Below are 56,858 nucleotides of genomic sequence, written 5' to 3' on the forward strand. Positions count from 1 at the left end.
GCAGTCATACACAAAATAAATTCGAGCCTACTGCATACAAAAGCCGCTGAGGACTCATCCACAGCGGCTTTTGTACAGGGCTCCCCTATCGTGTGCTGGGAGCGCTGGTTTTGTCCTGTGCTTGTTTTTTGACGTAGTCGATCAAACCGAGCTGGAAGCCCTCCTGGGTGAGCAAACGCTGAGCCTCATACGTACCGGAGTAGTAGGCCAGGACATGTGGGTCATTTTCCAGAATCTCTTTACAGGCAGCGTCTTGTGACAGCTCCTGGTACCAATCGGCTTGCTTGATCTGGGCTACCAGGTCCTCATAGGCAGGCTCCGGCTTTTTCCAAGGGTTTAGCCTGTGAATGATTTCTCCGAAGATCGCGACGACGACCAGAATGACGATAAGAAACATGGCTGTCACCTCATAGGTTGGTTCACCACCATGTTACCACTCTGTAGAACCTCTTTGCTACGAAAGAAAGCTGTTCACTTGCAAAAGGAGTGAAAAGCGGGCATTCTAGGAAAGAGAAAAAGGAGGGAAAGTATGTTTCATCCTCTTGTGTTTGACAATATCAGGGTTGTATTGGAGGGAGCGGTATACGACCGTGATTTTGAAGGAGCGATCTTGATTACGGGACGCTCTGATGTGATGGATATGGCGACGTTTCATCGCTTGTTTCAAATCGAGTTCAAGCTGGCGGAAGCAGCAGAGAAAGAGGAGGCAGTCACCGCCCAGATGCAGCTGCGTACTGGACTTGCCGATATTGCGGCGGAGCAGCTCGAGCAGCCATTGACTGACCAGATTGGCTGCACGATTTGCATCCATTTTCATTTGCCCATGAATGTGAAAAGCGAGATTCCGGAAGAGGCGAAAGCGATCACGAGTATGCTCAACGATATCTGGGGACATCGCCCGTACATCACGCATCTGTTAAAAGCACGCATGGAGGAGAGTCGATTTGAATGGCCTCCTGAGCGAGTAGACAACCAGATTACCCTCGATTTTTATCGGAAAATTGATGAGGGCAATATTGATGATCTTCGCGATTTAATCGATCATACGATAGAGTCTTTGCAGCAGCTCCAAGTCTATTTGGATAAACAAGCATAAATTTTGGTACAGCCATTTACATTTCTCATGAGGCGTATTATTATTTCGTTAACCTTATTTATAAAATGGTTAACAAATGGAGGCTCGTACATATGAGAAACGAAAGACTGAGATGGCTTCTTTTATCTGCAATTTTTGCTGCGATTATGGCAGTCCTGTCTCAATTGACGATTCCGCTGCCCTTGATCCCGATTACAGGGCAGACTTTGGCGGTAGGTCTGACCGCGACGATATTGGGTAGCCGCTATGGTACCTTGGCGATATTCATCTACGTCCTGCTGGGAGCGATCGGACTCCCTGTCTTCACGGAAGCGAGCGGCGGTCTGCAAGTCTTGTTTGGGAAAACAGGCGGGTATATTTTCGGATTTATCCTGACCGTTTACGCCACGGGTCTTATTTTGGAAAAGGTGGGCTTCACTTTGAAAAATGCCATTATCGCAAACATCGTGGGAATGGTAATCACGCTGATCTGCGGCTCGGTCCAATTGAAATTCGTCCTGGACATTCCTTGGGACAAAGCAGTGGCATTTGGAGCTACCCCGTTTGTGGTGGTAGGGGTCGTCAAAGCTGTTCTGGCATCGATCATCGGGATCAAGGTCAGAGAGCGCCTGATTGCGACACGCCTGCTGCGAATGGAACAGCCGACGATCCGCTAACAAACAGAATCATCTCTCGAAGCCATCCCTTCAGCGGATGGCTTTTTTTCGCATAAACTCCTTTTTGTGCCGGATACTATTGATGACATGCTTTATGACACGAGGAGGACAAGATGAACGAGACCATTACTGGACCAAAAGGGCTTCCCATTACAGGCAACCTGCTTTCGTTTCGGCGCAATCCTCTCCAATTTATCCGCTCGGCATCAAAGTCGCACGGGGATGTGGTGCTGTTTCGCTTTGGTCCCAAACGGAATGTCTATTTATTAACCAATCCGGATCATATCAAGGAAGTGCTGGTCACCAAGCAAGCCCATTTTCGGAAGGGCAAAGGGCTGCAGGTAGCAAAGGCGGTAGTGGGCGATGGAATTCTCACCAGTGAAGGCAAAAAACATCTGCGGCAGCGCCGATTGATGCAGCCTGCCTTTCATCGGGAACGCATCGCGACTTACGGGGACGTCATGGTCAGGCAAGGTGTGGATCTCATGTCCGAGTGGAGGGATGGGGACGTACGCGATATCCATCACGACATGATGAAAGTCACACTGGCGATCATTACGGAAACGATGTTTGGAAAAAGCGTCAAGGAAGGAGCATCCGAGATCGGTCACGCGATCGATGTAGGGCTCCGCTATGTCGCGAATAAAGCCTCTTCCTTCATCGATATTCCTCTCTCTGTGCCGACGCGGAGCAACCGCGAGTTTTTGGAGTCGAATGAGCTGCTGGATAAAACGATTTTTTCGTTGATTGAGGCAAGGCGCAATAATGATGAGCCAGGGAAGGATCTCTTGGGGATGCTGCTCGCAGCACGTGATGAAGAGGATGGAACCGGAATGACCGATGAGCAGGTGCGCGACGAGGTCATGACGATCTTTGTCGCGGGACATGAGACGACCGCCAATACGATGTCGTGGATCTTCTACCTGCTGGCCCGTCATCCAGAAGCAGAGAAGAAGCTGCATGAAGAGCTGGCGACGGTCCTGGGAGAGAGACTGCCCGCTGTAGAGGATCTTCCGGAGCTTAAGTATACCAATCTTGTCGTGTACGAGTCGCTGCGCCTGTATCCGGCTGCGTGGACGATCAACCGGGAAGTAGTCGAGGAAGTGGAGATTGGGGGACACACGTATCAGCCAGGGGAAACGCTGATGATGAGTCAGTATGTCATGCACCGCGATGAGCGTTTCTACGAAAACCCGGATGCCTTTATCCCGGAGCGGTTTGCGACAGATTTGCTCAAACAAATCCCGACATTTGCCTTCTTTCCGTTTGGCGGTGGTCCGCGTGTATGTATCGGGAACAACTTTGCTTTGATGGAAGCCACCTTGCTCTTAGCTACGTTTGCCCAGCGCTATCAGCTGAGGCTGGCTGAGCCTGGTCAGATCGTGGAGCCTGAACCTCTCGTGACCTTGCGTCCGAAAAACGGTTTGCGGATGCGTTTGGAAAAAAGAGGGTAAATATCGTTCTGAAAACAAAAAAAAGGCATCTTTTCACGAACGGATGTGCCGCATTGTGTCAGATACCGAACTGGGGGTTATTTATCACTGAAAGCAACATGCTTACATCTTGTACTATATCAAACAAAAATAAAGAATATGTTAACGGGATATAAATCTAAATAAACTACGAAGTGTAGAAGGGGATGGTGAAGGAGAAGCTGCTTCCTATCCCCAATTCGCTGTTTACCGTGATTTCACCGCCATGACGACGGACAATGCTCTGGCAGATGGTCAAGCCGAGTCCGGTCCCGCCGTTGTTGCGATTCCGTGATTTTTCCGCCCGATAAAACTTGGTGAACACCTTCGGCAAATCCTCTGCAGCGATGCCCTCCCCTTTATCAATCACGGAAAACAAGACATGGCCTTCCCGTTGATCACAGGTGATCAGGACGGAGCCGTTTGGCTTGTTGTAGTAAATTGCGTTGTTGATCAAATTTTCCATGACGCGGCGCAGGCGGTTTTCATCCGCTTCGATGTGGAGCTCGTTGGAGACGCGAAGCTTCCACTGAAAGGAAAGACCTGCCTCCTGGATCTTCGCCACATAATCCTCGATGATCCCTTTCATGAACGTTTTGACGTGAATACGGCTGATATGGAGTCGTACCTCGATGCTCTGCTGCGTGAAATCCTGCAGCTCGTCCAGCAAATGCTCCAGATCCAGCGTTTTTCTCTCGATTTTGTTCATTTGCTTTTGAATCCGAGCCAGATCGGTCACGCGCCCGGTCCCGATATACGAAGCATATCCTTTGATCGTGGTCAAAGGAGTGCGGAAATCGTGGGCAATCGCCGCGATCAGCTCGGATTGGCGTTCCTCGGAATAGCGCAGCTCGTCCACCATATCCCCAAAATAGCGGAACAGCTGCCCAAACTCATCATGGGAGCGATACGTAAAGGAGACCAGGCGTTTTCCCTCGCGTATTTCCTGCGTCACGCGAGAAAGCTCACTGACGGGCCGCAATATCCAGCGAAGGAAGAGCGCTAAAAGCACCAGTCCGACCAGCAGGATGCTTCCGTAAATAAACCAGAGCATCATGGAAACGCCTTTTGTCGCCATAATGTCATAGTCGTCTGTGTAAAAGTAGATGACTGTTTCCCCTTTAAGCGGAGGCTCCTGCTGAAAATGGTATTCGGCTACAACCTTCAAGTCTCCCTTTTTCGGGGAGGGGCGAGCAGGGGAGGGGGCGGGTACTTTCAGGTCGTATGCCTGCGAGGTCTTGTTGAAGATGATGTTGCCATTCGCATCCTTTACGACCATTCGGTACATGAGATCCTCGGGAAGCTGCTTCTCCAACTCCTGTCGTTCCGTTGGATCCTTGAAATTGCTGGAGCGCAGCAGCTGATTCAGGCGCACCTTTTCCGCCGTGTCCTTCTCGTACTGATACTGCGAGTGGCGGTCGTTTTTCAGCTGATCAACGATGATGTCCTGGAAGACAAACTTGAACAGCAAAATGTTCAGGGTCAGCAGGCCTATAAAAGATAGAAACAGTTTGTTGCGCAGACTCATTTAGAGCTTCTCCCCGATAAATACGTAGCCTGTCCCCCATTGCGTCTTGATGAACTGGCGGTCCATCTCCAGTTTTTCACGCAGGTTTTTGATATGCACCGTGACTGTGTTGAGTGAACCGTAGCCATATCCCCAGACGCGGTCGTAGATCTGCTCGCGGGTAAAGACGATCCCGGCGTTTTCCGCCAAGAAGGTGAGCAGCTGAAACTCCTTGGTGGACAGCTCGATTTTTTGGTTGCTGACGTAGACGGAGTACGTCTCTTTATGAATTTCCAGGTCCTTGAACTTCAACATGGTAATAGGCGAGCTGGCGGATTCCTTCTCCGGCTGTTCTTCTGTATGCTTGCGAATGCGTTCATAGCGGCGCAGATGAGCCCGGATGCGAGCCAGCAGCTCTTCGGTGTCAAAAGGCTTGGTGATGTAGTCGTCCGCTCCAATCTCAAAACCGACGACCTTGTCGACAGCCTTCCCTTTCGCACTTAAAAAGAGAATAGGGAGATCCCATTCCCGGCGAATTTGGGAGCATAGCTCGTAGCCGCTCATGTTTGGCATCATGATGTCGAGCAAAATCAGACTCGGCTTCTTTTCGCCATTTTTCAACAAATCGAGCGCATCCTCGCCACTCTCAGCGGTGGACACCTCGAATCCTTCATTCTCCAATATATCCTCTAGCATTTCGATGATTTCCAGATTGTCATCTACAATCAAAATATGATCTTTCACCGGATCTACCCCCAGTTACTTCATTATATAAGTGTTCGCGCATAGGCAATCAAAATAATTTAATTACTAATGCCTATCATACCATGCAAACAGTAGGTAAGGGCAAGTGAACCTCCAAAGTCATTAGGAAATGCGAATAAGTGAGGTCACATCCTGACACCAGGTCCTAAATTTCGTCAGAAAAAGCCAGAGACGCGAAGTCCCTGGCTTTACATTTTTTTGCCGAACTACTGTTTTTTTGCTTGATTTTCCGGCAACGATGCAGCTTGCACCGCGTTTTCCTTTTTCGGAGTTTCAGCCTTTGCTACCAGAGCGGGTACGTTCAGACGCTTTGCGCCAACGTAACGCTTGCTCCAATAGTAGGGGTCGCTCAGCTTCGTGTTCACGACACCGCGACCAGTTTCCGAATGCACGAATGTGCCGTTTCCGATGTAGATGCCCACATGCGAGATGCTGCGACCGTTGGTTTGGAAGAAGACCAGATCACCAGGCTGTAACTCGCCTTTGTCGACTGGAGTTCCCAATTTGTACTGGGCAGCAGAATTGTGTGGCAGGTCTACACCTAACGCATCAAATACATAGCGCGTAAATCCGGAGCAGTCAAAGCCCTTTTTCGTGGTGCCGGAAGATTTGTAAGGGACACCATACAGGTCGCTGACGACATCTGTCAGAGGAGAATTCGCCTCCGCAGCTTGTGCAGCGCCGGTTCCCATTGCAAGCAATCCGACGATAAACAAAGATACTAGCAACTTGCGCAAAAGAAACTGCTCCCTTCAAGAGCCTACGAGGTTAGCTGAAGGATTCGGTCGAAAGGACTCCCTAGGCTGCCAAAAAGCGCAACCATTCACCCCAGAAATACATGGTTCCCCCGTTTCCGCCTAGCGGAACTCGGCTATTTTCGATGTTTTTTTACACGCACTCCTAATGGGATTCGCTGCAAGTCCGTGTTTTCCTTTTTTTGCACCGCTTTTTCACAATTTCGTCACAATATTTTGTCTGATCCTGTAACGAAAACGCTCGAAATTGCAAGAGAAAGATGCGGGAAAAGGCATGTCCGATTAGGGCAGGAAGGAGCATCCGTCCAAGGACGGAGACAAAAACCAACCGTCCGCCCGTTATGGGGCGCCTATGCTGGAGGATACAATAAGGCCATAAGGTTAACACCTGCACCAATGAAGGTGATTGGAGGGAAGGATGAAATGAGCGAACGGTCTGGCAAGTTCTTACTCGGGCTGGTTCTGCTCCTGATCGGTGGGCTGGTTCTTCTTGATCAGATAGGGATTGATTTTGGTGATGTTCTAGGATGGGTCATTCCCGGTTTGATCATGGTTTACGGAGCTCGCAAAGTACTGGGCCATGGAGGCTCCCGCTTCTGGGGAGTGCTGATTTTCACCTTTGGTCTTCTGATGCTGATTGGGAAGCTGCACCTGCTGTTTCACGGCCTATTGGCGATTGGGTTGATCTATCTCGGATACAGTCTGCTTCGCCATAAAGATCCTCCCAAGGAGGCACCGGCCGAGTGGGAAAGACAGTGGGCACAACGAGTTTTAAAGGAAGACGCCCTGGATCATTGGGAAAAAGGCATGACAAAAAAGTAGAGCCACTTGTTTTTGGATGAAACCAAACGATGTGATATGATGAGGAGGAAATGACAAATGAGTATTTTTAGACGCTTGCGTGACCTGACAGTAGCTTCGGTGAATGATGCCTTGGATTCCATGGAAGATCCGGTGGTTATGCTAAACCAGTACATGCGTGACATGGAAGTGGAAATTGGACAGGTTGAGGTAGCAGTAGCCCGTCAGGTAGCTCTGGAGAAAAAGTTCCGTCAGCAATGGGAGGAAGCTGTAGCCCTGGTTGAAAAACGCGATCGCCAAGTGAAGCTCGCGCTGACAGAAGGGGAAGACGAGCTGGCACGCCGCGCTCTGGCTGACAAGAAGCAGTACGAGGGCCGTGCTCAGGAATATGAGACGCTCTACTTGTCCGCAGCGGAAGCAGCAGGTCAGATGCGTGAAAAACTGGCGGAGCTAAAAGAGGAATTTTACAAGATGCGAGCGAAAAAGTTTACGTTGATGGCTCGTGCCCAGGTAGCTCGTACACAAAAGCAGGTCAATTCAGCTGTCGTCGGTATCGGGAATCAGACAGCTGGCCGAGGATTTGCCCGCATGGAAGAAAAAGTGATGCGGATGGAAGCGGAAGCGCAAATGAGCGGACAATGGCGTCAAACGAGCATGGGCTTGAACAATGCTCTATCTGAACTGGAAAAAGACGATTTGGATGCAGAGCTGGCCAATATCAAAGCATCCTTGAAAGAAAACAAAGCATCGGCTGCACCCGAAACAAAAGCCTGACTTACAGGAACAGGGGCGCCAGATGTAGTATAGATTGTGGCAATTAGGCAGCCTGTCAACCAGGCTGCTTTTCCCCTAGGAGGTTCTATTCTTGGCAGATTTTTTGGTCTTTTTACGACGATTTATCGCTGAGCCTGGACGCGTCGGTAGTATTACCCCCAGCTCTCGTTTTTTATGTGAGCGAATGTTGAGCCGTGTCAATTGGGACAAGGCGAATGTCATCATGGAACTTGGACCGGGGACGGGTGCATTTACCCAAAGGATCTATCAAAACATTTGTCCAGATGCTAGGTACGTGCTTGTGGAGCGCGATGCTCAATTTCGTACCATGCTGCAGTCCCGGTTTCCCGATGTTATGATTCGGGAAGAAGCGACCATGCTGTCTCACTACTTGGAGGAATTGAAGCTTGGCCAGGCGGATGTCATCATTTCAGGGCTGCCCTTTGCCAATTTTCCGAAAGAACTACGGGAAGCAATCCTGGAACAAGTCCAGTCCGTACTGGCTCCAGGGGGGCTATTCATTACATTCCAATATTCGCTACAACTCCAAGCTGAGCTGCAGGAGCGATTTAGCTGGGTCGAAACCGATTTTACTCTGCTGAACATTCCACCTGCATTCATTTATACATGTCGTAATGGACAGAAGTGAAGATAATCGGCATGGGGCGTAAGAGAGGAGACTTTCGTGAAGCTGTCCCGCGTGCACAAAATGTTGGCTGGTGTCCTGATCATCTTGACGGGGATTGGTCTCTTTTTAGACAGTTTGCATATTATTTCGTTCGGGTTGTTTGATTTGTGGCCGATGGTGCTGGTCTATTTTGGTTTTCGCCTATGGGGGCAGCATAAACGAATCGGCGGCGGCATCCTATTTTGCCTTGGCGTGATCATAGCATTGGAAATGTGGTTTGGCATCGGGATCGATGACTTGTTTGGGTTGGTCATCCCCGCCTTGTTTGTTTACTTTGGATATCGACTGATTCGCGGCAAAACGCGGGAATCGGATCCAGTTGTCAAGTGGTTCTCGAAAAAGGAGCACGCAGCTGGAGCGGTAATGCCCGAGGAACCAAGCGTGGCGAAGCCCGAGCCAATCGAGGTGCGAAGCCATACTCACTCGTTACCAAAAGATTCCCGCAGTTCGCTGATCGGGGACTTTCATCTGACTTCCGGCCGTTTTGAGCTGAGTCATTTGCATGTTTGGCATGGGATTGGCGATGTGGTGATTGATTTGTCGCGCGCGATGCTGATGACGGAAGAAGCGCAGCTGAACATCGAGGGATGGATAGGCGACGTGACGATCTACGTGCCTGTCGATCTGCCGGTATCCGTATCGGCTGAGCTGTCTGTCGGCGATCTGGAGGTTTTCAGTAACCGTCAGGGAGGCATCAATCGCAGTATCATGATTCGCTCGGATCATTACGATCGGGCGGTAAATAAAGTGAGCTTGCATATCTCGCTGCTTGTCGGCGATATCAAAGTCAAGTACATCTAGGAGGTACTGGCGAATGCGTCGACAGCGATTAGCGAGTATTCAATGGCAAAGTGTCCGCTACGGCATGGGATTGTCCATAGCTACGGTCACCGTGGCGTTTGTTTGTTTTTTTGCGCTTCATCTCGTTTGGAAAGACGATCCGCAGCTGGTCCGTTGGTACTCGGAGCTGATACAGGATCCTCGGGTGCATCTGTGGACGGTTGAGTATTTGGGAATAGAGCTTCCGCCAGAGCCGGATTGGGTCGCGCAGCTGATGGCGGTCGTGGTTTCCCTGCCTGCCGGTGCATTGGTGGGGCTGATCTGCTCCTATATATACGGGAATCTGCTAAAAAAGCGGGTGAGCGTTCTGTGGGAAGCAGCCATGAAGCTGGGACGGGGGATGCTATCCTACCGTGTTCCGGAGCTTGGTGTCGATGAGATCGGCGAGCTGGGCTGGCAGCTGAACCGGCTGGCGTCCCAATGGGAAGAGCAGGTGGCATCCCTGCAGCGTTTGTCCAATCACAATGCGGCACTGGCAGACCAGCTCAAGCAGGCTGCCGTGACGGAAGAGCGGCAGCGGTTGGCGCGTGAGCTGCATGATGCTGTCAGTCAGCAGCTGTTTGCGATCGCCATGACGACAGCCGCACTGAAACGGCTGATCGAAAAGAATCCGCAGCGTGCGGCGCAGCAGATCGAGCTCGTAGAGGAAATGGCGGCAGCAGCCCAGGCGGAGATGCGTGCCCTTCTTTTGCATCTGCGCCCGGCAACCCTGCAGAACAAGACGCTAAAGGAAGCCATTCTGGAACTGTTGGATGAGCTGACACGTAAAAATAGCATGGAGATTACCTGGGAAATCGAAGCGGTCGCGGGATTGCCAAGCGGCATCGAGGACCATTTGTTCCGCATTTTGCAGGAATCTCTCTCGAATACGCTTCGCCATGCCAAAGCCAGCCAGATCGCCGTAAAGCTGTTTACGTTGCAGGATCAGGTGAGACTGCGTGTGACGGATGACGGTGTTGGCTTTGATCCGGAAGGGGAGAAGCTGACCTCGTACGGCTTGCGCAGCATGCAGGAGCGGGTAACAGAAGTGGGTGGATCGATGGAGATATACTCCGCGGTCGGAAAGGGGACGCAAATCGAAGTGCGGATTCCTCTGATGTCACAGACGGAACGGGAAGGGTGAATGTATCTGTGATTCGCGTATTACTGGTAGATGATCACGAGATGGTACGGATGGGATTGGCTGCGTATTTGTCCACGGAGGATGACATCGAAGTCGTAGCAGAGGCGGGCAACGGCGAAGAAGGGGTGCGCCTGACGGTGGAGCTTCGCCCGGATGTCGTCCTGATGGATCTGGTCATGGAAGGCATCGGCGGTGTAGAAGCGACCAGACGGATTCGAGAGGCTTGTCCGGGGAGCAAGGTCATCGTGCTGACGAGCTTTATCGATGATGAAAAGGTGTATCCTGTGATTGAAGCCGGAGCCTTCAGCTACTTGCTGAAAACCTCCCGGGCAGCCGAAATTGCTAGGGCGATCCGATCCGCAGCCGCTGGAGAGCCAGTATTGGAATCACGGGTGGCAGGAAAGATCATGGCCCGTTTCCGTCACGGTCAAGAAGCACAGCCACACGAGCAGCTAACTCCTCGTGAGCTGGAGGTGCTGAAGCTCATCGGGCAAGGCAAATCCAATCAGGAAATTGCCGACGAGCTGATTATCGGCATCAAGACCGTTAAAACACACGTCAGCAATATTTTAGCCAAGCTAAACGTTGAAGATCGTACTCAGGCAGCGATTTACGTGCACACCAACCACCTTGGCTGACAAGAGAAAACAGCTCACCCTGCAAGAGAGGGTGAGTTTTTTTTGTTTATGTGGTAAAGATAGTAAGTAATAGATTTGGAAAGGAGGGGACGGGCTATGAGGCACAAACCTCAGACACGCTCCAAGGTGCTTTCGGCTGACAACGGTGTAGATTTTGTGGGAGATGTACACGGTTGTTACGACGAATTTATGGAATTGCTGAAGCGTTTGGGTTATGAGCGAAGCCAAGAAGGTACGTTTCGCCATCCCCAGGGCAGAAAGCTCCTTTCCCTCGGCGATATCACGAGTAGAGGCCCACATTCTATCAAGATGCTACAGTTCTTTATTCAACATATTGCTGCTGGCGTAGCGGAGATGGTGGATAGCAACCACGGCTGGAAGGTTGCCCGCTGGCTGGACGGCAGACCGGTCACCTTGGCACATGGTGACGAGAAGGTGGAAGAAGAGTTTCGGGTATACCAGCAGGAGTTCGGGCCCAAAAAAGCTTCCCTGCTGCGAGAGCAGAGCCGCAGACTGCTATTTTCGTCTCCTTCCCACATGATGGTCAAAAAAAACGACAAACTTGTCGCTGTCGCCGTACATGCGGGGATCAAGGACGATTACATCGGCCTAGAATCGCCTGCTGTGCACACGTTCTGTCGATATGGCGACGTCGCGGGTACCGGACCAGACGGGCGTCCCATCCGCAGGGAGTGGGCCAAAGAAAGAAGAGGGTACGAGCCTTTGATTGTCTGGGGGCATGACCCTCGTCCGGAACCGGAACGCCAAAACGGTACACTCAATATCGACCAGGGCTGCGTATTTGGCGGAAAGCTGACCGCCTATCGCTATCCTGAGGACGAGCTTGTGAGTGTACCGGCAAAGGAAAATTATTCGGGTCTGTCAGATACGCCGCTGACGCGTTATACCGCAGACTGAGAGTCTTTGTTCTTCTTGTTCTTGGAGGCTGTCCACTGCTCGATGGTGTTTTTCGAAGTGGAGTGGATTCCTACAGTTGCGAGCCCGGCAGTGACCCCTTCCATCAGAGCTGTCTTCCAGTCAAAGCCAGGGGCGTACAGCCACTGATTTACCATGTAGATCCCGATAATCAAGACCACTGCTACCCAGCTTCGCAGCTTTTTCGGAATGCGAAAGACATCGGCTAGGGTAGCGGTGGCCGCCAGGGCAAATGCGATAATCAAGCCCAGATCAAAACCCATGCGGCCCCAACTCCCTGTTAAGATTTCAGTTTTTCGTACAAGCGTCTCAGAATGACGGCCTCTGCCCAAAGGGGGAGCGGATTGTCAGCCTGATGTCGCCAGTCCTCATTGGTCAAGAGTCCCTCATCAAACATCCAGTCGATGGCTTCCTGTTTCCAGTCGGGCACGTCGCTGCCACCTCCATTATTCGGGTTGCCGTTTCCGCCTCCCGGGTTTTGCGTTCCGCTGCCTCCGCCGCTAGCGGGCGGGGTAGTGGTAGGAGTAGGAGCCGTCTTTGGCGGCTGGTACGTCAGATTGGCGTACTCACAAAAGGCGCGAACGACGGCCTCCGCGAGACTTTGCCAGTCCTTGCTGAGTTTATCCGCATCCAAAGGGTTATCAGCGAAGCCGTATTCGACGATGACTGTCTCCACGCTTCCCGTCTCGCGGTTCATGTAATAGTAGTCCTGACGCGGGTTGTTGGGGAGTGTCCGGGTGAAGATACGCCGGTTTGGAACTCCTTCTGCCTCCAGCTCTTCTGCGATGAGCCGTGGAAAGGCAGCAGTTCCGTAAATGGAGTAGATGACCTCGGAGCCGCGTCCACCACCTGCATTGATATGGTTGGAAATGCAGTAACGAGCTCCGCTGCCTCGGACTAGCGCCGCACGATCTTCGCTTGGCAAGGTCACATCGGATGATCTCGTCACGGCAACGGGGATTTGCATTTCTTGAAATCGGCGGTATTGATAGAGGGTAATGTTTAGGGTCATTTGTTTTTCCGTAAACTGCGCACTGTTTCCACCGCCAGGGTCCACTCCGCCGTGTCCGGCATCCAGAATGACGATAGGAGCCATATTTTCATCACCTCATGCAATCAGCATATGCTTGGAAAAGCAAACATGTTGAGGGCAGTCTCATCATTTTTCCTAGTGACAATGTACATATGGCCTAACTATGGTACAATAAAAGGGTTCGTAATTACGCAAAGAGGATGGTAATGTATTGATGGCTTGGTACAACTGGGTAATCCCGATCGTTACACTTTTGCTCGGCCTGGTAGGCGGTTTTGCCGGCGGGACTTATTATTTGAAAAAGCAGATGCAGAACATGCAAATGGACGAAAAACAGCTGCAAGCCATGGCTCGTTCGATGGGTATGAATTTGAACCAAAAACAGCTGAAACAAATGAGCCGCACCATGAAAAATATGAAAATGCCAAATAAATTCGGGAAATAAACAAGCGGAGGGGTGTCGCTATGGGTCCGACCCGTCTGCGCTACACGATGATTGGTTTTATTCTTGGCGTTTTCGTCGTGTATTTGAAAGAGCTGCCTTTGGGTGAAGGGACCCGGTTTGCAGCACCTTTTTACGGAGCGGGCATCGGCCTGCTGATTGACGGCATCATCTTGCGAATGAAACAGAGAAAAGGGAAAGAAGAGTAGGGGAGCTTGGCGGGACGCCAGGCTTTTTTCGAGAGCTTGACGGGACGCCAGGCTTTTTTCGAGAGCTTGGCGAAACGCCAGGCTTTTTTCGAGAGCTTGGCGAAACGCCAGGCTTTTTTCGAGAGCTTGGCGAAACGCCAGGCTTTTTTTGTGCCCATGTACCTGAAAAAGGCACCTGATCATCGATCAAACGCCTTTTTACTCGCGACGGGGTAAGGGAACAAGTCCACGACTCGGATGCTTTGGCCGCTTTCGTTCGAAAACACGACATGCTCCCGGGTGAATTCACGGGGGCTCCTCAGGCCGGAAGCGGCTGCCAGGGAAAATAACCCTTCCCGTAGTTGTAGGATGTAGTTCATCACGCGCCATTGCTTCTCTTCCGGGGCAAGCGCTTCTTGGTATTTGGAATCCGTAGTTGTAATTCCAGTCGGACACTTGCCGGTGTGGCATTGCAGCGCCATAATGCAGCCGTTCGCCATCATAAATCCGCGGGCGGAGTTGACACAGTCCGCGCCGAGTGCGAGAGCGATGGCCACTTTGTCAGGTGTGATCAGCTTGCCAGATGCGAAAATTTTGAAGCGGTCACGCACGCCGTATTTTCTCGCGGTATCGTCCAGAATAAGCAGCGCAGCAAAAAGCGGTAATCCCATGCCGTCAGCCATTGCCTTAAAAGTCGCCCCGGAGCCGCCCTCAGAACCGTCAACAGTAATGAAGTCCGGAAAGATATCCAGCGCAAGCATAGTCTGAAAAAACGACTCGAGCCTGTGCGAATCGCCGACGACGATTTTGACCCCCACCGGTTTGCCGCCTTCCTCCTGCAAGGTGCCTATGAAACGAAGCGCTTCCTCTGGATTGGTCAGAAATTCAAAGCGGTTCGGCGAGTTCACTGTCTTGCCTACAGGCACCAAGCGCGCTGCTGCGACTTTTTCGGTGACCTTGGTGCCTTCGAGGTGACCGCCGCGTATTTTTGCGCCCTGATGAAATTTCAGTTCGAACGCCTTGATGTTGGAAATGCTCGCTTTGCGTTTATACTCTTCGATAGAAAAGCGCCCAGAATCATCGCGGAAGCCGAACAGGCCAGGACCGATCTGAGAGACGATATCGGCGCCCGTAGCCAAGTGCACTTCTGCCACCCCGCCTTCCCCTGTATTAATCCAAGAGCCGCCTGCCATGAACGCGCCATTTCCTGTGGACTGAATATAATGCTCGCCGACAGCTCCGTAGGAAGTAGCAGAAGCGCCAAACATGCCTTTCAGGCGCCACGGATGCTTGCGGTTTTCCCCTACTACGATGACGTCATCATCATGCAGCAGCCAAGGCTTTACTTGATCATCTATGAATTTTTCCCTTCTGGTAAACAGCCCCTCATCGGTAATCACATATTTCTTTCCAGGTATGAGCTTCTCATTATCTACGCGAAGCTCGCTCGTTAATTGAGGGAACATGGCGTTGGATAAATAGAAGCCGGGCTTCTCATAGTCGCGTCTTCCGCCGAAGGAGATGAGATCCGTTCGATATTTCGCGGCATAGACGAGACCGACAAAATCGGCCCGCGAAAACGGTTTCCCTTCTGTATCGTTGTCAAACCAGTATTGGCGAAATTCAGGCCCTAGCTTTTCGAGCAAATAACGCATCCAGCCTAGGAAGGGGTGAGAGCGAATGATGGAGTGCTTTGGTTTTTTCGATAAGGCGTACATATAGCCGAAAAATATCAATGGAGGCAATGCTACGATAAGAAGCAGTATGACCAGCAGGACTGTAGGCACCATCTTGCTAAAACCTCCCGAAGCGTATACATCGATCATCATGAAACAGGTATAGCTTACCGCCAATTACCAATTCTCATTCTGTCTTCGGGAAACGAAGGGCAAGAAAAAAAGCGCCCCCAAAACAGGTGGACGCTCGCTGTTGGTTGTGCTTACGAAAAGATTAATTCATATACCATTTTGGTAATCAGCGTGATGGAAACGATCAAAAACAGGGGACGAACATAGCGCACGCCGGTTTTGATCGCCATACGAGCTCCGAGCGAAGCCCCGAGCAGCATGGCCACACCCATGACCAGACCTGTTACGAAAACGACCTTGCCTTCGAGAGTGAAGACGGTGAGAGCGGCGATGTTACTCGCCAGATTGAGGATGCGCCCGTTTCCGGCAGCGATGACAAAATCATAGCCGAAGAGCAGCACCATCAGGAAAACGAAAAACGAACCTGTACCCGGTCCGAAAAATCCGTCGTAGAATCCGATCAGAAAAGTAAACGGAATCCCTACGCTGAGCGTGAACTTGGTGTAGCCCTTGAAGTTGGCTACTTCCCCGAATCGTTTATTAAATAAGGTATAAACGAATATGAGGGCCATCATAATAATCACGAGCACTTTCAGGAGCTCCTGCGGAACGAATAGAACCGTCTTGGCACCGAAGTAGGCTCCGATTAGCGAGACCGGGAACAACATGTACATCAGCTTCTTGTCAAATTTGCCGCTCCGGATAAACGTAATGGAACTAGTAGCCGAAGAAATCGTGCCGGCTAGCTTGTTTGTGCCCAAAGCGAGGTAAGGGGGCATCCCAAGTCCGAGCAAAGCAGGGAGGGAGATCAGGCCGCCACCGCCTACCGTACTGTCAATAAAGGCGGCGACAAATCCGAATAATGCGAGAAAAAGTATCGTCGATAAATCCATTTCCACGAGAATCACCTAGTTTTCCATGTTTGTAATAAACCAAGTCTAGCACGGACGAACCCGATTGCAAGATGGAAATCTTTGAAATAAAAAATAATAGATTACGATACTTTGCATACCTATTTGTTGTAAAAGTGAGTCTGTTGAATTATAATAGAACTGTAGCTTGACCCATACATATTTTGAGGAGGAATGTTACAATGGCACATCAACTTCCTGCATTGCCTTACGCGCACAATGCTCTGGAACCGCATATCGACGCTCAAACAATGGAAATCCACCATGGACGTCACCACGCAACTTATGTAAACAACCTCAACGCTGCTCTGGAAGCTCATGCTGACCTGCAAGACAAAAGCGTAGAAGAATTGATCAGCAACATCGACGCTTTGCCAGAAGGCATCCGCACAGCAGTTCGTAACAACGGCGGCGGACATGCGAACCACACTCTCTTCTGGGAAATCCTGAGCCCGAACGGCGGCGGCGCTCCAGCTGGTGAACTGGCTGACGCGATCAACGCGGCTTTCGGAAGCTTTGACAACTTCAAAGCTGAATTTGCAAAAGCAGCAACTGGCCGTTTTGGTTCCGGTTGGGCTTGGCTGGTAGCAGATGGCGGAAAAGTGGCAATCACTTCCACTCCAAACCAAGACAGCCCTGTAATGGAAGGCAAAACGCCTATCCTCGGTCTGGACGTATGGGAGCATGCTTACTACCTGAAATATCAAAACAAACGCCCTGACTACATCGGCGCATTCTGGAACGTAGTTAACTGGGATGAAGTAAGCAAACGTTTCGCTGCTGCGAAATAATAGCTGCTTATCACAAAGAGGAAGGCTTGTCGCTCTATTTTCGCGACAAGCCTTTTTTTGCAGGTAAGAATGGATCAGATTTTCATCCAGTATAGTGCAGCTAAGACTTCACCAATGTGAATAACCTTTTGATAAATCGCGGTCGCTCCTCCTTGAACAGGCCACGAGAAAAAAGTGTTGAGTGACATAATTGGAAAAAAACATAAATGTAAGTGTTTTCATTTACAAATATGTATAGTATGCCTATAATTCCCTTTAGAATGACTTGTTAATCGACAATACAGTTCACATACGGTTAGGCGGAGAAAATGGAGAAAACCCTTACCCGTAAACACATGACCCTCAGGGGGGAGTAGTGTGTTTATGCTGTGTAAGGGTTTTTTCCTTTTTTGTGTCTCCAATACTTGATTCACTTATGGTGGTCGATTAACAGAAGAATAGAGAGGGGTCTGACAAATGAAAAAGAAGAACAAATGGTTTCATGGGGTTGCAACAGCAGCATTGCTTACATCTGTTGTGCTCGGAGGATGCTCTTCCTCTGAGGGGACAGCTGCTGGTAACACGGCAAGCACGGATGGCGGAGGAAAAAAAGAGCTAGGTTCTATCGCGTTTTATTCACCTGAGACACCTGATATGACCAAAGAGATGGGACAAGCATTTGAAAAATTGAAGCCAGGTTCGTCCGTGAATGTGCAATACGCTGGTACCAACGTACTCGTAAACCGCATGATCGCAGAGAAAGACAATCCAATGGCTGACCTTTGGTACGGCGGAGGAGGCTTCCTGCCGTTCGAGTCTGCGAAAGATAAAGGAATCATCACATCCTACACGCCGGAAGCGATCAAAGATTGGCCAGAAGTACAGGATGGCATCAAAGTTCGCGACAAAGATTGGAAGTGGATCGGTGCTGAGGTATTCGTACTTGGCTTCGTCTACAATACGGATCTGGTAAAGCCGGAAGAATTGCCGAAAACTTGGGACGATTTGCTCGATCCAAAATGGAAGGGCAAAATTCAAATGCCAAACCCTGCAGCCTCGGGTACAGCGACTCTCCTCGTACTTAGCCAGTTGATGGAAAAAGGCGAAGAACCAGGTTGGGAATATTTTAAGAAACTGGTGGATCAGATGAGTGCGATGCCGGATTCAGGATCTGCTCCTACGAAAGCGGTTGCAAAGGGAGAGGCCTTGATCGGAATTGGCTTTGACTTTATGGCGTACGAGAACAAAGCAAAAGGCGAGAAAGTAGACTTCATCGTGCCTGAAAAAACGCCAATCATCGTGAATCCTGTTTCTTTGGTAGAAAATGGACCAAATCCGGACGGGGGGAAAGCGTTCATCGACTACCTACTCTCCAAAGAAGGACAACAAAAATTGGCTGACTGGTACCATATCCCTATCTCTAAAGAAGTGCAATCCAAGACTCCTCTGACATTGGAAAAAGTCATTCCGCACGCACAGGAGATGGATGTGGATTGGGTCGTGCAAAACTACGACCGCGTACGTAACGAATGGCGTCAAAAATTCCAATAAGAGGGGGATCTTCCAATGGGATCGGTGAAGATTGAGCACTTAAACAAACAATTTAACGGAAACACCGCTTTGGAAGATGTCAATCTGGAGATTCAAGAGGGCGAGTTTTTCGCCCTCCTGGGTCCATCCGGTTGCGGGAAAACGACGACAATGCGTTGTGTAGCCGGTTTTGAGACGCCGACCTCCGGATCTATCTTCATCGGTGATCGAAACGTAAATCAGATTCCAGCGAATCAACGCAATTGCGGGATGGTTTTCCAAAGCTATGCACTGTTTCCTCATCTAAACGTCTTCGAAAATGTGGCGTACAGCTTAAATATTCGCCGTTTTTATGAAGGCGGTTTTGGCACAAAGCTATCGACATTGGCACATTTACTGAACAGAAGACTTGGCAAGGTAGATCGTGCTACCGAGCAAAAAGTCAGGGATGCTCTTGATTTTGTGGAATTGGGACATTTGGCTGATCGTCTGCCAGGTCAATTGTCCGGTGGTCAGCAGCAGCGCGTGGCACTTGCTCGAGCGCTTGTGATGGAGCCTGCTGTTTTGCTGATGGACGAGCCTCTCTCCAATTTGGATAAAAAGCTGCGCAACGTCATGCGCGTCACGATTCGGCAGATCCAGCAAAAGGTAGGGATCACGACGATTTTCGTCACGCACGATCAGGAGGAGGCCATGAGCATGGCTGACCGTGTGGCGGTCATGCACGGCGGTCGCCTGGTGCAGGTTGATACGCCTACGGCTTTGTACAGTAACCCGGCAAACAAGTTTGTAGCCGATTTTGTAGGTTCCTCCAACATCTTGAACGGAACGGTCAAAGGGGTAAATGATTCGGGTGAAACCTTGATTGAGATTGGGGATAACAGATTCCTTCGTTCCACATACCCAACGAACAAAAAAGACGTAGAAGTCATCATCAGACCTGAGAGCATTCGCCTGTTAACGAGCGAGAAAGCAGCTGACGACGAGAACATCTTGGATGGAACGATTGAACTATCCACTTATTTGGGCCCGACGATCCGATACGATGTCAAGGTTGGCGAGTTGCGCTTTGAGGTTGATACGGTGTTCGAAGCGGGCAGTCCAATCTTGCCATCAGGAACAAGGGTGAAGCTGCAAATCGATCCGAATCGAGTGGTGGCGTTATGATGAAACGTTTGACCGCAAAGCTTAATGGGTTAACCGTTCTCAAGTGGCTGATTTATCTGTTCTTCTTTGTCTTCCTGCTTGTACCGCTCTTTTCGATTTTGCTCGTCAGCTTTACAGGCCAACCTGTAAACATTTTCGGCAGCTTTACTAGCCAGAAAATATTCGACTCTACGATAAAGAAGCTCTCCAATATTTCTGTGGAGGCTTACACGTCGATTTTTAGTGAAGGAAACAGCTATTTCGCCGCTTTGATGAACAGCTTGAAGCTGGGGACAGGCGTGGCAGTTCTGGTTACAGTGATCGTACTGCCCATCGCTTATGCATTTGCTCGAACGAAGATGCCGTTTAAGTCTTTCTTTGCGGCTTTGTGCACGATTCCGTTGATCATGCCTACGTTTATCTCTTCCCATGCCTTTGTCCTGATGTTTGGGAAAACAGGCTGGGTGACGCAGCTCTACCATAGCTTTGGTGGGGAGGGTGTCATTTTTGATGTGCAGTCCATGCTGGGGATCGTCCTCGTTCAAGTCTTTTTCTTCTTCCCGTATGCTCTGTGGCCAATGGTTGCCGCATTCAAGATTTGTGATGTCACCTTGGAAGAGGCTTCACAAAATTTGGGAGCGAAGAGCTGGTATACGTTCTTGCGAGTCACACTGCCGCTTGCGGTTCCTGGGATCGTTTCTAGTATGCTATTGATTTTTACGGTCAGCTTTTCCGATTTTGGGACACCGATTATTTTGGCACCAAAGGAATTGAATCTGATTGTCGTAGAGTCCTACCGGGAGATTGCAGGGTTCTTTAACTGGGCAGGTTCGGCAGTATTGACTGTCATTATGCTGCTAGTCGCAGCTTTCTTCTTCTGGCTGCAACGTCTTGTGATTAAAGGGAGAGAGTACGGAACGATTTCCGGAAAACCAACGAAGCAAAAGCTGAACGACCACAAAGGAACCATTGCAGGTTTGACTATCTACACGTTTTTGGTCATGCTGGTTCCCATTTTAGCTCTAGGTTCGATTTTCCTATCCTCGATTGCGACGACATGGGGACACCATGCGTTGCCGGACGGCTATACCATGAGTCATTACAAGACCATTTTCAGTACCTCGGGCAAGAATATTTGGAACAGTATGGTGCTGGCTGCCGGTACGCTGGTGCTCAGCGTAGTGATTTCGACCTTTGTTTCTTATTTTGTTGTACGTCGCGGATCGGGCGGGCTCGACTTCGTATCGTCCATTCCGTTGATCGTGCCTGGTATCGCGCTGGGGATCGCTCTGATCCAGACCTTTAACACAGCGCCAATCCATCTGACAGGTACGGCATTATTGCTCATCATCGCCTATACGATTCGCCGTATGCCTTACATGATTCGCTCAACGATGAGCTCGATGATGGCGATACGCAAAGACATCGAAGAGGCTGCTGTCAGCTTGGGAGCTTCCTCTCTCATCGCCGCAATCACAGTCATCGGTCCATTGATGCTACCGGGAATTGCAGCGGGGGCCATTTTGGTTTTTGTTACCGTGATTAAAGAAACGAGTATTTCGATTCTTTTGGCTCCGACTGAATGGGCACCCATGAGCTTGGCCGTGTTCCAAAACCTGCTGCGCGGCGAATATTATACGGCGTGCGCGATGGCGATCCTGATTATCGTGATCGTGATTATTCTCCAAGCACTGGCGAAGAAGATCACAAAAGATCAGCTCTATTGATAGTCGACAGAACAGGAAGGCAGGAGTGTGTGAGGAATGAAGGGATTTATTTTTGATCTGGACGGAACCGTCTATCTGGGAGACCAGTTAATCGAAGGGGCAGCGGAAGCTATACACGCCTTGCGCAGCAGAGGGGATAAAGTCGTATTCCTTTCCAACAAGCCGATAGCGACCCGGCAGTCATACGCGCACAAGTTGACCAAGATGGGGATTCCTACAAGTGTAGACGATATTTTGAATTCGTCTTTGATCGTCGCTCGTTATTTACAAAATGTGTGCAAGAAAGAGGATAAGGTATTGGTGATCGGAGAAGAACCGATCCGTGATGAGCTGCGTGATCACGGTATTGCCATGAGCGAGAATCCACTGGAAGTGAGCTACGTCGTGCTTTCTTGGGATCGTCAGTTTACCTATGACCGACTCAATGACTTGTATCAAGCTGCGATTCGGGGAGCCGTTGTGATTGCCTCCAATCCTGATCGTACATGCCCGCTAGAAGATGGACAGATCCCAGATACAGGAGCCCTGATCGGCGCACTGGAGGGAGCGACAGGTACGCCCATTCAGCTCGTTGTCGGCAAGCCGTCCAAGATCGCGGCGGAGGCTGCTGTTCAGCATCTCGGTCTGGATTATGATGCTTGCTACATGGTCGGAGATCGTCTGGAAACAGATATCAAGATGGGGAATGATACGGGGATGAGCTCTGTTCTTGTCCTGACTGGAATCACTACTCGCGCGATGGCAGAAACCAGTGAGTATACTCCTCGTTATATACTGAATAGTATTAAAGACATCGTTAACCTCTGAGATAAGCATGTTATAATTTAGGGTAGTGATTCCAGTTTAATGGAGGTTAATGGAATGTACCCGATTGTTGATCTGGTCGAATGCCAGACAATTGCCGCAGTTCAGGACGAACAGCATTTAGAGATTGCGATCCGAAGCGAAGCGAATATTATCTTTTTGCTTACAGGGTCGATTTTCAACATTAAAGAGCTGGTGGATCGAGTCAAAGCCGTCGATAAACACGTATTCTTGCACATGGAGTTTATCGAAGGTATCGCAGCAGATAAAAGCGGTGTCGCTTATGTCGCCAAAAATATAGCACCGACAGGGATCATCTCGACAAGAAGCAGCCTGATCCGGGTGGCAAAAGAGATGAACCTGATGGCGATTCAACGGATTTTTTTGATCGATCGTAATGCCGTGCTCAAAGGAATAAAAGTAATCGAGCAATCCTTGCCTGACGCAGTCGAGGTAATGCCAGGTGTCATGCCTCGCGTTATTCAGGAGATGACGAACTTGACGCCTTTGCCGATCATTGCAGGTGGATTGATCGATACCAAAAAAGAGATTAACGAAGCTTTGGCCGCTGGAGCACTAGCTGTCTCTGTCGGAACAAATGAATTATGGTCGTAGCACCATAGCATTTTCATAAGGGAAGAGAACAAGAGAACCCCCTGTGGAGAAGCTGCAACTTGACATGTTCAAGTTGCTCTTTTTCATGGGGGTTTTCTGTTTTTTTGAACAACCAGCACATGCAAATAGAGAGGGAGAGCGGAGATGAACACTCATTTTTCTGCGAATAATCGGACTGCTGTCCTCACCAGTATGGCAGAGAAAGAATTGGACCTGCTGGTGATCGGAGGCGGGATTACGGGAGCAGGGATTGCACTCGATGCGAGTCAGCGCGGGATTCGCGTCGGCCTGTTGGAGAAGAACGACTTCGGGTCCGGCACCAGCAGCCGTTCAACGAAGCTGATCCATGGCGGATTGCGTTATTTAAAGCAAGGAGATGTCAAACTCGTACAGGAGGTAGGCCGTGAACGAGCCATCTTGTACAAGAATGCACCGCATCTCGTTGTTGCGGCTCCGATGCTGCTCCCTGTTTACAAGGGAGGGACGTACGGATATCTGGCGTCCTCTGTTGGACTGTACGTCTACGATTGGCTCGCAGGGGTAGAGCGTAGGGAACGGCGCAAAATGATGAGCAGGGAAGAGACGCTGCGCCTCGAACCTCTGTTGAAAAAAGACGGCCTGAAGGGCGCAGGCTACTATTACGAGTACCGAACAGATGATGCGAGACTTACGCTGGACATCATGAAGACCGCCTGGCGACAAGGAGCAAGCATCGTCAACTATACGGAGATGACCGAATTTATTTACCGTGGGCAGAAGGCAGTTGGAGTCAAGGTAACGGATCGTCATTTAGGAAAGACATACGAGATTTATGCGAAAAAAATCGTCAATGCAACGGGACCGTGGGTGGATGGCGTACGGAAGCTCGATGGCTCACTGAAAGGGAAGCGTCTCTATTTAACCAAAGGTGTGCATCTGGTTGTGGAAAAGGATAAGCTGCCGGTTACGCAATCTGCTTACTTCGATACTCCGGATGGACGCATGATGTTCGTCATTCCACGTGGGAATATCACGTATGTCGGCACCACCGATACAGGCTACAAGCAAGACATCGATCAGCCGCGCACGACAAAAGAAGATCGGGACTATTTGCTGCGAGCAGTGAACGCGATGTTCCCAGATGTGAAGCTGGAAGAGAAAGACGTAGTCTCTCATTGGGCAGGGCTCCGTCCACTCATCTATGAAGAAGGAAAAGGCCCATCTGAGCTGTCTCGCAAAGATGAGATATTTATCTCGGATTCAGGCCTGATCACCATCGCTGGCGGAAAGCTGACGGGATTTCGGAAAATGGCTGAAAAAGTAGTCGATTTGGTCGCGGTAGATTTATCCAGGGAGTCAGGCCGTCGATTTGACGCTTGTCGTACAGATCAAACCGTGATCAGTGGTGGTGAACGTATGGGACATACCGATTATGCAGCCTGCAAGCAGGAGCTTTTGCAAGCGGGCGTGTCCAAAGGGGTAGATGCTGCCACGGCACAGGAATGGATCGAAACCTACGGAACCAACACCCTGCACATTTACAGCCGATTGGAAACGCGCCAAGAAAAGGGGAAGAAGCAAAGTGAAGAGCAGCTTCTGTGGGCGCAGCTTTCGTATGCGATGGAAGCAGAGATGACCACGACAGCAGTCGATTTCCTACGCCTGCGTACGGGCTGGACCTATTTTCAGCTTAAGAAAGCGGAGGAGAAGGCTGATGCGGTCATTCGGATGATGGGGGCCACGCTGGGATGGAACGAAGCCCAAAAAGAAAAAGAACGCGGAGCCGTCAACGAATTGCTGGAAACGATTTACCATCTCCCCAAAAATGAAGAGGAAATCTCTCTGACATCCAATCCACCAACAAAGCGAAAAGCGTTGTAGATAAAGAGTTGGAGAAAAAGTGCCCATTTGGTCAGGTTCTTTTTCTCCGCTTTTTTGTAGGTTCACCATGCAGATGTGCAGTGCGTTTTTTATAAAATTCAGGTAGGGAGCGAGTGAGATGAGGCAGACGGTGGGAACGAAGTTGTTTTCAGGTTTTTTGTGCATGCTGATCCTCATGGCCACTTTAGGCTGGCTAGGATTGCGAACAGAAGAACAAATCAATAGCAAGGCAGAGGAAATCAACGAAAACTGGCTTCCCAAGACGACAGCAATCTTACATATCAAATATCAGACAGAGCACTTTTTTTCATTGCAGCTTCAATACGCAAGTACGAGCGATTTGAGCAAAAAAGGCATTATCGACGGAGAAGCAAAGCAGACGCTTGAACAGATCCAAAAGCAATTTGAGGAGTATGGAAACCATCCCTTGAGCAAGGAGGAGGAAAAGTATTTTCAATCCTTGAAGGCTTCCTGGTCCAACTATCAACTGGCTTATCAGACACTGGTGGAGCAGTCGGAGGAAGTCTCGGTGGCAGATTTACAACGGGAAGCAGACACCATGTTTCAGGTGATGGAGGGCTATTTAGAAAATCTGATACGCATGAGTCAGGAGGGAGCGGCGACTGCAACAGCTCAGGCCACTTCTCTACATGAGTCGGGGAGAAAAAATACGCTGATCAGCATGGGGGTCGCCCTCTTAATCAGTTTGCTGCTCTCATTTATGCTGACCAGACACATCCGCCGTCCTTTGCTGCAGGTTGTACATGCGGTCAAGCTGGTCACAGAGGGGCAGCTGGGCAAGACGGACCTCGTCGTGTTAAATCGGGATGAAATCGGAGAATTGGCCAAACATGTCAATGAAATGCGTAACAAGCTGCGGGAATTTGCCATGCAAGTAAACGCCACCGCCCAGCATGTTACGCACTCGTCTGTACAATTGAGTGGACATGCCGAGGAGACGCTTGAAGCAAGCAACCAAATTGCTGTTGCGATGGCAGAAATCTCTGCGGGAAGCGACGCTACTGTCACGAGCACAGATGAGAGCGCCAAGGCCATGGAAGAAATGGCAATTGGCATTCAACGTGTGGCCGAGTCTACGGCTTCATTGGCAGAGGCATCGATCTGGGCCGCACAAGATGCGAATCATGGTATTCACGCGCTAGTAAAAGCAACGACTCAGATGGACGCTATTACTACGGCGATGGATGAATCGGTTATTGCGATACAACTGTTGGGAGAAAGCTCGCAGAAGATTCATCAAATCGTCGAGATGATCACACAGATTGCGTCCCAGACAAATCTGCTTGCGCTCAATGCGGCGATCGAGGCAGCGCGGGCCGGAGAGCAGGGACGAGGATTTTCTGTCGTAGCGGAAGAAGTACGCCAACTAGCAGAGAGCTCAGACCGGTTTGCCAAGCAGATCGCCGTCCTGATCAAAAACGTACAAGTAGAGGCTAACCAAGCGGTCGTTTCCATGCAAAGCATGTCTCAGGACGTTCACTACGGTGCATCCGTATTGAAGGAAGCAGAGGTAGCTTTTGAGCAAATCACTCACGGGATGGGACAGATTTCGAGTCAGGTGCAAGAGGTATCGGCCATTACGGAGGAGATGTCCGCCAGTGTGGAGCAATTGTCCGCATCTTCTGTGCAGACAGCTTCCGTGGTGAAGGGGGGAGCCCAGCAAACGTATAAGATCGTGGAGGCTACCCAGACACAGGTGCGGGCGTGTGAAGAAGTAAATGCTGCCTCTCGTTCGCTAGAGAGGCAGGCAGAAGAGTTAAAGCGAGCAGTTGAGTGGTTCCGATAGGTGATTTCAGAGGATTGTGGCGAGGAAAAGGCGCCTATTGCGATCAGGGCGATGCTAAGGATAGAAAAAGGAAAGCGGATCGGTTATAATACTTACGAAAAGTAACCGTGTTGAAATAGGAAAGAGGAGAGTGTTTCAGATGATGCCATCCCTGTTCATTGCTCACGGCTCACCCATGCTCGCAATAGAAGACAATTCCTATACACAAGCGCTGCATAACCTGCCGAATCTGCTCGTGCACCGTCCTCGCGCGATCGTGATGTTCTCTGCTCACTGGGAAGCGTTTGCCCAAGAAGTTGGTGTCATGGAGACATTCCCGACCATTCACGATTTCGGCGGCTTTCCGCAGGCACTGTACGAAATTCAGTATCCCGCAAAAGGGGATGAGGAGATCGCGCAGGAAGCAGTAGCGCTGCTGCAAGCGGCGGGAATCCCGGTCAACCTGAACCGTTCCCGCGGCCTGGATCACGGTCATTGGGTGGTGCTGCGAAAAGTATATCCGGATGCAGATGTGCCTGTTGTGGCGCTCTCCGTGAATCCGAATATGACGGTCGAGCAGCAGTATATGATCGGAAAAGCACTGGCACCTCTGCGTGCCAAAGATGTCCTGATTATCGGAAGCGGCAGCACGATCCATAATTTCTCCTATCTCGATATGCGGGAAACCTCGGGCGGAGCCTTTGAGTGGTCCCTGCAGTTTGAAGAATGGCTCAAGGAAACGCTGATGGAATGGAACGTGACCGATCTGGCGCAATATCGCACGCTGGCACCCCACGCTGAAAAAGCGGTTCCAGCCTATGGCAGTGAGCACTTTGTCCCTCTCGTCTATGCGATGGGAGCTGCGGATGACGATCGCATCGCGCAGCGTCTGCATATGAGCTTTCGTTATGGCAGTCTCAGCCATACGATCTGGCAATTCGGGAAGGCAGAATAATGACGAGGCTCATGGAGGATGTCTATCGGCAGTACAAATCGCTGATGTTTTCCCTCGCCTATCGCATGCTGGGCTCCGTGGCTGAGGCGGAGGACATCGTACAGGAGACGTTCCTTGCCTTGACGCAGAGCGACATCGATGACATTCAACACATAAAAAGCTATCTCTGCAAAGCTGTGACCAATCGCTGCCTGGATACGATGAAGTCCGCTCGTTGGAAAAGGGAGCAGTACGTGGGAGAGTGGCTGCCCGAGCCACTGGCGGATGATGCGACAGGCAGTGACCCTCTTCAGTCAGTTTTGATGGAAGAATCGGTATCCTACGGGCTTCTCGTCCTGCTGGAGACTTTGTCACCGGATGAACGTGTGGTCTACGTATTGCGGACTGCGCTTGGGTATGAGTACAGTACCATCGCTGAGATATTGAACAAATCCGAGGCTGCCTGCCGCAAGCTGCTCAGCCGTGCCCAGCAAAAGCTGAACGGAGCGGGCTTGCAGGTAGAAGTCCAGCCGGAACGCTCCAAAAGACTGGTCGAGAAGCTGATTTCAGCGATCTCTCACGCGGATTCACAGGCACTGGTGCAGCTGTTGAGTGAGGACGCGGTGCTGATTTCGGATGGCGGAGGGAAAACGCGTGCTGCGCTGCATCCGATTTTCTCCGATCAGCGTATTGTGGCATTTCTCACTGGCATCTGGCGCAAATGGGAAGACGCCCGTGTCGATCTGCAGATTCGTTCTATCAACGGGCAGCCGGGTCTCATCGTAGCCGTTGAGGGACAGCCGATTCGAGTCATCTCGCTGGTACTCAATCCGCATGAGGATAGGATCGAAAGGATCTATTTCGTGGTCAATCCAGAAAAATTGACCCATTTTTCCCCGAAAGCGTGATTTTTGGTCACAAGAGTATCCCTTCCCTCGTCTAGGAGAATGTAAAGCCAAAAACAAGCGAAGGGAAAGATGAACATGAAAGCGAGAATGAATTATAGATCTGCAAATCCGCAAGCGTTTCAAGCGATGATAAAGCTCGAGGGCTACGTCCAGGAGTGCGGGCTGGAAAAGGGCCTGATGGAGCTGATCAAAATCCGTGCTTCGCAAATCAATGGCTGCGCCTTCTGCCTCGACATGCACACGAAGGATGCACGTAAGCTAGGGGAAACCGAGCAACGCATTTATTTGCTTAGCGCGTGGAGAGAGGCTGCCTTCTACACAGATGCTGAGCGTGCAGCACTCGCTCTGACTGAAGCGGTTACCACGATCTCTGTCGGCGGCGTATCCGATGAACTGTACGAAGAGGTTCACAAGCATTTTGATGAAAAGCAATTCGTGTCTTTGATTATGGCGATCAACGTGATCAACGCTTGGAATCGTCTGGCTATCACTACAGGGATGACAGCACCGGCTGAGCTGTAAGCGGTTCGAGAGTGAAAAACATGAGGGGCATGGGGAGAGCGATCTTTCCTATGCCCTTCCTTTTTTATCTCAAAAAGGATTCATTGCGAATCGATCAAAAGACGCCGAATCTGGTACAATGGGGAAGGGAGTATTCCCAATTCTATGTAGCTTCGAGGTGTGTAGCATGATTATCAAATTCATTCGTCTGCGATAAGGGATAGAGGTTCTCGAGTGGCTCATTCATTTTTCTGTAAAATGCTTGGGTTTATTTGAGTCTGTCTTTCTTCCGTATTGCCTAAAAACGAATGAAATGGGGAACTACACATGAGACCGGAAACCATCCATCAAGTAAACGGTGTTGAAATATGTGCGCAGAGCTTTGGCGATCCGAAAGATCCAGCTGTCTTGCTGATTATGGGGGCCATGTGCTCGATGGTGTATTGGGATACCGCGTTTTGCGAACGATTGGCTGAGACGGGCCGCTACGTTATCCGTTTTGACAATCGGGATGTCGGGCGTTCTACTGTTTATGCTCCAGGGACAAAAAATTACTCGGTAGCGGATATGGCAAACGACGCGGTTGGCGTGCTTGATGCGTACCAGATTGAAAAGGCGCATCTCGTCGGGATGTCGCTGGGGGGAATGATCGCGCAGGTCATTGCTGTCTATTATCCGGAGCGCGTGCAGTCGATGACACTGATTGCTTCCGGCTTGTTTGGATCAGACAAAAATCATCGCAATCTCCCGCCGATGGACGAGAGTGTTCTTGCCTATCATGCAAAAGGGGCTTCGCTCGACTGGACAGATGAAAAGGCCGTTGCGGATTATTTGGTAGCAGGCTCAGCCATTTTGTGCGGTCCTGCCCACGTCTTTGAGGAAGAACGCGTTTACGCGCAAGTCACGGAGGAAATCAAGCGTGCCAACAACCTGCTTAGCATGTTCAATCACGCACAGCTGGTGGGAGATGACGCTTTTGAAGGGCGGCAATCCGAAATCAAAGCACCGACACTGGTGATCCACGGCACGCATGATACGATTCTGCCTTTTCCGCACGCAGAGGCGCTCGCAGCGGAGATTCCGGCCGCGACGCTATTGACGCTTGAAGGGACCGGTCATGAGATGCACAGCGATGATTGGGAAACGATCATCAAAGGTATTTACAGGCATACGAGCTCGGCAGAGTAAGTGAGCATACAAAAGGGGTTGTGACCGGTTTGCGCCGATCGCAGCCCCTTTATTCATACAGCAGACTACGACTGAGCGGGTTTTCCTGTATCGTCACCCACTGTTCTACCTGGATAAAAAAGCTTTTCCTCCGGGACCGGACTTCCTTTTGCCGTCAAGCTGTCTGGCGTGATGCGGAAAACAGCCGTGACACTGCCCATCGAGGAACGGTATTTGAGAACATGCTGCAGGGAAAGCGGCTCTTTGTAGTAGCCAGGTACGTACTTGTCGAGCATCGCCTGCATGGCATCCCGCATTTCCTCAGGCTCCTGCACACGCGCGATTGTTCCCGACAAAAAAACGCTCATATAGGCGGTATCGGTATGAGCAGGGATCGGGTCGGCGATGGTGCCGTATTCCTCGGTTACGCTAAAACAAACACGGCTATTCGCGTCGATCATCTCGACCTTACGACCGGAGTCCGCCCCGTGAAAGTAAATCTGTCCATTCCACCAACAGAAATTCAAGGGAACGATATACGGTTCATCTCCATTGGATAATCCGAGATTCCCTACTTTGGCATGAGACAGGAACGCATCGATTTGTGCTTGATCGGTTAGCGTTCGCTTTGAATAGCGAATGGGTATCATGATAAATCCCTCCATCGGACAAGTTCCACGAGCAGTAGTAGCCTTAGCTTAGAGCTTTTTTGACTCGGTAAAAAGGGGCAGTTTTCCACAGAAGGGGCAGGTCAAAATACAAAAAAGCCGCCCATGGAGAGGACGGCGAGAGGTTATCCGAGCTGGCGATTGGGGTCCATTTTCTTGGTCAACTGATCTTCTCCGCGATGGATCCAGCCAACAAACGAATCCCGTATTTGCAAATCAAAGCCCAGGTAAACAACGGCGACGAACATGTAGTGGCTTTTTCCCTGGAAGCGTGAACGATACCGCAGATCGATCCATTTGACCTCATAGCCGAAGGGGCGCTCTGTTGTCTCTACGTGCACATGATGGGTGAACGAGAGGAAGGACTGCACCTTGCGACTTTTTTTGGCTGCGGCGATTCGGTCGTTTTCGGGCTTGATCGAAAAGGTGTCGAGAATGATCACTTCACCCGAGTGGATCTCGCCCACGTACCAATGATGCTCGGTCTTGGCAACGAAAGTCCAATTTGACCACGAAATCGTGGGAATGATCGTATAGGTGCCTGACTTGCCTATGCTTTGACGGACGAGCTCCGTCGTTCGCTTCTGTGCTTGGCATCGCCAGTAGTAGTACACGGCGATGATCACATAAATCCAAAGAAACAGCCTTCCCGGCTCAAGGCCTGCTGCCCATAGCATAAGGCCAACCAGATGCGCAGCAAAGATGAACGGGTCAAAAATAAAAATGGCGTTCAGAGCGACCCATTTGTCTCGAAACGGATACAACCCCTTGGTACCATAGGAATTGAACAAGTCGACGAAAACGTGTAAGCAGACCGCCAGAAAGATCCAGCCTAATAAATGGAGCCACGAGGTTTGTGGCATGATGGTCTGAATAAGAGCAAATGTAGCCCCTGTCCAGAGAAACAGAGCTGGCACTGAATGCGATACGCCTCGATGGTTGCGAACATAAGCTGCGGTGCCGCGTATACGGATCAAGCCGTCCAGATCAGGTGCTTGTGAGCCGATGACCGTGCCGATCATCACAGCTTCCGCGAGTCCTGGAGTCGATGCTACGACAGGATCGAGATAGGCGAGACCTGCCAATCCGAAGCCCATAGCAAAATGTGTGGCGGTATCCATGGAATCGGCGTACCCCTCCTTTCCTCCCTGTTGTATTTATTATGGTTTATTATAGCGTGGAGAGCAGGAGAATTCCCGCCTCATTTGAAAAAAATTGTGATCTTGTTCGGTTTTCCACAAACAAGTATGATGAGGAAGATTGACCTCGAAGGGGAGGACAAAGTGATGCTGACTGTGTTTATCGAATATAAGCTGGACCCTGCCAAGCGACAGGATGCGCTCATATTGCTCGAAGGAATGGCTGAAAAGCTGTCCGCGATGGGAGCCGCTTCATACTCCTGTTTGGAAGGGATCGATCAGCCAGGCTTGTTCGTCGAAATGTTTGAAGTCGAAGAAGTCGAGCAGTACGAGAAAATCAAGGCATGGCGTTTGGCAGATGAAGCTTTTTGTGCCTGTGTGTCAGGCGGTGCTGCCAAGCTGAACGTCTGGGCGTTCCGTGCCGTGAAGCGATAACGAAAAGGAGCAAACGTACAAAAGATGGCTGGAAAGAAAACAAAAGAACTGACTTATACATTGCCAGAAGAATTTCATGTCTTTGGTTTCTCATCCGATTTGCTGGCTTGGTACGATTCGCAAAAGCGGGATCTGCCATGGCGGATCAACCGAGACCCTTACCGCGTGTGGGTATCGGAAATCATGCTGCAGCAAACGCGCGTAGAAACCGTTAAACCTTATTATGCGAATTTCATGGAGAAATTCCCGACGATCGGCGCATTGGCAGAAGCTCCCGAAGACGAAGTGCTAAAAGCGTGGGAAGGACTTGGCTATTACTCGCGGGCACGCAACCTGCAGACAGCAGCACGCGAGGTTCAGGCGCGCTACGGTGGAGTGGTACCCGACTCGCCGGAGGAAATCGCCACACTAAAAGGAGTAGGACCTTATACAGCCGGGGCGATTTTGAGCATTGCTTATGAAAAAGCAGAGCCTGCTGTCGATGGCAACGTGATGCGTGTTTTCTCTCGCTTGCTGTATTTGACAGATGATATTGCCAAACCGGCGACACGGATCAAAATCGAGCATCTCGTTCGTCAGGTGATTCCGCATGGACGAGCCGGCGATTTCAATCAGGCGCTGATGGAGCTGGGCGCGATGGTCTGTGTGCCGCGCACGCCGCAATGCCTGACCTGTCCGGTTTTTGATTATTGCATGGCTCGTCAGGAGGGGGTACAGGAAGACCTCCCGATCAAAGGAAAAGCGAAGCCGCCGCGTCCGATTCATCTCCAGGTAGGTGTCATCATGAAAGAAGGGAAAGTCTTGATCAACAAGAGACCGGAAACCGGACTTTTGGCTGGCATGTGGGAGTTCCCGATGGTGGAGACTGACGTAGAGCGTGACGCTGCCAAGCAGGAAGTATTGGCAAACGGGATTCGCGAGCGCTTCGGCATCGATATCGAAGTGATCGATATGCTGGGAGACGTTCAGCATACCTTTTCCCACTTGCAATGGAATATGCAAGTGAGGTCCTGTGACTGGATCGATGGTGAGGAATTGCCGCCTCATGCCCGATTTGTGGAGATCGATGAACTGGATACCTATACTTTTCCTGGGGCCCATCACAAAATTCGCGATTTAATGCAAAAACGAAATGAGTCTGCCAGATAAACAAAAGCCCTGCTTCTTTGCAGGGCTTTCTTGTACAGTAAGAATTTATAAGATTCTTAGCCAGTATAAGTGCAACTAAGGCTCCACCGCAAAGCTTGGCGGAGCCAAGTTTTCTAACGTAGGCTAAGTTCAATTGTTGTCTATTAACGAAACCAAAATTCCGGATACTGCGCTGCGATTTGACGCTTGCGCTCTTCCATTTCAGCGATAGCAAGATCCCGTTTGCATCTTGCTTCACGTTGTGCGGGCGTTAATTGCCGCTTTTCGAATTTGATCGTGATGGTGAAAAAAATCATTGGAATGTACACTCTATATCCCTCCCATCCCAAAGGAATTGGTCAGTCAGCCGCCGTCTATCGATTTGACTCCTGTAAACCTCATCACCTGACGCTTTTTTCTGCTTTTCATAAAAACATCCCTCCTGAATGATTTTTTTACGTGGCATTAGATGCGGCTGAGCAGTTGTGCAGCTTCGTATGCGTGAGCTTCCGCGCGCTTTTCCAAATAGCGGGAGCGTTCGCCTTCAACCATGCGTTCTACAGCAGAAGAACGTTCAATTTTGATCGTGAAGAAAAGAAAGTTGAGTACCATATTGAATCACCTCCTCTCAAGGTAGATTTTAGAAAAAAATGGATGTTGCTTGACACAGAAAAGACCGCGGACGACGGCCTGCGGTCTGGAAACAGCTCTCCCAAAAGGAAAGACCACAAGCGACAACGCCTGCGGTCTGGTATTTAACGAATAGTCATTGGTAAAGACACGAATGACAACTACAATTCGTTTTTCCAGGAGGCGTTGCGATATTCAGTTGTAGTAACCATAAGACGATCCGCATAAGTGAGGTGGTTCATAACGACAGTCATCATTTTGTTGCAGCCTCCTTTCTTTCGAGTAGTTGTAAAATCTTACTCTTAGAATATGGGAATTTTTTCCCCGTGTAAAGCACTTTTTACCCAAGTTCAAAAAGAAAATATATTCTGATAATTATCTTGCGAATTGCTGACAAAGCCCACTGTTCATGGTGCGGCCTGGACAAGTCTGCAGGATGCCCATTCATCGAAAGTGGACAGCGGATCTGAACCAAAAATCTTCCGTGCGCGAAGCGGGTAGCGCAAGAGAGAGGGGAGTTGTATAATTAATTTCTAACCGATTTTGCAGGTGATCTGAGTATGTCACGTGCAAGACAAACTTGTGTAAGTGGTGTACAATAGTAGAAGAAGGCAACGAAGGAGGCAACGTATGCTGATTCGTCCGTTTCGACTCGGTGACTATTCGGCTATAACTAGCATCTGGCAGGAAACCGGTTTGGACCAATCGGACACGGAGTCGTTGAACGATTTGGCCCAACAATTGGCATGGGACAGCGATTTAGTGATGGTTGCAGAAAAGGAAGGCAAAGTCATAGGGGTCGTGGTTGGCACCATCGATGGGGCTCGCGCCTATTTTTACAGACTTGCCGTTTTACCAAGTGAACAAGGAACAGGCATAGGCAGACAGCTGGTGGAAGCAATCGAGAAGCGGTTCAAGCAACGAGGCGTAAATCGCGTACTGATCATGGTGAATCAGGATAACCCAGAAGTTCTGCCCTTTTACCATTCGCTTGGCTATGAAATGCAAAAATATGTTACACTTTCCAAAAAGCTCTCTTCTTAAAGGAGGCTTGTCCCCATTCAGATAGAGAAGAGAAGAAAGGGGAGAGTCATGTCGCCGACTCCAGGCTCCAACATCCGCATTGAAAGTTATAAACATGACCATTCGTTGCACCGCATATGGGACAAATCTACGTTGATTCATACCAGTGATGCGGTCGTGATTGGGGGAAATGATCGAGTCAAGGTGACAGAGGCAGACGGGCGGGAATGGCGTACGCGCGAACCGGCTATTTGTACATTTGGTCGAGGTCAGTGGTTCAATACCATTGCCATGATTCGTGATGACGGCATTTATTATTACTGCAACATAGGTTCGCCATTCAGTATGAAGGGGCAACTGCTGAGTTACATAGACTACGATCTGGACGTAAAAGTCTATCCCGACATGACGTATTCCATTTTAGACGAAGAGGAATTCCTTTTGCATAGCAAGCAGATGAATTATCCTCCGATTGTGGTGGAACAGGTACAGACTGCTTTGCGGGAAGTGCTTGATTGGGTTCGTGCACGCCGAGGACCTTTTCAGAGTGGCTTTGTCCAACGTTGGTACGAGCGTTATCTTTTAGTAAGAGATGATGAGGAATAATCCCTTTCCCGTAAAGCCGGGGGAGGGATTTCCTTGTTTGCAAAGGAGCGTGTAGCGATTGAGCATAAGGCGTTATTTATCCTACGTGCTGCCTTATTGGAAAATGATCGTAGGCACCGTATTTATCGGAATCATCAAGTTTGCCATTCCTCTTTTATTGCCGCTTTTGATCAAATACGTCATTGACGATTTGCTGCCAAGCCCTATTCCCCAGGAAGAAAAGCTGACGAAATTATTTTGGCTCATGCTCGGAGCCTTCCTTTTGTTTACGGTTGTTCGTGCGCCTGTGGAGTACATCAGGCAATACTATGCCCAGTGGGTATCCAGCCGGATATTGTTCGATATCCGCAATCAGCTGTTTTCCCATCTGCAGCGACTTTCGATGCGGTACTACAACAATACGAAAACGGGCGAAATCATTTCTCGGGTGATCAACGACGTCGAATCCACCAAGACCTTTGTGGAAACAGGGCTCATGAATCTGTGGCTGGATCTCATCACCATCGTGCTGACCCTGGGAATCATGTTTTATATGGATCTCGAGCTGACGATTGTCGCGATCATCGTATTTCCACTGTACAGCATCTCCGTTAAGTATTTCTACAAGCGTTTACGTCAGCTGACAAGAGAACGGTCAGCGGCACTGGCTCATCTGCAAGGCCATTTGTACGAGCGGGTAAACGGAATGTCGCTGATCCGCAGCTTCGCCCTCGAAGAGCATGAGAGCAAGCAGTTCTCCAAGGAAAACGATCACTTTTTGAAAAAAGCATTGGCACACACCCGGTGGAATGCCAATACGTTTGCTGTCGTCAATACGGTGACAGACATCGCGCCCCTTCTGGTCATCGCTTACGCGGGCTATCAGGTAGTTGGCGGCTCCATGAGCGTAGGGACGCTTGTCGCTTTTTATGCGTATCTCGATCGGCTCTACACACCACTACGACGTCTGGTGAACTCATCGACCGTACTGACACAGGCCGTTGCTTCCATGGACCGGATGTTTGAATTTCTCGATGAGGACTATGACATCGTCGATCGGCCTGGGGCGCGAAATCTGCCAGTAGACCCTGTTACGAAGCGAATTCGCGGCGAAGTGCGCTTTGAAAATGTGTCTTTTCGCTATCGGGAGGAGGGGCCGCTGGTGCTTGAGAACATTACCCTCACGATTGAGCCAGGCGAGACGGTTGCTCTCGTCGGTATGTCGGGCGGAGGAAAATCGTCCATGATCAGTCTATTGCCCCGCTTTTGGGACGTGACAGAAGGACGAATCCTCGTAGATGGCATGGATGTGCGGGACGTCAAGCTTAGCAGCCTGCGCAATCACATCGGGATGGTGCAGCAGGATAACATCCTCTTTAGCGAGTCGGCCAGGGCAAATATTTTGATGGGGAAGCCCGACGCCAGCCACGAGGAGGTTGTGAGGGCGGCCGAGGCAGCCAATGCTCACGACTTTATCTCCACCCTGCCGAACGGGTACGATACGGAGCTGGGGGAGAGAGGCGTCAAGCTATCGGGAGGGCAAAAGCAGCGGGTAGCCATCGCACGTGTATTTCTACGCGATCCGGGCATTCTGATTCTGGATGAAGCGACTTCGGCTCTCGATCTGGAATCGGAGCATATGATCCAGGAATCACTGGCTCGCTTGACAAATGGCAGAACGACAATCATTGTTGCCCATCGACTTTCGACCATTACCCATGCAGATAAAATTGTTGTGATGAAGGAAGGTCGGATCGTGGAGCAAGGCAAGCACGAGGAGCTTCTGGAGAAAAGAGGGGTATACCATGGCCTGTGGAGTGTTCAGGATCTAGGGAAGTAAACGGGGCGGCTTCTACACTCGCGCATAAAAGAGCAGGGTGGATAGAAGAGAAGGGAGATGCAGCCGATGGAGACATGGCGGCGTAATCTATACGTATTGTGCGGCTCACTGTTTGTTGTCATGATGGCGATGAGTATGATCATGCCGTTTTTGCCGCTGTACATTCAGCAGGATTTCGGGATTGAAGATCCCCACGAGGTCACGGCTTGGGCGGGAATCATATTTGGGGCAAACTTCTTGACAGCCGGTCTGGTTTCTCCTATTTGGGGAAACCTCGCCGACAAGCACGGGCGAAAGATCATGATTTTAAGGTCGGGCTATTTCATGTCCATCACGGTAGCGCTGACTGGCTTTGCGGGAAGCCTGTGGCAGCTGCTGGCTTTGCGTTTGATCAACGGCTTGGTCGGTGGAATCATCCCTGCCAGCACTGCACTCGTCGCCTCATCCGTACCAAGGGACAGAATCGGGTGGGCGCAAGGGCTGCTTCAATCCTTCGTGACAGCAGGAACGATCATGGGGCCGTTGTTTGGCGGGGTATTGGCTGGCCGTATCGGGTTTCGGATGATCTTTGTGATCACGGGCTGTCTGCTGCTGCTCGCGACATTGGTCATCACGTTTACGGTGAAAGAGAACTTTGTACCACCTGAAAAAAAGGACCGGTCCAATCTGCGGGAAGATTTTCAGATGATCTTCTCGTCCAAGGAACTGCCGGCGCTCTTTTTTGTAACCGTGATGATTCAGTTTGCCTTGTTCAGCATCGTACCGATTCTGCCGATTTACATCGCGCAGCTGTTGGGTTCGGAAGGCAGCAGGGTCGCGCTATGGGCAGGTATTGTTCAAGCGGCGATGGGCGTGGCAAACGTCGTTGCGGCTCCGCGGCTAGGGATTTTGGGGGACCGGTTTGGCTCGCAAAAAGTTCTGCTCTTCGCTTTGCTGGCATCGGCCATTATCTTTATCCCGCAAGGCTTAGTCGCAACGGTCTGGCAGCTGGTCATCCTGCGCTTTTTGCTGGGGCTGTCATTGGGAGGATTGCTGCCATCCGTCAATGCCCTGCTGCGCCGAGCGACACCGACACATATGATCAGCCGTGTTTACGGCTACAATCAGAGCTTCGTCAGTATCGGCAGCATGCTCGGTCCCATGATCGGCGGCTTTTTGGCAGGCTATGTCAGTATCGAGGGTGTCTTTTTCATGACGAGCGCCTTTTTGCTGATCAATGCGGGCTGGGTGTACTACACATTTTTCCGTCACAAAGGCACTATACAAGGAATGGGCAGCTAAACTATAATAGAGAAAATTTCTGAAACGAGGTGTACCTCCCTTGTGATTCTGAGTCGGTTTGAACGAGTTCTGGCACGTTCAACTAAATAGGCGGATATTCTGTATCTGCAGCCGACTGGGAGGAACCTTTGATGTGGAATAGAAGGTTTATTTTCCTTTGGGGTGGTCAGACATTGGCCAACCTGGGGGATGTTTTTTATATTGTCGCGTTTATTTCCGCCGTCTACGCTGTGACAGACTCTGTCATGTATACTTCGCTGATCCCCGTCATGAATCTGACAGCGCAATCAGCGGGGGCGTTGACGGCTCCTTTTGTTTTCCGAAGGCTGTCACTGTCGCAGATGCTGGTGGTATCCCAAGGGAGCAAAACGCTTTTTCTCGCTGCAGCTGTACTGGTTGTTCCATTGGCGGAAGATAGGGGGCCTCAGCTCGTCTCGGCTCTTTTGGCAGTAGGAGCAGCGATTGCTTTTATGGATGGATGGTCAAATCCAGCGCGGAACTCCCTGGTTCCTCAGGTGGTGCCGCGATCAGAGCTGATGAGAGCAAACGGTTTGCTGGCAACGTCCGATCAAACGGCTTTCTTTGCCGGCTGGGCGCTGGGTGGTGTACTGGTCGCCTGGATCGGGTCAGGCTTGGTTATTTCCGGAACAGTCGCTGCGTATTTGGTATCGACGCTTGCGATGTTAGGGGTTGCACCCAACGAGGGTCGGGAGCGTGCCCAACCAAAAGCGGAGGCAGGGAATCCAAGCCTTCTGACCGGCTGGAGGTTCATCCGCACGAATCCAAAGGTACGTTTCGTTGTCACCGTGGATGCGGTGATTGGGTTGGCGAATGCCGTTTGGATTGCAGCGATCATGCTGCCTTTTGCCGTGCAGGAGCTGGAAAAGGGAGAAGAGTGGTGGGGCTACATCAATGCCGGTTACCTGCTGGGTGCTATCATTGGAGGCATACTTCTGCTGGCCAAAGCGCAGCGGATGCAAAAGCACTTGCCACAATGGATCATGGCAGGGATCATTGGCTCCGCAGTGGTTACCGTCGGGTTTGGAAGCAGCACGCATCCATTGCTCGCCCTCTTCTTTTCCTTTGCCTTGGGTCCATTGTACGAGGTCCATGCCATTTCCAAGCAAACCTTGCTGCAGCAAGCTACTCCCGAGGAACGTCTGCCGTACGTCCTGTCTGCGAAAGGGACGGTTGATACCATGGTTTTCGGGATTTCTGCCCTGGTCATGGGGGCGTTGGCGGAATGGCTGGGGACGCGGACCGTGTACTTTTTGTCTGCAGGTATTTTGTGTGTAGCGGTATTGTTCGCCTGGCATTTTCGCAGGCTGCAGTATCAGCACACAGAATGCGAGTACGGAAGCTATGGCAGCAACGATCATGTGTAAAAAATAGGACGAAGCCTCCTCTCAAAGCAGCGATTGCCTGCAATCGAGAGGAGGTTTTTTGATGCAGGAAAATGAGGGGACGTCATCAGTGCTTCCAATGCAGCACTTCATCCGGATTGGCCACACTGCGGCCGTAGTATTGTTGGGCACGGAAGTTATGGATCTCCTTACAGGCCTTTGCCATATTCTCGAGGACGACCTCCTGAGGCAGATTCTCATGGGGGCTCCAGTAATAGATGTTCATTTCATACGTCTCGCCATTTTCTTCTTCCCAGCTGTACTTGATGCGGTCTGCTTTTACAAATCCGTTCTTTTGATAAAAATGGACTCTCCTGATGGTATCTTCGTCATTTCGATCGATAGGTTCTACCTCTAGAATGATGTCCTTTCCTCTATTTTTGAGTGACGAAATGACCTTAGTGCCGATCCCTTGTCCACGTGTGGCAGGATTGATCAGGAGGTAATCGATGAAAATAAATGTTGGAAACTCTGCGTACAGCAAAAGGAATTTGTCGGTATCGACTTTGCGGTAAATGTCTGTTTCCCGGATGAGCGCCTGAATCTGGCCTTCCTTTTTCATTTCATATTCTGGAAAGTATTCATTGAGTCGGTCATACCAATCCATGAGTTATTCCCCCACTTGATCACTCGTGATAAACCCTCTATAGCTTATACACATTTGCCAATAAACACTCAGGCACTACAACGGCTTGTCCTTCCAGGGCGAGAGCAGGGGAGGCACGACTGGAATCCCGATTCCCTTCCAAGGATACAGATTTGTTTTTATGCAAAAGGTGATAAAATAGGAGGCAAATAGCAGCTGGCAGGGATATGCTCTAGCGCAGAAGCTCCATCCCAAGCCACCCATTGAATGAACGGAGTGAGAGAGATGAAGATTTTGGTACTGCAAGGCAGCTCGAGAGAAAATGGCAATACGGAGCAGCTCAGTCAGCTTGTTTTGCAAGGGATCCCTCATACACAAATCCATTTGCGCGAAAAAAACATCCGGGCGATCCACGATCAGCGGCATGATCCAGAGGGCTTCACAGCTGTAGACGACGATTACGATGCGATCGTTGAAGCCGTGCTGGAGCATGACGTGATCGTTTTTGCCACCCCGATTTACTGGTACGGGATGTCTGGATTCATGAAGGATTTCGTGGATCGCTGGTCGCAGAGCCTGCGTGACAAGCGTTACAGCTTCAAGCAAGCCTTGGCGCAAAAGCAAGCGTTTGTCATCACGACAGGAGGCGATGATCCGCGTGTGAAGGGCTTGCCTCTCATTCAACAGTTCCAATACATCTTTGGTTTTGTCGGCATGCCATTTGCGGGATACATCATCGGGGAGGGCAACAAGCCTGGCGATGTTCTGCAGGATAAGCGAGCGGTGGCAGAGGCGAGTATTTGGAACGAGCAGTGGAGCGCTAAGAGATAGGATAAGAAAAAGACTGAGAGTGAATGGCCGCGGGATTTCTTCCGCCGTATTCGAATCGTGAAGAGAATGAAAAAACACCCCTTATTTCTCCGTTTAAAAGACGGAAATAGGGGGTGTGCGTCTTTACAGCTCTTATCCTTCCAAATGCTTGATGATCGCCATCAGGTCCAGATCTCCCAGACCGCTCTCCAAAGCGTGCCGGTAGCTGGCGTTTGCCGATTCCGCCAAAGGAGTGGATACGCCTGCTGCTGTCGCCAGGCGCAAATCCTTCGCCATATGCTTGAGGGCAAAAGCAGCTGGAAAGTCATCGGCCAAAATAGACGCTGCTTTGCCGCGAATGAGTGGGGTTCCCACTGCACTTTCAGAAATGATGTTCAGCATCTGATCTGTGCCGATTCCGAGCGAGCGGGCAAATAACAAAGTTTCTGCTACCCCCTGCACGGTGATGCCAAGCAGCAGGTTGATAGCTAGCTTTGCAGAAGCTCCCGCACCGTTTGGCCCCAGATGGATCGCCGCTTTTCCGAGTTTGTCCAGCAGCGGCTTGGCTTGTTTGTAATCTGCCTCATCTCCACCCACCATGATGACGAGAGTACCTTCTTTTGCTGGCCCCACACTCCCCGACACAGGGGCATCCAAGAAGCGTAGGCCCGCTTGCTTGCTTTCACCCGCGATCCAGCGAGAAGTATCGGGCGAGATCGTGCTCATATCGATCGCCAGCTTGCCATGTGCGGCTGCAGCAAATATCCCTTCTGGCCCGCTGTAGACTGCTTTTACTGCATCGTCGTCACTGACCATCGTAAACAAGATATCGGATTGATCCACCAGCTGCGATACCGTAGGGACCAGTGTTGCCCCCAGAGCGAGCAGAGGGGAAGCTTTCTCCGGTGAGCGATTCCAGACGGCTACCTCATAGCCTGCAGCAAGCAGGTTGCTCGCCATCGGAATACCCATGTTACCTAAACCAATCCAACCTATTTTCATCGTTGCAATCTCCTTTTTCAGTTATAGCGTTGAATTTTGCTTATGAATCATTTGCTTGAGCGTATCATGCTTGGACGCTGTCATGTCAAACAGCTCGTCAAATCCTCTAGGGAGCGTCTTGCCGAGAACCCGCAGCCCTTCCTCGGTAATGCCGCCCTTGGTTGCCACACGCTCGATCAACTGATCAAAGCCGAGCTTTTCGTTTTGCAGGAGCGTAGCCGTTCCGAGCATGGTTTCAACGAGCATTTCCCGTGCTTTCTCAATCGACAGCGAGGGAGTCTTGCGTACGGCTGCCTGCGCGTAAGACTCGAGTATTCCGGCAATCAAGCCGGGTGCGCTGCTCGTCAAAATCGTCGCTGTCTCTATTTCTTCCTCAGTTATGTCCTGTGCCACGCTGATGCGCGATAAAAGCCATTTCAATTGCTCTCGCTGCTCAGAAGAAAGACGCTCGCTGCAAGCAAACAGGGAAACGCCGCGCAGCTCAGAAGAGGTGACAGTCGGGATTACTTTACTGACGGAGCCTGTATGTACACCTTCCAAATCAGCAATGCTTACGCCGGCTGCGACCGAGACTACATGCGTCTTCGCCGGGATGGAGAGTGTGCGCAGCAAGGGGAGAATTTCCAGTGGCTTGGTGCAGACAAAGACGATATCCACCTGATTGCATACCGCTTGAGCCGTGTCCGCAATTTTCAGGTCGTATGCGGCTCGCAGATTATCTGCTTTTTCCCGGGTTCGGTTGAAAACAACTAGTTCCTCTGGAGCGACAGCACCGCTTTTGCCAAATGCTTTTACGAGCATTTGGCCGATACTGCCCAATCCGATAATTCCGATATTCATTGGCCCAACCTCCTAGGTGATATTGTAACGCAAGCCAACGAAAAAAGGTACAGCACCCGCGAAGGGGAAGCTGTACCTTGGGAGGCTGTTTGGATTTTAGTCTTCGTCAGAGCCGCGGAAGATCATGATGTACTTCGCCAGCTCCAGAACGGAGATCAAAGCGGCCGCTACGTAAGTGAGAGCAGCTGCACCAAGTACCTTGCTGGCTTCACGTTCTTCGGTGTTGCGGATGAAGCCCATTTGCACCATCAGCTTTTTCGCCCGGCTGCTGGCATTGAACTCAACCGGCAGTGTAATCAGCTGGAAGGCAACGGCAGCAGAGAAGAAGATAATCCCGATCAAGAGAAGTCCAGTCATTTTGAAAAAGAAACCAGCCAACAACAGCAACGGAGCTACACCAGACACGAGGTTGACGACCGGAAAGATCCGGTGACGAGCTACCAGCATCGGATAGGAAACTTTGTGCTGGATCGCATGGCCTACCTCATGGCAAGCAACGGACAGAGAAGAGATAGAGTTGCCAAAGTAAACGGGATCCGACAGGCGCACAACACGAGAGAGAGGATCGTAGTGGTCTGTCAGCGTACCTGGGATATGCTCGACTGGAACGCTGGTCAAGCCGTTTGCATCCAGCATCCGACGTGCCGCCTCTGCGCCGCTCATCCCGGAGGAGGCAGGGACATTTGCATATTTGTTAAATGTGCCCTTTACCCGAAATTGCGCCCACAGGGAAAGCAGGAACGCAATTATGATCAAAAAGTCCATGGGATGAAAAAACATTTACAATCACTCCTTATAGTAATCGTTCGTATCGTTACGATTGCAATTTCATTACATCATTGTGTCCCATATCTGTGTATACGAATATCCCATCTGGCAGTTTCATTTTTTATTGTACAATCCATGACCATGCTTTGACAATATTATCACGTGCTTATATGTATGACAAAAAGAACTCCTCCAATACCTAGGAGGAGTTTGAAATGCAGGTATACAGGGATTACTCGGTAGAGACAGAAGGGTCTGCCTGCTCTTTTTTGGGGGAAATCATGATGAACTGCGAGGCAGCATCATCGCTCCAAGCCTGGACACGCCCTGCCGTTTCATATTGGGCAGTAGCGAGCAGCTCTTGCACATACGCACCGACCAGCTCCTGAACATCCTGTATGCCCTGCTTGTCGAGGGAGTACAGGAACACTTTTGCTCCCTTGGCAATCCGGCGTTCGAGCGCAGCTTTGTCAAAGCCCATCTCCGGCGTCAGCTTGACGTAGACCACACCACCCGTCATCCCTGCGCAAATCCATGGGCCCGGATCCCCGAGAACCACCGCACGGCCATTTGTCATGTATTCAAAGGCGAAGCCCTTCAGGTTTGCCCGCGCCCCGATTCCCCCCAGCTCGTCGCGGATCGGCTCCGTTATTTCTCCGCCAAAAACGACGTCTGCGCCAGATAAGCGGATGCAGGCGCGAGAGTCAGTATTGCCCTGCACGACAAACAGTCCCCGTTGCGCCCCGTAGCCAAAGCTTTTCCCGACAGATCCGTTGACGAAGGTACCGCGCAGCCCCTTTGCCTTCAGAACGGAGATGCGGCCGCCAAAGCTGGTTTTTCCCACTCCATCCTGAGCGCCTCCTTCGACGCGGATATTTACGCCCTGGACGTTGTAGGCAGCTAGACCATTCCCCGGTACGCTGCCTTCCACGAAGTGCAGAGAAACCTCTGGCAATGACGTGTAGCTTCCATCCAGATGATTTTCGACCCGCGCACCTGCCCAGCGGCTACCCAGTACACGCTCACCGGAGAGGATGCGCTTGAACGTATGTTGGATGGGGCGTCCGTCAGAAAAGGAATCGCTGGTATGGCTGCGAAGGGAAGTGGCTGCTGCGACCAATATGGGATCCTCTTCGGAGACGGTATCCGTCATTTGCCCAGTAAGCGGATGGACGTGTAAAAGGGAAGTAAGATCGATTTTGTCCAGCAGTCTCGTCTGTACCAAGAGATCGGAGCGTCCGACCAAATCCTGCGCGCGGGTAAAGCCAAGTCCAGCGGTAATGCGCCGTACCTCTTCGCCAAACAAGCCAAAGAATGTCTTGAGCCCGGAGACGGCGAGGTCCGTTTGCCGGGGAACGAAGCGTCGAAGTCCTTTTTCATGGGCTTCCTCTATGCTGTCGATCTGGGTAGCGATTCCGACATGGCAGGTATCCAGATGGCAGCCACGGCAAGTCGTGCAGCCGACAGCGATCATCGCAAGCGTCCCAAAACCGATACGATTCGCACCCAGGAGCATCAGTTTGACGACGTCAGCGGCACTTTTCACGCCCCCGTCTGCCCACAGCTCGACCTGATCGCGCAGACCAGCTTCGAGGAGGGCGTTATGGGCTGCTTTGACGCCGATTTCCGCAGGCAGTCCGACATGCTGCAGGGCGTGGACGCGGGCAGCTCCTGTCCCACCGTCAAAGCCAGATAAAGTAATGAAATCCGCTCCGGCTTTGGCAACACCGACGGCAATCGTCCCGATATTGGGCACGATCGGCACCTTTACGCAAATCTTGGCTTTGTCATTGGCGGTTTTCAGTTCGGTGATCATTTGCGCCAGGTCTTCGATGGAGTAGATGTCGTGGTTGTTGGAAGGGGAAATCAGATCTGACCCGATCGCGGCATTCCGAGCAGCAGCGATTTTGGCTGTGACCTTCGAGCCAGGCAAATGTCCGCCTTCTCCTGGCTTTGCGCCTTGCCCGATTTTGATTTCCAAAAGGTTTGCGGCGTTTGCCAGCTCGATATTGATGCCAAAGCGGCCGGATGCGATCTGGATGCCGCGCGTTTTCTGATAGCGCCCGAGCATGTCTTTGATCTCGCCGCCTTCTCCGTTCATACAGATCATATTCAGTTGATCCGCTGCCTTAGGATAGGCGCGAAAAGCCGTTTCGTTTTGGGAGCCAAACGACATGGACGAGATGAGGAACGGCAGCGAGTGCTCCCCGACGCTGATGTCCACCTGCTCCGGTTCTACATGGGCAGCTGCTTTGTCAAAGGCAAAGTCAGTCGTATGACGGACCGCGATGGGATTTTCCCGCTCGTTTTCATCCAGCTTCAAAGCGTAGTCCGAGTAGGGAATATCGCCGGCAGCCATCTGTCCGATCAGCTTCCACAAGCGAGGGAAGATATGGAACGTCTTGGATTCGCGTGCCGTTTCGCTGGAAAGGTCGTGATGGCGGCGAATGCTGTCCTCCTGCAGGTCGGCAAGTGACAGTCCGGCATGCTTCGAACCACAGAAGTTGACGATGCCAAGTGCTGCGGCAACCTCATCTTGCAGACCTATCGATGAGAAAAGCCGGCCGTAGCCGCGCAGCTCGTGGATGCCGAGCGTGGAAATGACCTTTTCCAAGCCTTTGTTCAAAGCTCCATATAAATGACCTGGAGCTGTTTCGGTATTTTTGGCAGAGGCAGTGGCAAACATCAGGTAGGGAGAAACAGCGTCAGCACCTGACCCGATGGAAAGGGCAAGATCGTGGAGGGAACGGATCGCCCCGGAGCGCAAGATCAGACTCGTCTTGCGGCGCAGGCTGATCCCGTCCTCTGCAAACGCCGTTTTCAGGCTTTGATCGACGACCGAGATGGCGAGCAGCGGATCGATCCAGTAATGCTCCTGCTGATGGGTGTCCGTATCGTCCAGAATGATCAGCACTGCTCCCTTTTCTACAGCTTTGACGGCTGCCTGGCGCAGTTCGTTCAGACCAGCCGCATACCCGTCCTGTTCTTGGAAATGAGAAGAGAGAATGGCGATGCTGGTTGGATGGTTATGAAAGGCATGAATGATTTGCTCCAGAGAAAGAGTCCCTTGCTGGCGAGCGGTTTTTTGCAGGGACTGCCCTTCTAAAAGGATGGGGGAAGGCAATTCCAGCTGCGGTGTCGTGACTGATTTGGAGGAGAGCGGTACGCGGGAGCCGAGGAGGATGCGTGTGGAGAAGTGCTCCATCTCACGGTCGCGGTCGATGGCAGGATTCGTGACGACAGCTACACTTTCTTTTATGTAGTCCGCCAGATTCTGTCTTTCCTTGGAAAGGGCGCCAAGCGGTCCGTCATGCCCAAGGGAGCGGATCGGCTCTGCGCCGTTGGATGCCATTTGCTCCACCAGCTGGACCTGTTCACGGTCCCATCCGAAAGCACTGTAAACGGAGGAAGTCGGAGCAGGGACATCAGGTTCCGTAGACAGAGCTTCTAAGTCATAAGCAAAATGCAAATGCTGACGGGCTTCATTCGGCTGAATTTTCTGTGAAAATCTTTCGTAGACGATCTGTAGAAGGTGATGATGCAAGATGACTTCTACGGGTTTGTCTTTATGAAGGCGCACCGCTACCTTTTCGCCAGGTGCTAAAGCTTTGGGCTCGCTCGCCATATCGTGGACGCTGATGACTCCTTGCTCCGAAGAGAAGTACAGAGAAGTCGCACCTTCCACCATCCAGAGCGGACGCAGCCCGAGGGCATCTACAGTAAATACACACTCCGACGAGAAGCGGGAAACGATGCCGACCGGGCCTTGTGCAAAATGTCCCCATGCTTGGCGCAGGTACACATAGAGATCCTGCAAGTGAGAGGGGAGGCCTTTCATTTCGTGATGGATCGGAGGGAAGACGACTTCCATGGCTTCGAACAGGCTCAGCCCAAAGCGGTGGATGAGAGTCTCGATTGTCCGGTTGAGATTTTGGGAATCACTGCCACCATCTACGAGTGGCACACCCAGCATTTTGGCCTCTTCCTCCAGCTTGCTGATCGTGTTGATCTCGCCGTTGTGACCTAGCAGGGAGAAGGGCTGCACGCGAAAGAAGTTGGACAAGGTGTTGGTCGAGTAGCGGTTATGGCCGATGGTAACAGATGAAACGAAGCGCCCGTCCGCCACATCGTGGAAGTATTGGGACAGCAAATTTGCCGAGCCCATCAGCTTGTAAGCCGTGCTGACCGGACTAAGTGATGCGACATGCACGTGGTAGGCTGCCTCTAGTGTGACATGAATAGCAAACAGCTTACGGGAATACTCGTCTTCTGTCAGCTCTTCCGACGCCCACACGGCGAGCTGCCAAAAGATCGGCTCATCCCGCTTGCCGTTTTTTCCTAGGACAGAGGAATCAACAGCATTTTCGTGCTCCAGCAAAATGGTCAGCCCCGCTTGGGTGAAAGCAGAGCGAATTTCTTGTTGAGTCGCTCGCATGTCATGGCCTTTTCGAGGAATGAACAGATGAGCGATGGAAAAGCGGGGATCATAGGCATGCGACCGATCGAGTCCGGCGTCATCCAGATAATCAGACCAGAGCGCGCGAGGAATATCCGTCAATATCCCGCAGCCATCACCCTCGCCGTTGATAAAGCCGGAGCGGTGTTCCATCTGAATCATGGTGCGAATGGTCTCATCTACATTGCTGCGAGTCGGACTCCCCTGTTTTTCAATGACACAAACGATGGCGCAGCTGTCATGCTCGATGCGATGATACTCGCGAAACTGTTCGATGCTTTCTTTTTTCTGGTCTCTATTCAGCATGATTCCGGTCAGTAGAGGAACTGACCACCCACCTCCCGTTGAATATTCTGAAATTTCTAACGATATTGTAGGTTTTAGGATAACACGAACAGAAGGTCAGCACAAGAAAGGGACAGGATACGCGAAAGGATGTAAGCGCTTCCTGTTCAAGAAAATGTTTCTGTTCGATAAAAGGGTTGATATTTCACGAAAAAAACAGACACACCCTGACCGGTAAGCGGAGGGATATGTCTGTTTCAGATGGTTAACGATCGTGATTTTGCGTCTTGTGATGTTCGGTTTTTCTTGGTTTTTGGAAACCGACAACTTCGAGCATTTTGGAGCTCTCTTTGGAGTCCAACGTTTTTTCAGGTGCTTGCGGATACATATGTTCACCTTTTGACAACCGGGATCCCTCCTCTTGGGTAACTGCATGAGTAGTATTCCCGAAAGGCTTGGATCATGGCATAGGAAACCGTTCCCTGAGTACGTTTTGATATGGCTTACGTGGGTAGTGTCTGATGGATCACCGGCTTGACAGGATTTTTTGTGAAATTCACGAAATGAAAGGGAGTACCTAAAAATTTACAGTAGGAGTAGATGATTCATTTCTAAAATGATCGAAAACAAGCTCCGTGCTGCCGGCTGTGTCTTCGCAGAGGAAGAGGCCCAATTGCTTATCTCAGCAGCGCGGACCTATGCTGAGCTCGATGATATGGTAGAGCAAAGGATTGCAGGCTTGCCTCTCGAACACATTCTTGGCTGGGCCGAATTCTGTGGTTTGAGGGTCGCTGTGGACGCTGGAGTTTTTGTACCCCGCAAGCGTACCGCGTTTCTCGTCCGACAAGCGATCGCCCTTGCCCGCCCAGGAAACGTAGTGGTCGACCTGTGCTGCGGATCAGGGGCGCTGGGGGCCGTACTAGCCTTACATGTAGAGAGGATCGAGCTGCATGCAGTGGACCTCGATCCCGCCGCAGTAAGGTGCGCGCAAAGGAACATCGCAATCACGGGTGGTCGCGTCTACGAAGGTGACCTTTTTGAACCTCTGCCCGCCACACTTCTCAGCTGTGTCGACGTCCTCGAAGCCAATGTACCCTACGTACCAACCCAGTCGATCAGGTTGCTTCCCCCAGAGGCGCGAATATACGAAGCGTCTGTAGCCTTAAACGGAGGAGAGGATGGGCTGGATGTAATGCGGCGAGTGGCAGGCGAAGCTGCACGCTGGCTGGTTCCGGGTGGTCACGTATTGGTTGAGACGAGTGAACGACAGGTGCCGAAGACGGTCGATATCTTCAAAAGCAGCGGATTCATTCCACAGGTGGCAACGGATCCAGAGCTTGACGCTACGATTGTGATTGGTACTCGTCCCTAGCCTGTTTTGCAGAAGGTAACATGACGATAAATACACACAAAGAAGAGGCAATCAGAAGATTTCCTGACTGCCTCTTTCCTTTTGAAGCCACTTTATTTTCCGCTCATGGCGGCAAAGGAACGATCCACTGCTGCGATCGTTTCACGAATGTCTTCTTCCGTATGTGCAGTAGTAACGAACCAGGCTTCGTATTTGGATGGAGCCAGGCAAATGCCTTCATCCAGCATCAGGCGGAAGAAACGGGCGAACAGCTCACCATCTGCTTTTTGAGCTGCATCGTAATCGTGTACCGGCTCGTCCGTAAAGTACACCGCCATAGCGCCTTTGACGCGGTTGAGCTGGATGGTTACATCGTGCTTCTCTGCTGCTTGGCGAATTCCAGCTTCCAGCATGGCACCCAAACGCTCGAACTCGTCGTACACGCCTGGCTGCTTCAATACCTCCAGGCACGCGATGCCGGCGCGGATAGAAGCTGGGTTACCCGCCATGGTTCCGGCTTGATAAGCAGGTCCCAGTGGAGCGACCTGCTCCATGATTTCTTTGCGGCCACCGTAAGCTCCGATCGGTAAGCCACCCCCGATAATTTTCCCCAAAGCAGTCAGATCTGGCTCGACTCCGAGCAGATTTTGCGCTCCGCCGTAGCCGAAGCGGAAAGCCGTAATCACTTCATCGTAAACGACGAGCGCACCGGCTTCATGCGTGATTCGATTGACAGCTTCCAAAAAGCCTGGCTCTGGCGTCACGATACCGAAGTTTCCAACGATTGGCTCGACGAGAACGGCTGCTGTCTCACTGCCCCAGCGTTTCATCGCATCTGCAAATGCATCGACGTCGTTGAACGGTACGGTAATCACTTCGTTGGCGATGCTTTGCGGAATACCCGCGCTATCCGGAATGCCGAGCGTGGAAGGCCCAGATCCCGCCGCTACCAGGACGAGATCAGAGTGGCCGTGATAGCAGCCGGCAAATTTGATGATTTTGACACGGCCTGTGTAGGCGCGTGCGACACGGATGCACGTCATGACGGCTTCCGTACCGGAGTTGTTAAAGCGGATGCGCTCCATGGAAGGAATCGCTTCGCGGATCATACCGGCAAACTTCACTTCCCAAGGAGTAGGAGTTCCGTACAGCGTACCGTTTGCTGCTGCTTCGCAAATGGCTTGAGTTACATGAGGATGGGCGTGGCCTGTGATGATGGGGCCATAGGCTGCCAAATAGTCAATGTATCGATTTCCGTCCACGTCCCAGAAATACGCTCCCTGGGCGCGTTCCATGGTGACGGGGGCACCGCCTCCTACAGCCTTGAAGGAGCGGGATGGGCTGTTGACGCCTCCCAGAATCACATCCATGGCTTGTTGGTGCAGGTGTGCGGATTTTTCACGGTTCATTCTTTTTCCCTCTTTCTGTCCAAAAGGTCTTCCCTATCTTACCACAGCCAAAGAAAAGGTGGGTATGCACGGAGATGTCTGGAAGGGGAAAAGGAAAAATGATACAATTTTCCAGCAACTGAATATGGGGAAAGAAGGCGAATGTCACGATGAAAATGGAATGCCTATGCGTCGCCGGCAGCGGCAGGATGAATGAGGATGCGTACGTCACGAATCAGACGAAGCATCTTTTTGCAGTTGTGGATGGGGTGTCTTCGCTCGTTCCGTATGAAAATGCAGACGGGCTGACTGGAGGTGCGATTGCGGCCCAAATCGTGAAGGAGCATCTGGAGGAAGAAAATGGGGAGCAGAGCTTACCGGAGCTGTTGGCTGCAGCGAACGAAAGGCTCTACGCCTGTATGCGCAATGACCGGATCAATCTGGAGAAAAAAGAAGCCCTTTGGGGAGCAGCGTGTGCGATTGTTCGCGTAGAGGATAAATTTATCGATTATGCCCAAACCGGGGATTGCATGATTTTTGCTGTTTATGCAGACGATACGGTACGCCCCCTTACACACCCGCAAGTCAGTCATTTAGAGCAGGCTGCCTTCGCAAAATGGGAGTCCTGTATTTCCGCAGGTATCCGTCAGCACTCGGAGCTGATGGAGCACTGTCGTGACATCCTTATTTCCAACCGCTATCAGGCCAATACAGAAGGTGGATATGGTGTCCTCAATGGAGAATCTGCCTGTCCTGACTTTATAGAGTCTGGACGAATCAACCGTACCCAGCTACGAGCCCTTGTGCTTTTGACAGATGGCTTGTTCATGCCTCGCCCCTATGGAGGAGCCGAGCCAAGATGGGAGGAGACGGTGATTCCGATTGTTCACAAAGGACTACAAAGGTATGCAGACGACTTAATAACGCTGGAAAACAGCGATCCGGAATGCGTCCGCTATGTACGCTTCAAAAAATCGGATGACAAAACCGGAATCGTCCTGCACTTGAGTGAATGAATTTCCAGCACATTGAATTTTGCACATTCATAGCCTGTCATATACACTAACAGATGGAATGCAACCGAAAGAGACACAAAAGGAAGGTAAACCATGATTCAAGTGAAGCAGCTGCAAAAGGAGTTTCGCATTCACCAGTCCCGAGCCGGATTAGGTGGTGCTTTTCGTGATTTGTTCAGCCGTGAATACAAGACGGTGAAAGCAGTGGATAATCTGTCTTTTACGGTGGAAGAAGGGGAAATGTTCGCGCTGATCGGGGAAAATGGCGCGGGCAAATCGACGACGATCAAAATGCTGACGGGCATTCTCACGCCGAGCAGCGGAGATATCGTCATCAATGGCTTTGTTCCATTCAAAGAGCGCGAGGATTACGTACGCTCCATCGGTGTCGTATTTGGCCAGCGCTCCCAGCTCTGGTGGGACTTGTCCCCACTGGAGTCCTTCCGTTTGCTCAAAAGCGTCTACAAGGTCGATGACACAGCGGGCGAGAAGTGGCTGGAGCGGCTGATCGAGGAGCTAGATATAGGTTCCTTCGTAAGTCAGCCCGTTCGCAAGCTTAGCCTGGGGCAGCGGATGCGCTGTGAGGTAGCAGCATCGTTGATCCACAAGCCACGCCTGCTGTTTCTCGATGAGCCGACGGTCGGACTGGACGTTCTGGTCAAACAAAAGATCCGCGAGTTTCTGCGCAATTTGAATGAGACGGAAAAAATGACCATTTTGCTGACGACGCATGACGTTTCCGATATTGAGGCGCTCTGCAAGCGAGTGCTGGTCATGGATAAAGGCAAGCTGATTTTCGACGGTCTGCTCAGTGATTTGAAAGAGCATTGGGGAAATGGGACAGAGGTATCCTTCCAGATGAAAAAGCGCACCAAGGCTTCCGAGCTGCGAAACGTTTTAGGGGATATGCCCTGTACGATCGAACAAATCAACGATTATTCGCTGCGGGTGCAGGTGCCGCGCAGTCAGGAAATGCTGCCGTTTGTTTTGTCCACGGTCATGGCATCGTTTGATGTGAGTGATGTGAAGATCATGGAGACCAGCACAGAGGACATCGTGCGCAACATTTACCGGACGGACGGCGAGGTAGCGAGTCATGCATAAGTTTTACATGGAACTGATTCGCATGCGCTTTTTAACCATGCTGGCCTACCGGGTCAACTATTACAGTGGCATCATCATTTACGCCATTAACATCGGGGCGTATTACTTTTTGTGGGGGGCTATTTACGGTGGACAGCAGCAGCTGGGCGGGCTGTCTGTAGCGCAGATGACCTCTTACGTGGCGATCGCCTGGATGTCCCGGGCCTTTTATTTCAACAACATCGATATGGAAATCGCCCAAGACGTGCGGGAAGGGAAGGTTGCGATCGAAATGATCCGGCCGTACAACTACCTTTCCGTGAAAACGGCACAGGCATTTGGCGAAGGAATCTTTCGCTTTTTGTTTTTTGCAGGACCGGGGATCTTTTTGATCAGCCTGATCATTCCGTTCCACTTCCCAGCGACCGCTCAGGGCTGGGGACTTTATCTGCTCAGCTTGCTGTTCGCCTTTTTGATCAATACGCAGGTGAACCTGCTGACTGGACTTCTGACGTTTTTCATGTTCCGCAATGACGGGATGATTCGTGCAAAACGGGTCATTGTCGACCTGATGTCTGGCTTGGTTCTGCCGATCAGCTTCTTTCCAGGATGGGCGCAAACGCTGATGGGCTTTTTACCTTTCCAAGCGATCAACTACTACCCCAGCCTCATTTTCACTGGTGTGACCTCGGCTGCAAGAGCATGGCAGCTGATTGGATTTCAAGTGATCTGGATGGTTGTGATTTTGATCCCGATCCTGATTTTATGGCGTATGGCTCGCAGCCGGCTCGTCGTACAGGGAGGGTAGAGATCATGCAAAATGCAAAACACATTTACAGTATTTTCGCGGATTACTTAAGCCAGTATTTCAAGACTAGGCTTGCGTATCGCGCAGACTTCTTAGGCGATCTGGCATCGAATCTGATCTCCGAATTGATCAACCTCGTGTTCATTATCGTCGTGTTCCAGCACGTTCCGCTCATGGGTGGCTGGTCACGCGATGAGATCATCTTTATCTATGGATTCTTCCTGGTGCCGTATGCGCTGTTTTCCATCTTCTTCGGATTCTGGGATTTCAACGAGCGCTACATTATCCGCGGAGAAATGGACCGGATTTTGACGAGACCTGTGCACAATTTGGCGCAAGTGTGTCTGGAGTCCATCGCACCTGACAGGATTTTCGGGGTAATTTCCGGCCTGATCATCATGGGATACGCAGCGATTCAGCTGAAGCTCGATTTTTACTGGTACGACCCGATCATCTTTATCGTGCTATCCGTCAGTGGAGCATTGATCTATGGCGGGGTATACACAGCTGTTTCTGCGATCAGCTTTTTCTCCGACTCTCGGACGGGGATTTCTCCGATGATTTACAACATCCAGCAGTACGGGCGCTATCCGGTAGACGTTTACAACAAGATCATTCGGTTCGTGCTGACGTACATCTTGCCGTTTGCTTTTGTCGGTGTCTATCCAGCCGCCTACTTTTTGCGAAAAGAGACGTGGTACATTTATGCAGCCATGACTCCGGTGGTGGCTGTCATTTTCTTTGGCATCGGGCTTCTGGTCTGGAATATTGGAGTGAGTAAGTATAGAGGAGCGGGTTCCTAGCCCGCTCTTTCTTTTTGTTTGTAATTCCTACAAAAAACATCGGAAAATGCCAAAATCGCATTTTCAACTATTGTCAAATAAAAAATCAGCAGTATAATATGCTGTATACAACAACAAACACATTCCTTCGGGGCAGGGTGAAATTCCCGACCGGCGGTGATCATGCAAAATTGCATGTAAGCCCGCGAGCCTCCCGAGCTGATACACAGCAGGGAGTGCAGGATCTGGTGCGATTCCAGAGCCGACAGTACAGTCTGGATGGGAGAAGGATGACGACAGTACGTTACCACACGTGCTTGTTTCCCTGTGCAAACGGGATAAGGGGCGATTGATCTTTCGCAGCCCTTCTGTTTCTCGTACTTATTTTTGCATCAGGAATTGTCATGCGCCTGCAAAAAGCCCTGAGGATCTTTCTTTCCTCGGGGCTTGTTTTCGTTTGCACAAGGTTCAGGATGTGTGGGTTCACGATCACTGTTGCCATTCCTCAAGAAGGAGAAAAAATGAGGAGATGGTACACATGAAAGAAACAGCATTACACTCTACGAGGTCAACCCAAAAGCTGGTGACGATTCCCATGCTGGCGGCCGTTGCCTTCATCCTGCAGTATCTGGAATTTCCCATTCCACTGATGCCGAGCTTTCTGAAGCTGGATTTCAGTACGCTGCCTGCTTTGATTGGCGGACTCATGTACGGTCCAGTGGCTGGGATCATCGTGGAAGTTTTGAAAAATGCGCTGCACATGCTGTTTAAAAATACAGACGGCCTCTTGATCGGGGAGCTTGCCAACGTCGTAGCAGGTGCCAGCTTTATCCTTGTAGCGGTATCGATGCAGCGATTGGGCCAAGGAAAAAAAGGCTTCTTGCTGGGGCTTGCTCTGGGGACTTTGCTGATGAGCGCAGTGATGGCTGTAGCCAATGCTTTCTTCCTGCTCCCTGCCTACGCGGCCCTGTATCAAATGCCAATGGAAACGCTGCTGTCTACCTTTGGAGCCACAAGCGTATGGTCGCTTGTCCTGTACGGAATCGTTCCTTTCAACATTTTCAAAGGAGCGATGCTCTCGCTGGTCGCTTATCCGGTATACGTCAAGCTAGGCAGTCGTTTGAATCCGCGTGCCACAAATTGACAATCAGTCGTTGACTTGCTAAGATATTTAACTAATATAGTTTTAACGAATAAAGGCTATGAAAGGACCCGCAGTACCTCGCTACGTCCCAGAGAGTCGGCCCTAGTCTGGAAGGTCGATACGAAGGCAGAACTGCACCCCATCCTGAAGCCGCTGGCGATGAGCCGTGCCGGATGCCCCGCCGTTATCGGGACTTTGAGTGGACGCAGCTTTTTGCTGTGTCAAT

Annotated in this window: 57 protein-coding genes and 2 riboswitches; of the genes, 38 read left to right on the forward strand and 19 right to left on the reverse strand. The window is 50.9% G+C overall.

All coding sequences use genetic code 11. The features are described from left to right. Positions 1 to 85: 85 nt before the first annotated feature. A complete protein-coding gene (locus EDM55_RS25305; protein WP_092267050.1) occupies positions 86 to 397 on the reverse strand; it encodes a hypothetical protein in 312 nt (103 codons plus the stop codon). 132 nt (positions 398 to 529) lie between these two features. Between EDM55_RS25305 and EDM55_RS25310 the strand changes: the two genes are divergently transcribed. The 3 genes from EDM55_RS25310 to EDM55_RS25320 all read left to right on the forward strand — a co-directional run bounded on the left by EDM55_RS25310 (position 530) and on the right by EDM55_RS25320 (position 3,206). Continuing rightward, positions 530 to 1,096, forward strand: coding sequence for a hypothetical protein (locus tag EDM55_RS25310; RefSeq protein ID WP_092267049.1), 567 nt, complete (start codon positions 530 to 532; stop codon positions 1,094 to 1,096). A gap of 92 nt (positions 1,097 to 1,188) precedes the next feature. After that, positions 1,189 to 1,752: a biotin transporter BioY gene (locus EDM55_RS25315; RefSeq protein WP_092267048.1), complete on the forward strand. Its 564-nt coding sequence runs from the start codon at positions 1,189 to 1,191 to the stop codon at positions 1,750 to 1,752. A gap of 113 nt (positions 1,753 to 1,865) precedes the next feature. Then, complete coding sequence (locus EDM55_RS25320) at positions 1,866 to 3,206, forward strand: cytochrome P450 (protein WP_092267047.1); 1,341 nt, start codon at positions 1,866 to 1,868, stop codon at positions 3,204 to 3,206. A gap of 166 nt (positions 3,207 to 3,372) precedes the next feature. Here the strand turns inward: EDM55_RS25320 and EDM55_RS25325 are convergent, their stop codons facing one another. The 3 genes from EDM55_RS25325 to EDM55_RS25335 all read right to left on the reverse strand — a co-directional run bounded on the left by EDM55_RS25325 (position 3,373) and on the right by EDM55_RS25335 (position 6,233). Then, a complete protein-coding gene (locus tag EDM55_RS25325; protein ID WP_092267046.1) occupies positions 3,373 to 4,752 on the reverse strand; it encodes a sensor histidine kinase in 1,380 nt (459 codons plus the stop codon). Then, the gene (locus tag EDM55_RS25330) at positions 4,753 to 5,475 is read right to left on the reverse strand and encodes a response regulator transcription factor (protein WP_092267045.1); all 723 of its coding nucleotides are present in this window, start codon (positions 5,473 to 5,475) and stop codon (positions 4,753 to 4,755) included. Positions 5,476 to 5,702: 227 nt separating this feature from the next. Beyond that, positions 5,703 to 6,233, reverse strand: a complete 531-nt coding sequence (locus EDM55_RS25335; RefSeq protein ID WP_092267044.1) for a C40 family peptidase — start codon at positions 6,231 to 6,233, stop codon at positions 5,703 to 5,705. 4 nt (positions 6,234 to 6,237) lie between these two features. After that, positions 6,238 to 6,379: riboswitch (cyclic di-AMP (ydaO/yuaA leader) on the reverse strand. Between the two features lie 295 nt (positions 6,380 to 6,674). Between EDM55_RS25335 and EDM55_RS25340 the strand changes: the two genes are divergently transcribed. From EDM55_RS25340 to prpE, 7 genes are all read left to right on the forward strand, one after another. Further along, a complete protein-coding gene (locus EDM55_RS25340) occupies positions 6,675 to 7,073 on the forward strand; it encodes a LiaF transmembrane domain-containing protein (protein WP_092267474.1) in 399 nt (132 codons plus the stop codon). A gap of 57 nt (positions 7,074 to 7,130) precedes the next feature. Continuing rightward, entirely contained in the window at positions 7,131 to 7,826 is a 696-nt protein-coding gene (locus EDM55_RS25345; protein ID WP_092267043.1) for a PspA/IM30 family protein, read from the forward strand. A 91-nt stretch (positions 7,827 to 7,917) separates the two neighbouring features. Continuing rightward, positions 7,918 to 8,475, forward strand: a complete 558-nt coding sequence (locus EDM55_RS25350; RefSeq protein ID WP_170184318.1) for a class I SAM-dependent methyltransferase — start codon at positions 7,918 to 7,920, stop codon at positions 8,473 to 8,475. Between the two features lie 36 nt (positions 8,476 to 8,511). After that, a complete protein-coding gene (gene liaF, locus EDM55_RS25355; protein WP_092267042.1) occupies positions 8,512 to 9,315 on the forward strand; it encodes a cell wall-active antibiotics response protein LiaF in 804 nt (267 codons plus the stop codon). Positions 9,316 to 9,328: 13 nt separating this feature from the next. Further along, positions 9,329 to 10,477: a HAMP domain-containing sensor histidine kinase gene (locus tag EDM55_RS25360; RefSeq protein WP_092267041.1), complete on the forward strand. Its 1,149-nt coding sequence runs from the start codon at positions 9,329 to 9,331 to the stop codon at positions 10,475 to 10,477. Positions 10,478 to 10,485: 8 nt separating this feature from the next. Beyond that, positions 10,486 to 11,115, forward strand: coding sequence for a response regulator (locus EDM55_RS25365; RefSeq protein ID WP_092267040.1), 630 nt, complete (start codon positions 10,486 to 10,488; stop codon positions 11,113 to 11,115). 96 nt (positions 11,116 to 11,211) lie between these two features. Further along, entirely contained in the window at positions 11,212 to 12,033 is an 822-nt protein-coding gene (gene prpE, locus EDM55_RS25370) for a bis(5'-nucleosyl)-tetraphosphatase PrpE (RefSeq protein ID WP_092267039.1), read from the forward strand. Here the strand turns inward: prpE and EDM55_RS25375 are convergent. Both EDM55_RS25375 and EDM55_RS25380 read right to left on the reverse strand, forming a co-directional pair. Further along, complete coding sequence (locus EDM55_RS25375; RefSeq protein ID WP_092267038.1) at positions 12,018 to 12,314, reverse strand: hypothetical protein; 297 nt, start codon at positions 12,312 to 12,314, stop codon at positions 12,018 to 12,020. The two genes, prpE and EDM55_RS25375, sit on opposite strands and share 16 nt — an antisense overlap. A gap of 17 nt (positions 12,315 to 12,331) precedes the next feature. Then, the gene (locus tag EDM55_RS25380) at positions 12,332 to 13,147 is read right to left on the reverse strand and encodes an N-acetylmuramoyl-L-alanine amidase family protein (protein ID WP_092267037.1); all 816 of its coding nucleotides are present in this window, start codon (positions 13,145 to 13,147) and stop codon (positions 12,332 to 12,334) included. Between the two features lie 151 nt (positions 13,148 to 13,298). Between EDM55_RS25380 and EDM55_RS25385 the strand changes: the two genes are divergently transcribed. Beyond that, entirely contained in the window at positions 13,299 to 13,529 is a 231-nt protein-coding gene (locus tag EDM55_RS25385; RefSeq protein ID WP_092267036.1) for a YneF family protein, read from the forward strand. A gap of 20 nt (positions 13,530 to 13,549) precedes the next feature. Further along, complete coding sequence (locus tag EDM55_RS25390) at positions 13,550 to 13,735, forward strand: hypothetical protein (protein ID WP_092267035.1); 186 nt, start codon at positions 13,550 to 13,552, stop codon at positions 13,733 to 13,735. A gap of 179 nt (positions 13,736 to 13,914) precedes the next feature. On the opposite strand, the gene EDM55_RS25400 is transcribed toward EDM55_RS25390, so the two are convergent. Together EDM55_RS25400 and EDM55_RS25405 are read right to left on the reverse strand one after the other, a co-directional pair. Next, positions 13,915 to 15,504 carry an FMN-binding glutamate synthase family protein gene (locus EDM55_RS25400; RefSeq protein WP_092267033.1) on the reverse strand — a complete coding sequence of 530 codons (1,590 nt, stop codon included), beginning with the start codon at positions 15,502 to 15,504 and terminating at the stop codon, positions 13,915 to 13,917. Positions 15,505 to 15,653: 149 nt separating this feature from the next. Beyond that, the gene (locus EDM55_RS25405; protein ID WP_092267032.1) at positions 15,654 to 16,421 is read right to left on the reverse strand and encodes a TSUP family transporter; all 768 of its coding nucleotides are present in this window, start codon (positions 16,419 to 16,421) and stop codon (positions 15,654 to 15,656) included. A 194-nt stretch (positions 16,422 to 16,615) separates the two neighbouring features. On the opposite strand from EDM55_RS25405, the gene EDM55_RS25410 reads away from it, so the two are divergent. The 12 genes from EDM55_RS25410 to mle all read left to right on the forward strand — a co-directional run bounded on the left by EDM55_RS25410 (position 16,616) and on the right by mle (position 30,202). Continuing rightward, positions 16,616 to 17,224: a superoxide dismutase gene (locus EDM55_RS25410; RefSeq protein ID WP_092267031.1), complete on the forward strand. Its 609-nt coding sequence runs from the start codon at positions 16,616 to 16,618 to the stop codon at positions 17,222 to 17,224. 456 nt (positions 17,225 to 17,680) lie between these two features. After that, entirely contained in the window at positions 17,681 to 18,754 is a 1,074-nt protein-coding gene (locus tag EDM55_RS25415; RefSeq protein ID WP_092267030.1) for an extracellular solute-binding protein, read from the forward strand. 15 nt (positions 18,755 to 18,769) lie between these two features. Further along, on the forward strand, positions 18,770 to 19,900 hold the full coding sequence (locus EDM55_RS25420) for an ABC transporter ATP-binding protein (protein WP_092267029.1): 1,131 nt from the start codon (positions 18,770 to 18,772) through the stop codon (positions 19,898 to 19,900). After that, entirely contained in the window at positions 19,900 to 21,606 is a 1,707-nt protein-coding gene (locus EDM55_RS25425) for an ABC transporter permease (RefSeq protein ID WP_092267028.1), read from the forward strand. Before EDM55_RS25420 ends, EDM55_RS25425 begins: the two co-directional genes overlap by 1 nt. Before the next feature lie 36 nt (positions 21,607 to 21,642). Beyond that, complete coding sequence (locus tag EDM55_RS25430; protein WP_092267027.1) at positions 21,643 to 22,413, forward strand: HAD-IIA family hydrolase; 771 nt, start codon at positions 21,643 to 21,645, stop codon at positions 22,411 to 22,413. A gap of 54 nt (positions 22,414 to 22,467) precedes the next feature. Then, entirely contained in the window at positions 22,468 to 23,025 is a 558-nt protein-coding gene (locus EDM55_RS25435) for a glycerol-3-phosphate responsive antiterminator (RefSeq protein WP_092267026.1), read from the forward strand. Between the two features lie 144 nt (positions 23,026 to 23,169). After that, positions 23,170 to 24,885, forward strand: coding sequence for a glycerol-3-phosphate dehydrogenase/oxidase (locus EDM55_RS25440; RefSeq protein ID WP_092267025.1), 1,716 nt, complete (start codon positions 23,170 to 23,172; stop codon positions 24,883 to 24,885). Between the two features lie 118 nt (positions 24,886 to 25,003). Further along, on the forward strand, positions 25,004 to 26,692 hold the full coding sequence (locus tag EDM55_RS25445; protein WP_092267024.1) for a methyl-accepting chemotaxis protein: 1,689 nt from the start codon (positions 25,004 to 25,006) through the stop codon (positions 26,690 to 26,692). A 139-nt stretch (positions 26,693 to 26,831) separates the two neighbouring features. Continuing rightward, positions 26,832 to 27,626, forward strand: a complete 795-nt coding sequence (locus tag EDM55_RS25450) for a dioxygenase family protein (protein WP_092267023.1) — start codon at positions 26,832 to 26,834, stop codon at positions 27,624 to 27,626. After that, positions 27,626 to 28,513, forward strand: coding sequence for an RNA polymerase sigma-70 factor (locus EDM55_RS25455; RefSeq protein WP_122961664.1), 888 nt, complete (start codon positions 27,626 to 27,628; stop codon positions 28,511 to 28,513). Before EDM55_RS25450 ends, EDM55_RS25455 begins: the two co-directional genes overlap by 1 nt. A 75-nt stretch (positions 28,514 to 28,588) precedes the next feature. Continuing rightward, positions 28,589 to 29,035, forward strand: coding sequence for a carboxymuconolactone decarboxylase family protein (locus EDM55_RS25460; protein WP_174769260.1), 447 nt, complete (start codon positions 28,589 to 28,591; stop codon positions 29,033 to 29,035). Between the two features lie 306 nt (positions 29,036 to 29,341). Continuing rightward, positions 29,342 to 30,202, forward strand: coding sequence for an alpha/beta fold macrolide esterase (gene mle / locus EDM55_RS25465; protein ID WP_092267020.1), 861 nt, complete (start codon positions 29,342 to 29,344; stop codon positions 30,200 to 30,202). A gap of 65 nt (positions 30,203 to 30,267) precedes the next feature. On the opposite strand, the gene EDM55_RS25470 is transcribed toward mle, so the two are convergent. Together EDM55_RS25470 and EDM55_RS25475 are read right to left on the reverse strand one after the other, a co-directional pair. After that, positions 30,268 to 30,831, reverse strand: coding sequence for a pyridoxamine 5'-phosphate oxidase family protein (locus EDM55_RS25470; RefSeq protein WP_092267019.1), 564 nt, complete (start codon positions 30,829 to 30,831; stop codon positions 30,268 to 30,270). Positions 30,832 to 30,974: 143 nt separating this feature from the next. Further along, positions 30,975 to 31,970: a metal-dependent hydrolase gene (locus EDM55_RS25475; protein WP_122961666.1), complete on the reverse strand. Its 996-nt coding sequence runs from the start codon at positions 31,968 to 31,970 to the stop codon at positions 30,975 to 30,977. Between the two features lie 84 nt (positions 31,971 to 32,054). Here EDM55_RS25475 and EDM55_RS25480 point away from each other — a divergent pair, with 84 nt between their 5' ends. Together EDM55_RS25480 and mutY are read left to right on the forward strand one after the other, a co-directional pair. Then, on the forward strand, positions 32,055 to 32,423 hold the full coding sequence (locus EDM55_RS25480; RefSeq protein WP_246070828.1) for a hypothetical protein: 369 nt from the start codon (positions 32,055 to 32,057) through the stop codon (positions 32,421 to 32,423). A 24-nt stretch (positions 32,424 to 32,447) separates the two neighbouring features. Next, positions 32,448 to 33,572 (forward strand): A/G-specific adenine glycosylase, encoded by a 1,125-nt coding sequence (gene mutY, locus EDM55_RS25485; RefSeq protein WP_092267017.1) that lies wholly within the window; start codon positions 32,448 to 32,450, stop codon positions 33,570 to 33,572. A gap of 143 nt (positions 33,573 to 33,715) precedes the next feature. Here mutY and EDM55_RS25490 read toward each other — a convergent pair whose 3' ends face one another. Together EDM55_RS25490 and EDM55_RS30470 are read right to left on the reverse strand one after the other, a co-directional pair. Beyond that, positions 33,716 to 33,880 carry a YrzI family protein gene (locus tag EDM55_RS25490; protein ID WP_122924919.1) on the reverse strand — a complete coding sequence of 55 codons (165 nt, stop codon included), beginning with the start codon at positions 33,878 to 33,880 and terminating at the stop codon, positions 33,716 to 33,718. Between the two features lie 136 nt (positions 33,881 to 34,016). Next, positions 34,017 to 34,163 carry a hypothetical protein gene (locus tag EDM55_RS30470; protein WP_170184503.1) on the reverse strand — a complete coding sequence of 49 codons (147 nt, stop codon included), beginning with the start codon at positions 34,161 to 34,163 and terminating at the stop codon, positions 34,017 to 34,019. Between the two features lie 648 nt (positions 34,164 to 34,811). On the opposite strand from EDM55_RS30470, the gene EDM55_RS25495 reads away from it, so the two are divergent. The 5 genes from EDM55_RS25495 to EDM55_RS25515 all read left to right on the forward strand — a co-directional run bounded on the left by EDM55_RS25495 (position 34,812) and on the right by EDM55_RS25515 (position 40,295). Then, positions 34,812 to 35,225, forward strand: coding sequence for a GNAT family N-acetyltransferase (locus EDM55_RS25495; RefSeq protein ID WP_092267015.1), 414 nt, complete (start codon positions 34,812 to 34,814; stop codon positions 35,223 to 35,225). A 48-nt stretch (positions 35,226 to 35,273) separates the two neighbouring features. Further along, positions 35,274 to 35,810, forward strand: a complete 537-nt coding sequence (locus EDM55_RS25500) for a DUF402 domain-containing protein (RefSeq protein WP_092267014.1) — start codon at positions 35,274 to 35,276, stop codon at positions 35,808 to 35,810. A gap of 58 nt (positions 35,811 to 35,868) precedes the next feature. Next, complete coding sequence (locus tag EDM55_RS25505) at positions 35,869 to 37,629, forward strand: ABC transporter ATP-binding protein (RefSeq protein WP_122961667.1); 1,761 nt, start codon at positions 35,869 to 35,871, stop codon at positions 37,627 to 37,629. A 66-nt stretch (positions 37,630 to 37,695) separates the two neighbouring features. Further along, positions 37,696 to 38,910, forward strand: coding sequence for an MFS transporter (locus tag EDM55_RS25510; protein ID WP_122961689.1), 1,215 nt, complete (start codon positions 37,696 to 37,698; stop codon positions 38,908 to 38,910). A 131-nt stretch (positions 38,911 to 39,041) separates the two neighbouring features. Next, positions 39,042 to 40,295, forward strand: coding sequence for an MFS transporter (locus tag EDM55_RS25515; protein WP_122961668.1), 1,254 nt, complete (start codon positions 39,042 to 39,044; stop codon positions 40,293 to 40,295). Between the two features lie 85 nt (positions 40,296 to 40,380). Here EDM55_RS25515 and EDM55_RS25520 read toward each other — a convergent pair whose 3' ends face one another. Then, positions 40,381 to 40,920, reverse strand: coding sequence for a GNAT family N-acetyltransferase (locus tag EDM55_RS25520; RefSeq protein WP_092267011.1), 540 nt, complete (start codon positions 40,918 to 40,920; stop codon positions 40,381 to 40,383). A gap of 264 nt (positions 40,921 to 41,184) precedes the next feature. Between EDM55_RS25520 and EDM55_RS25525 the strand changes: the two genes are divergently transcribed. Further along, positions 41,185 to 41,730, forward strand: a complete 546-nt coding sequence (locus EDM55_RS25525) for a flavodoxin family protein (RefSeq protein ID WP_092267010.1) — start codon at positions 41,185 to 41,187, stop codon at positions 41,728 to 41,730. Between the two features lie 132 nt (positions 41,731 to 41,862). Here the strand turns inward: EDM55_RS25525 and EDM55_RS25530 are convergent, their stop codons facing one another. The 5 genes from EDM55_RS25530 to EDM55_RS30475 form a co-directional block, all read right to left on the reverse strand. Then, positions 41,863 to 42,732: an NAD(P)-dependent oxidoreductase gene (locus EDM55_RS25530; protein WP_259676107.1), complete on the reverse strand. Its 870-nt coding sequence runs from the start codon at positions 42,730 to 42,732 to the stop codon at positions 41,863 to 41,865. After that, complete coding sequence (locus tag EDM55_RS25535) at positions 42,733 to 43,551, reverse strand: pyrroline-5-carboxylate reductase dimerization domain-containing protein (protein ID WP_122961670.1); 819 nt, start codon at positions 43,549 to 43,551, stop codon at positions 42,733 to 42,735. 96 nt (positions 43,552 to 43,647) lie between these two features. Then, positions 43,648 to 44,331: a zinc metallopeptidase gene (locus EDM55_RS25540; protein WP_092267007.1), complete on the reverse strand. Its 684-nt coding sequence runs from the start codon at positions 44,329 to 44,331 to the stop codon at positions 43,648 to 43,650. Between the two features lie 220 nt (positions 44,332 to 44,551). Beyond that, on the reverse strand, positions 44,552 to 49,081 hold the full coding sequence (locus EDM55_RS25545) for a glutamate synthase-related protein (RefSeq protein ID WP_122961671.1): 4,530 nt from the start codon (positions 49,079 to 49,081) through the stop codon (positions 44,552 to 44,554). Positions 49,082 to 49,325: 244 nt separating this feature from the next. After that, complete coding sequence (locus tag EDM55_RS30475) at positions 49,326 to 49,466, reverse strand: hypothetical protein (RefSeq protein ID WP_170184504.1); 141 nt, start codon at positions 49,464 to 49,466, stop codon at positions 49,326 to 49,328. 210 nt (positions 49,467 to 49,676) lie between these two features. Between EDM55_RS30475 and EDM55_RS25550 the strand changes: the two genes are divergently transcribed. Further along, a complete protein-coding gene (locus EDM55_RS25550) occupies positions 49,677 to 50,432 on the forward strand; it encodes a putative protein N(5)-glutamine methyltransferase (protein ID WP_122961672.1) in 756 nt (251 codons plus the stop codon). Positions 50,433 to 50,524: 92 nt separating this feature from the next. Here EDM55_RS25550 and EDM55_RS25555 read toward each other — a convergent pair whose 3' ends face one another. After that, the gene (locus EDM55_RS25555; protein ID WP_122961673.1) at positions 50,525 to 51,820 is read right to left on the reverse strand and encodes a glutamate-1-semialdehyde 2,1-aminomutase; all 1,296 of its coding nucleotides are present in this window, start codon (positions 51,818 to 51,820) and stop codon (positions 50,525 to 50,527) included. Positions 51,821 to 51,969: 149 nt separating this feature from the next. On the opposite strand from EDM55_RS25555, the gene EDM55_RS25560 reads away from it, so the two are divergent. The 5 genes from EDM55_RS25560 to EDM55_RS25580 all read left to right on the forward strand — a co-directional run bounded on the left by EDM55_RS25560 (position 51,970) and on the right by EDM55_RS25580 (position 56,632). Further along, positions 51,970 to 52,815 (forward strand): protein phosphatase 2C domain-containing protein, encoded by an 846-nt coding sequence (locus EDM55_RS25560; RefSeq protein WP_122961674.1) that lies wholly within the window; start codon positions 51,970 to 51,972, stop codon positions 52,813 to 52,815. 93 nt (positions 52,816 to 52,908) lie between these two features. Further along, entirely contained in the window at positions 52,909 to 53,919 is a 1,011-nt protein-coding gene (locus EDM55_RS25565; protein WP_122961675.1) for an ABC transporter ATP-binding protein, read from the forward strand. Next, positions 53,912 to 54,706, forward strand: coding sequence for an ABC transporter permease (locus tag EDM55_RS25570; RefSeq protein WP_122961676.1), 795 nt, complete (start codon positions 53,912 to 53,914; stop codon positions 54,704 to 54,706). Before EDM55_RS25565 ends, EDM55_RS25570 begins: the two co-directional genes overlap by 8 nt. A 5-nt stretch (positions 54,707 to 54,711) precedes the next feature. Next, a complete protein-coding gene (locus EDM55_RS25575; protein ID WP_122961677.1) occupies positions 54,712 to 55,509 on the forward strand; it encodes an ABC transporter permease in 798 nt (265 codons plus the stop codon). A 119-nt stretch (positions 55,510 to 55,628) separates the two neighbouring features. Further along, positions 55,629 to 55,783, forward strand: a riboswitch (FMN riboswitch). A gap of 243 nt (positions 55,784 to 56,026) precedes the next feature. After that, positions 56,027 to 56,632, forward strand: coding sequence for an ECF transporter S component (locus EDM55_RS25580; RefSeq protein ID WP_122924901.1), 606 nt, complete (start codon positions 56,027 to 56,029; stop codon positions 56,630 to 56,632). Positions 56,633 to 56,858: the final 226 nt, after the last annotated feature.

Origin of the sequence: Brevibacillus centrosporus (genome assembly GCF_003710815.1) — a bacterium.
Classification (GTDB): domain Bacteria; phylum Bacillota; class Bacilli; order Brevibacillales; family Brevibacillaceae; genus Brevibacillus; species Brevibacillus centrosporus.

What these genes read in the sequence shown, in the direction of transcription:
- EDM55_RS25550 (WP_122961672.1), top strand. Translation starts at nt 49,677, where the DNA reads ATGATCGAAAACAAGCTCCGTGCTGCCGGCTGTGTCTTCGCAGAGGAA.
- EDM55_RS25475 (WP_122961666.1), bottom strand. Translation starts at nt 31,970, where the DNA reads ATGGATACCGCCACACATTTTGCTATGGGCTTCGGATTGGCAGGTCTC.
- EDM55_RS25540 (WP_092267007.1), bottom strand. Translation starts at nt 44,331, where the DNA reads ATGTTTTTTCATCCCATGGACTTTTTGATCATAATTGCGTTCCTGCTT.
- EDM55_RS25390 (WP_092267035.1), top strand. Translation starts at nt 13,550, where the DNA reads ATGGGTCCGACCCGTCTGCGCTACACGATGATTGGTTTTATTCTTGGC.
- EDM55_RS25545 (WP_122961671.1), bottom strand. Translation starts at nt 49,081, where the DNA reads ATGCTGAATAGAGACCAGAAAAAAGAAAGCATCGAACAGTTTCGCGAG.
- EDM55_RS25430 (WP_092267027.1), top strand. Translation starts at nt 21,643, where the DNA reads ATGAAGGGATTTATTTTTGATCTGGACGGAACCGTCTATCTGGGAGAC.
- EDM55_RS25340 (WP_092267474.1), top strand. Translation starts at nt 6,675, where the DNA reads ATGAGCGAACGGTCTGGCAAGTTCTTACTCGGGCTGGTTCTGCTCCTG.
- EDM55_RS25435 (WP_092267026.1), top strand. Translation starts at nt 22,468, where the DNA reads ATGTACCCGATTGTTGATCTGGTCGAATGCCAGACAATTGCCGCAGTT.
- EDM55_RS25410 (WP_092267031.1), top strand. Translation starts at nt 16,616, where the DNA reads ATGGCACATCAACTTCCTGCATTGCCTTACGCGCACAATGCTCTGGAA.
- prpE (WP_092267039.1), top strand. Translation starts at nt 11,212, where the DNA reads ATGAGGCACAAACCTCAGACACGCTCCAAGGTGCTTTCGGCTGACAAC.
- EDM55_RS25415 (WP_092267030.1), top strand. Translation starts at nt 17,681, where the DNA reads ATGAAAAAGAAGAACAAATGGTTTCATGGGGTTGCAACAGCAGCATTG.
- EDM55_RS25520 (WP_092267011.1), bottom strand. Translation starts at nt 40,920, where the DNA reads ATGGATTGGTATGACCGACTCAATGAATACTTTCCAGAATATGAAATG.
- EDM55_RS25345 (WP_092267043.1), top strand. Translation starts at nt 7,131, where the DNA reads ATGAGTATTTTTAGACGCTTGCGTGACCTGACAGTAGCTTCGGTGAAT.
- EDM55_RS30470 (WP_170184503.1), bottom strand. Translation starts at nt 34,163, where the DNA reads ATGGTACTCAACTTTCTTTTCTTCACGATCAAAATTGAACGTTCTTCT.
- EDM55_RS25305 (WP_092267050.1), bottom strand. Translation starts at nt 397, where the DNA reads ATGTTTCTTATCGTCATTCTGGTCGTCGTCGCGATCTTCGGAGAAATC.
- EDM55_RS25440 (WP_092267025.1), top strand. Translation starts at nt 23,170, where the DNA reads ATGAACACTCATTTTTCTGCGAATAATCGGACTGCTGTCCTCACCAGT.
- EDM55_RS25420 (WP_092267029.1), top strand. Translation starts at nt 18,770, where the DNA reads ATGGGATCGGTGAAGATTGAGCACTTAAACAAACAATTTAACGGAAAC.
- EDM55_RS25450 (WP_092267023.1), top strand. Translation starts at nt 26,832, where the DNA reads ATGATGCCATCCCTGTTCATTGCTCACGGCTCACCCATGCTCGCAATA.
- EDM55_RS25380 (WP_092267037.1), bottom strand. Translation starts at nt 13,147, where the DNA reads ATGGCTCCTATCGTCATTCTGGATGCCGGACACGGCGGAGTGGACCCT.
- EDM55_RS25555 (WP_122961673.1), bottom strand. Translation starts at nt 51,820, where the DNA reads ATGAACCGTGAAAAATCCGCACACCTGCACCAACAAGCCATGGATGTG.
- EDM55_RS25500 (WP_092267014.1), top strand. Translation starts at nt 35,274, where the DNA reads ATGTCGCCGACTCCAGGCTCCAACATCCGCATTGAAAGTTATAAACAT.
- EDM55_RS25460 (WP_174769260.1), top strand. Translation starts at nt 28,589, where the DNA reads ATGAAAGCGAGAATGAATTATAGATCTGCAAATCCGCAAGCGTTTCAA.
- EDM55_RS25325 (WP_092267046.1), bottom strand. Translation starts at nt 4,752, where the DNA reads ATGAGTCTGCGCAACAAACTGTTTCTATCTTTTATAGGCCTGCTGACC.
- EDM55_RS25425 (WP_092267028.1), top strand. Translation starts at nt 19,900, where the DNA reads ATGAAACGTTTGACCGCAAAGCTTAATGGGTTAACCGTTCTCAAGTGG.
- EDM55_RS25495 (WP_092267015.1), top strand. Translation starts at nt 34,812, where the DNA reads ATGCTGATTCGTCCGTTTCGACTCGGTGACTATTCGGCTATAACTAGC.
- EDM55_RS25455 (WP_122961664.1), top strand. Translation starts at nt 27,626, where the DNA reads ATGACGAGGCTCATGGAGGATGTCTATCGGCAGTACAAATCGCTGATG.
- EDM55_RS25360 (WP_092267041.1), top strand. Translation starts at nt 9,329, where the DNA reads ATGCGTCGACAGCGATTAGCGAGTATTCAATGGCAAAGTGTCCGCTAC.
- EDM55_RS25315 (WP_092267048.1), top strand. Translation starts at nt 1,189, where the DNA reads ATGAGAAACGAAAGACTGAGATGGCTTCTTTTATCTGCAATTTTTGCT.
- EDM55_RS25400 (WP_092267033.1), bottom strand. Translation starts at nt 15,504, where the DNA reads ATGGTGCCTACAGTCCTGCTGGTCATACTGCTTCTTATCGTAGCATTG.
- EDM55_RS25310 (WP_092267049.1), top strand. Translation starts at nt 530, where the DNA reads ATGTTTCATCCTCTTGTGTTTGACAATATCAGGGTTGTATTGGAGGGA.
- EDM55_RS25525 (WP_092267010.1), top strand. Translation starts at nt 41,185, where the DNA reads ATGAAGATTTTGGTACTGCAAGGCAGCTCGAGAGAAAATGGCAATACG.
- EDM55_RS25565 (WP_122961675.1), top strand. Translation starts at nt 52,909, where the DNA reads ATGATTCAAGTGAAGCAGCTGCAAAAGGAGTTTCGCATTCACCAGTCC.
- mle (WP_092267020.1), top strand. Translation starts at nt 29,342, where the DNA reads ATGAGACCGGAAACCATCCATCAAGTAAACGGTGTTGAAATATGTGCG.
- EDM55_RS25515 (WP_122961668.1), top strand. Translation starts at nt 39,042, where the DNA reads ATGTGGAATAGAAGGTTTATTTTCCTTTGGGGTGGTCAGACATTGGCC.
- EDM55_RS25535 (WP_122961670.1), bottom strand. Translation starts at nt 43,551, where the DNA reads ATGAATATCGGAATTATCGGATTGGGCAGTATCGGCCAAATGCTCGTA.
- EDM55_RS25470 (WP_092267019.1), bottom strand. Translation starts at nt 30,831, where the DNA reads ATGATACCCATTCGCTATTCAAAGCGAACGCTAACCGATCAAGCACAA.
- EDM55_RS25375 (WP_092267038.1), bottom strand. Translation starts at nt 12,314, where the DNA reads ATGGGTTTTGATCTGGGCTTGATTATCGCATTTGCCCTGGCGGCCACC.
- EDM55_RS25445 (WP_092267024.1), top strand. Translation starts at nt 25,004, where the DNA reads ATGAGGCAGACGGTGGGAACGAAGTTGTTTTCAGGTTTTTTGTGCATG.
- EDM55_RS25320 (WP_092267047.1), top strand. Translation starts at nt 1,866, where the DNA reads ATGAACGAGACCATTACTGGACCAAAAGGGCTTCCCATTACAGGCAAC.
- EDM55_RS25560 (WP_122961674.1), top strand. Translation starts at nt 51,970, where the DNA reads ATGAAAATGGAATGCCTATGCGTCGCCGGCAGCGGCAGGATGAATGAG.
- EDM55_RS25580 (WP_122924901.1), top strand. Translation starts at nt 56,027, where the DNA reads ATGAAAGAAACAGCATTACACTCTACGAGGTCAACCCAAAAGCTGGTG.
- mutY (WP_092267017.1), top strand. Translation starts at nt 32,448, where the DNA reads ATGGCTGGAAAGAAAACAAAAGAACTGACTTATACATTGCCAGAAGAA.
- EDM55_RS25510 (WP_122961689.1), top strand. Translation starts at nt 37,696, where the DNA reads ATGGAGACATGGCGGCGTAATCTATACGTATTGTGCGGCTCACTGTTT.
- EDM55_RS25570 (WP_122961676.1), top strand. Translation starts at nt 53,912, where the DNA reads ATGCATAAGTTTTACATGGAACTGATTCGCATGCGCTTTTTAACCATG.
- EDM55_RS25385 (WP_092267036.1), top strand. Translation starts at nt 13,299, where the DNA reads ATGGCTTGGTACAACTGGGTAATCCCGATCGTTACACTTTTGCTCGGC.
- EDM55_RS25575 (WP_122961677.1), top strand. Translation starts at nt 54,712, where the DNA reads ATGCAAAATGCAAAACACATTTACAGTATTTTCGCGGATTACTTAAGC.